Source organism: Streptomyces sporangiiformans, assembly GCF_005768555.2.
In the GTDB taxonomy this organism is placed as follows: domain Bacteria; phylum Actinomycetota; class Actinomycetes; order Streptomycetales; family Streptomycetaceae; genus Streptomyces; species Streptomyces sporangiiformans.
The window spans coordinates 1-47150 of record NZ_VCHX02000110.1; the positions used below are offsets into that span (position 1 = coordinate 1).

Consider the following 47150-nt stretch of genomic DNA (forward strand, 5'->3'; position numbering starts at 1 on the left):
AGGCCGATGCGGGGGTCTGGGGGCGCAGCCCCCAGGTACGGGATGGGACGGGTAGGGGCGGCGGGGGCGAAAACCACCCCACGGCCCAGCGCAGCTTCAGGCTCTCGCGGGCAGGACCGGACGCGGCAGGGCGTACGGCAGTGCCCCGTACCAGACCCACGCCACCGCGAAGCCGAACGCCAGGCACACCATGCCGCCCACCGCGTCCAGCCAGAAGTGGTTGGCGGTGGCGACGATGACCACCAGGGTCGCCGCGGGATACAGCAGGCCGAGGACACGGACCCAGGGCACCGACGCGAGAGCGAAGATCGTCAGGCCGCACCAGACGGACCAGCCGATGTGCATGGAGGGCATCGCGGCGTACTGGTTCGACATGTTCTTCAGGTCGCCGGAGGCCATGGAGCCCCATGTCTGGTGGACCACGACCGTGTCGATGAAGTCGCCGCCGTTCATCAGCCGGGGCGGGGCGAGCGGATACAGGTAGTAACCGACGAGGGCCACTCCGGTGGTCGCGAACAGCACCATGCGCGTAGCCGCGTAGCGGCCGGGGTGGCTACGGAAAAGCCACACCAGAACACCCAGCGTGATGATGAAGTGCAGAGTCGCGTAGTAGTAGTTCATGCCGACGATCAGCCACGTCACCGAGTTCACGGCGTGGTTGACGGACTCCTCGACGGCCAGTCCGACGTTGTGCTCCACCTTCCAGATCCAGTCGGCGTTGCGCAGCGCCTGCGCCTTCTGTTCCGGAACCGCGTTGCGGATGAGCGAGTACGTCCAGTAACTGACCGCGACCAGCAGGATCTCGAACCAGAGCCGGGGGCGACGCGGGGCACGCAACCGGCGCAGGAATCCCTGCTCCACGCGCTCGTCGACCTCGTCCGGGACGGACGCGACGGGCGATGGAGCGGCCTGCTGACGGCCTTCGAGAGGCGTCGCGGTCGTCTCACCCATAGGGTCAGAGTCTGCCAGACAATCCGTTCACCACCGATCATCCCTCGGTCGGTTCCTGGACGCACGTTCTACACCTGAAGGAGGCCGTGGCCTCCGCCCTACGGACGATTACGGTCCTTGGGGGCCGAAGCCGTCGAACCGCGCACCACCAGCTCCGGCATGAACACGAACTCGCTGTGCGGAGCCGGAGTTCCGCCGATCTCCTCCAGCAGCGTCCGCACCGCCGCCTGGCCCATGGCGGGCACCGGCTTGCGGATCGTCGTGAGCGGCGGGTCCGTGAAGGCGATGAGCGGGGAGTCGTCGAAGCCGACCACCGACACGTCCCGCGGCACGTCCAGTCCACGCTGCCGCGCCGCGCGTATCGCACCGAGCGCCATCATGTCGCTCGCGCACACGACGGCCGTGCAGTCGCGATCGATCAGGGCGGTGGCAGCGGCCTGGCCGCCCTCCAGTGTGTAGAGCGAGTGCTGGACGAGGCGCTGCTCGACGTCCTCCGTACGCAGGTCCAACTGGTCCTGCATCGCGCGTACGAACCCCTCTATCTTCCGCTGTACCGGCACGAACCGCTTCGGGCCCAGGGCGAGTCCGATCCGGGTGTGGCCGAGCGAGACGAGGTGCGTGACGGCGAGGGTCATGGCCGCGCGGTCGTCGGGTGAGATGAAGGGGGCCTGGACCTTCGGCGAGAAGCCGTCGACCAGCACGTACGGGACGCCCTGGCCGCGCAGCCGCTCGTAGCGCTGCATGTCCGCGGAGGTGTCGGCGTGCAGGCCCGAGACGAAGATGATTCCGGCGACGCCCCGGTCGACGAGCATCTCCGTCAGCTCGTCCTCGGTGGAGCCGCCCGGAGTCTGGGTCGCGAGGACCGGGGTGTAGCCCTGCCGGGTCAGCGCCTGGCCGATGACCTGGGCCAGGGCCGGGAAGATCGGGTTCTCCAGCTCCGGGGTGATCAGGCCCACCAGGCCCGCGCTGCGCTGCCGCAGCCGCACGGGCCGCTCGTAGCCCAGTACGTCGAGCGCGGCCAGTACGGACTCGCGGGTGGTCGTGGCGACGCCCGGCTTCCCATTCAGGACGCGGCTGACGGTCGCTTCGCTCACCCCTGCCTGGGCTGCGATGTCGGCAAGCCGTGTGGTCACAGGGGTGGACTGTACCGGCCGGGTCTCGGCTTGCCCACCAACCGAACGCCGTGTGCGGGCAGTTGTACGGCCCGCTCCGGGCTGCTGCGTCATCGAGCTCCCTCGTGTTCTGGTCGGCGTCCGCCGCGTGCGCCGCGTCCGTCTCGTCTGCCGCGTGCGCCACGGGAAGGGGTCGTTTCCCGCAAGGGCTGACGAGGCGATGATCCCTGTAGTGGAGCGGTTGTGGCAAGAGCTTGCAGGACCTTGCGGAGGGGGCAATGCCCTGCTGATCGGCCGTAAGCCGCGGGTGGCGGCAGCCTGGCTCAGGTCACGGGTGAGTAACTGTCCGGCATTCTTGCACTTTTTTGCTGCAAGGACTTTCGCAACTCTTGCAGCGCTGTTACGTTCACGTCGCCCGGCGGCGGCAACGGCGCGGTCGGCAGGCGGCGGACGGGGCCGCCACCTCAAGCACACGGGCTTTCACCCTCAAGGAGAACTCATGCGGCGTGGCATAGCGGCCACCGCGCTGATGGCGTCCCTCGCCCTCACGGCGACGGCGTGCGGCGGGGACGACAGCGGTAGCGACCAGTCGGACGGCCCTCTCACGATCACCTGGTGGGACACCTCCAACGCCACCAATGAGGCGCCGACGTACCGGGCCCTGGCCAAGGACTTCGAGAAGGCCAACCCCGGCATCAAGGTCAAGTACGTCAACGTGCCCTTCGACCAGGCGCAGAACAAGTTCGACACCGCCGCCGGCTCCAAGGGCGCCCCGGACATCCTGCGCTCCGAGGTCGGCTGGACGCCCGCGTTCGCGAAGAAGGGTTTCTTCCTGCCGCTGGACGGCACCGAGGCCCTCGCGGACCAGGGCAAGTTCCAGCCCAGCCTGATCGAGCAGGCCAAGTACGACGGCAAGACGTACGGAGTGCCGCTGGTCACCGACACGCTCGCGCTGGTCTACAACAAGGCGATCTTCAAGAAGGCGGGCATCGACGAGGCGCCCGCCACCTGGGACGACCTGAAGACCGCCGCCGCGAAGATCAAGCAGAAGGCCGGTGTCGACGGCTACTGGGGCTCGACCCAGGCGTACTACGCGCAGTCGTTCCTCTATGGAGAGGGCGCCGACACGGTCGACGCCGACGCCAAGAAGATCACCGTCAGGTCGCCCGCCGCCGTGAAGGGGTACGAGACCTGGGAGAGCCTGTTCGACGGCAAGGGCCTGCACAAGGCCGACACCACCGCCGACGCGTACGCCCACATCCAGGAGGCCTTCGTCAGCGGCAAGGTCGCCTCGATCGTCCAGGGCCCCTGGGAGATCACGAACTTCTACAAGGGCTCGGCCTTCAAGGACAAGGGCAACCTCGGCATCGCCACCGTCCCGGCCGGCTCCACCGGCAAGGCGGGCGCGCCCACCGGCGGCCACAACCTCTCCGTGTACGCCGGCTCCGACAAGGCCCACCAGGACGCGTCGCTGAAGTTCCTGAAGTTCATGACCTCGGCGAAGTCGCAGGAGACGATCGCCCTCAAGAACTCCACGCTGCCGACCCGCGACGACGCCTACACCGCCGAGGTCAAGGCCGATCCGGGCATCGCCGGCTACCAGACGGTGCTCTCCTCCGCCCAGCCGCGGCCCGCGCTGCCCGAGTACAGCTCGCTGTGGGGTCCGCTCGACACCGAGCTCAACAAGGTCGCCGGCGGCAATGAGTCGCTGGACAAGGGCCTGAGCAACGCCGAGACCGCGATCGCCAAGCTGGTCCCGGACTTCGGTAAGTGACCCCGAGTGGCCGCCGGGTCCCCCTGATCTCGGGGGAGGGACCCGGCGGCCACCGGCCCGCGTGCCCTGCCCCTGGTCTCCCAGGTCGTATCCCCGGCCTCCCGGTCATCTCCCGGCCTCCCGGCCGGACCCCTGACTGCTGATCTTCCCGAAGGTGTCGAACCATGACAGTCGCCATCGACCGAGCGACCGGCAAGCGTCGCGGTGGCCGCGAGCCGCGCCCCGGTCCGTTGCAGCGCCTGAAGCACGCGTACCACAAGTACTGGTACGCGTACGCGATGATCGCGCCGGTCGTCGTCGTGCTCGGTGTCCTGGTGATGTACCCGCTGGTGCGGGGCTTCTACCTGACGCTCACCGATGCCAACAGCCTGAACTCGGCCCGCCGGATCGGCGTCAACCACATCGACGCCACCTACAAGTTCATCGGCCTGGACAACTACGCCGACATCCTGTGGGGCCCGACCGCCTACGACCGCTTCTGGTCGCACTTCATCTGGACGATCGTCTGGACGGTGGTCTGCGTCGCACTGCACTACGCCATCGGGCTCGGCCTCGCGCTGCTGCTCAACCAGAAGCTGCGCGGCCGCACCCTGTACCGGCTCATCCTGGTCCTGCCGTGGGCCGTGCCCACCTTCGTCACGGTCTTCGGCTGGCGCTTCATGCTCGCCGACGGCGGCGTCATCAACTCCGCTCTCGAAGCACTGCACCTGCCGGCGCCGCTGTGGCTGGAGGACCCCTTCTGGCAGCGCACGGCCGCGATCATGGTCAACACCTGGTGCGGTGTGCCGTTCATGATGCTCTCGCTGCTCGGCGGTCTGCAGTCCATCGACTCCGCGCTGTACGAGGCCGCCGAGATGGACGGGGCGAGCGCCTGGCAGCGCTTCAGGCATGTGACCCTGCCGGGCCTCAGGCCGGTCGGCTCCACTGTCGTCCTGCTCGGTGTCATCTGGACGTTCAATCAGTTCGCCATCATCTTCCTGCTCTTCGGTGACACCGCACCCGACGCGCAGATCCTCGTCACCTGGGCCTACTACCTGGGCTTCGGCCAGCAGCCGCGCGACTACGCGCAGTCCGCCACGTACGGCGTCCTGCTGCTGTCCCTCCTGATCGTCTTCACCTCCGTCTACCGCCGCTGGCTGGCCCGCGGTGAGCAGCAGCTCGCGATCTGAGGCAGGAGTTCCCATGAGCACCACGACCCTCGACACCTCCACCGCGGTGACGGACCAGACCCCCGCGGCCTCGCCGGCGCGCAAGGTGCGGCGGCGCGGCGAGCGGGGCCTCGCCGCCTCGTTCACCTCGCACGGCATCCTGATCGTGGCGAGCCTGATCGCGCTCTTCCCGGTCGCCTGGCTGGTCTTCCTGTCGCTCGGCCCGGACAAGGACGACTACCTGCACCCCGGACGCATCTTCGGCAGGATGACGTTCGACAACTACGTCTTCGTGCTGCGGGAGACGAAGTTCTTCGACTGGCTGATGAGCACGCTCATCGTCTCGCTCGGCACCACGGCGATCGGCGTGCTGATCGCCGCCACCACCGGCTATGCCGTCTCCCGCATGCGCTTCCCCGGCTACAAGAGGTTCATGTGGGTGCTCCTGGTCACCCAGATGTTCCCGATCGCCGTACTCATCGTCCCGATGTACGAGATCATGTCGGAGCTCCAGCTCATCGACAGCTACCTTGGCCTGATCCTCGTCTACTGCTCGACGGCCGTGCCCTACAGCGCCTGGCTGCTCAAGGGATACTTCGACACGATCCCCTTCGAGATCGACGAGGCGGGACGCGTCGACGGACTGACCCCGTTCGGCACGTTCGCGCGGCTGATCCTGCCACTCGCCAAGCCGGGCCTGGCGGTTGCCGCCTTCTACAACTTCATCACTGCTTTCGGTGAGGTCGCCTTCGCCTCCCAGTTCATGCTGGACGACACGAAGTACACCTTCGCCGTCGGCCTGCAGAGCTTCATCAGCGAGCACGACGCGCAGCGCAACCTCATGGCCGCCACCGCGGTGTTGATCGCCGTCCCCGTCTCCGCGTTCTTCTACCTTGTCCAGAAGAACCTGGTGACCGGCCTCACCGCGGGCGGCACGAAGGGCTGACGAGCAGGGGAGACCCCAGACCCCGTACCTACGCATTAGTGACCAGAACGCCTCCCCTTGGTCTCGACTTCGCTGGAGCCGGGGGGGACCCCATCGCATCAAGGACACCATGAGCCAGCACTCCACCGACCCGGCCCCGGCCCCCGCTTCGACGTCAGCCCTCGCCACCGTCGCCAGACACCGCGACTGGTGGCGGGACGCGGTGATCTACCAGGTCTACCCGCGCAGCTTCGCCGACGGCAACGGCGACGGCATGGGCGACCTGGAGGGCGTACGGTCCCGACTGCCCCATCTGCGCGACCTCGGCGTCGACGCCGTGTGGCTCAGCCCCTTCTACGCCTCGCCGCAGGCCGACGCCGGCTACGACGTGGCGGACTACCGGGCAGTCGACCCCATGTTCGGTTCTCTGCTCGACGCCGACGCCCTGATCCGCGACGCCCACGAGCTGGGCCTGAGGATCATCGTCGACCTGGTGCCCAACCATTCCTCGGACCAGCACGAGTGGTTCAAGCGGGCGATCGCCGAGGGCCCGGGCTCTCCGCTGCGGGACCGCTATCACTTCCGCCCCGGCAAGGGCGCCGACGGTGAACTGCCCCCGAACGACTGGGAGTCCATCTTCGGCGGGCCCGCCTGGACGCGCGTCACCGAGCCGGACGGCACCCCCGGCGAGTGGTACATGCACCTCTTCGCGCCCGAGCAGCCCGACTTCAACTGGGAGCACCCGGCCGTCGGCGACGAGTTCCGCTCGATCCTGCGGTTCTGGCTCGACATGGGAGTCGACGGCTTCCGTATCGACGTCGCGCACGGCCTGGTGAAAGCCGAGGGACTGCCGGACCTGGGCACGCACGAGCAGGTGAAGCTGCTGGGCAATGAAGTCATGCCGTTCTTCGACCAGGAGGGCGTGCACGAGATCTACCGCCAGTGGCGGCTCATTCTGGATGAGTACTCCGGTGAGCGTGTCTTCGTGGCGGAGGCGTGGACCCCCACCATCGAGCGCACCGCCAACTATGTGCGCAGCGACGAACTGCACCAGGCCTTCAACTTCCAGTATCTGAGCACCCACTGGGACGCCGACGAGCTCCGCTCGGTCATCGACCGCACCCTGGACGCGATGCGCCCGGTCGGCGCCCCCGCCACCTGGGTGCTGTCCAACCACGACGTCACCCGCCACGCCACGCGCTTCGCCAACGAGGCGGGCCTCGGCACGCAGATCCGCTCGGCCGGCGACCGTGACCTGGGCCTGCGCAGGGCACGCGCCGCCACGCTGCTCATGCTCGCCCTGCCCGGCTCGGCGTACATCTACCAGGGCGAGGAACTGGGCCTGCCCGACGTGGTGGACCTGCCGGACGAGGTGCGCCAGGACCCGGCGTACTTCCGGGGCGCCGGGCAGGACGGCTTCCGCGACGGCTGCCGGGTGCCGATCCCGTGGACGCGTGACGGGTCGTCGTACGGCTTCGGGTCCGGTGGCTCCTGGCTGCCGCAGCCGGACGGCTGGGGCGAACTGAGCGTCGAGGCGCAGACCGGTGAGCCGGACTCCACCCTGGAGCTCTACCGCACCGCGCTCGCCGCGCGCCGCGAGCAGCCCGACCTCGGGGCCGGTGACGCGATCGAGTGGCTGAAGGCGTCCGAGGGCGTCCTCGCCTTCCGCCGAGGCGAGTTCGTGTGCTTCGCGAACACCACCGGCGAGGCGGTCCGCACCCCGGCGTACGGCCGAGTCCTCGTCGCCAGCGGCGAGGTGACCGTCGCCGACGACGAGGCGAAGCTGCCGGCGGACACGACGGTGTGGTGGACGACGGGCTGAGGGTCCGTCACGTAACCGGTCTCGCAGTCACCTGCGGTCGACTCCAGGGCCCGCCGCCCGGTTCGGGGCGGCGGGCCCTGGTGCGTCTTTCTCGTTGCCGCACTCGCCGGCACCTGCGTCAGCCGTAGTACATGACGGTATAGATATCAAGCGGAAGGAAAAGCGCCACCCAGGCAAAGATCGTATAGGTCGCGAAACGCCATCCCGTGACGTCGCCGATCTCCACGGTCAGACGAGAGCTCGGAGGGTTGTCGCGGTCATAAATGACCTCGACTTCTTCTCCCTGGTTCGCGTAGGGCCATCCTCGACCTTCGGTTCTCCTCCTCAAAGGCTTCGCGGCGTCCACTGGCACGTACTCGTAAACGGAGAAGTAGGCTCCTTCGTCCGACACAACCCTTATGCATCGTCCTGGCACGGTGATTCCTCGTCGGCGCAGATTCCACCTGACCACAAGCGGCCACGCCACGAAAGGGAGAAACAAGAGAGGAGCGACGGTCAGAATTCCAACGATCCAGATGGCGGGATGCACAATCAGCTTCCTCCTGTGCTCCTATGGGCTCGTCACGTCATGGGCATGAACTCGGGCAGGGTGAGGGCCGAATGGGCCGGCCGTCCCTCCGCGGAGGGCATGGCGCTGAGATCGCGCAGCATGTCGTTGCGCTGCTCCAGGCCCCGAGCGGTGGTCGGGAAGAGTGTGGCATCGCCCTCGCCGACCAGCTCCTGGTTCATGGTCACAAACTCACGGGTGTTGTGTTCGTAGGCAGCGAAGCCCGCGGCGTGGTCCCGGTCGGCCAGGGAACCGGCGAGCATGTACGCGCCGACGAGCGCGAGGCTGGAGCCCTGTCCGGTGAGGAACGAGGGCGCGTACGCGGCGTCGCCCACCAGCGCGACCCTGCCGCTGGACCAGCGGGGCATGCGGATCTGGCTCACCCCGTCGAAGAACAGGTCGTCCGCGTCGCGCATGGCGGCAAGCATGCCCGGGACCTCCCATCCCGCGTCGGCGAAGACCGCGGCGACCAGGTCCCGTTGGGCTTCCGGGTTCCGGAACGCGTCGAACGGCGGTTCCGGGTGGGCGAAGTTCAGGAAGGCGTGCACTTCGTCGTTGTTCCCCACGGCGTAGAGTGCCGCGGCTCTGCCCGGGGTGTTCCACATCATGGTCTCGCGGGAGAGCCCGAAGGTGTTGCGCATGGTGAACACGGCGAAGCAGTAGCCGAGGTACCGGTGGAACTGCTCTTCGGGGCCGAACAGGAACTCGCGGGTACGTGAGTGCAGACCGTCCGCACCGACCACCATGTCGAACGTACGCCTGCTGCCCCCGCGGAAGGTGACGTCGACCCCGTGGCCGGACTGGTCGAGGGTGTCGATGGAGTCGTTGAACAAGAACTCCACGTCGTCACGGACCGCCGCGTGGAGAGCGCCGGTCAGATCCCCGCGCCGCACCTCCAGGTCCCGTCCCGCGACACCGCCGGTGACGGTGTGCGGGCTGACCGAGGCCACCTCGCTGCCGTCCCCGTCGAGGAAGGTCAGCCTGCGCAGGTCGATGTGCGCGTCCTGCAGTCGCGGCAGGATTCCCATCCTCCGGACGACCTCGAGTGCGGTGCCACGCACGTCGATGGGGTAACCACCGTCACGAAGTGTGCCCGCCTTCTCGACCACCGTGACCGCGAATCCGTAGCGGTTCAGCCAGAACGCGAGGGCGGGCCCCGCGACGCTGGCCCCCGATATCAGGACCTTGCGCCTGGGCGTGGAACGGATATCCCTCAACTGATCGGTGCGGGTCATGCCTTGGCTCCTTTGCTCATGGTACGGACGACAGGCAGGGCCAGCACCGCGATGACGCCGGCGATGAGGAAGCCCGTGACGAAGGCCGATTCGGCCGGGACATCCGACCCAGAAGGGGTCCCTGAGGTGAGGAGCACGCCACCGAGCATCCCGCCCATGGCGGAGCCCAACACGCGAGTCACCAGGATCAGGCTGGTGGCGATGCCGGTGTCACTTTCATCGACGGAAGACGCGATGCTGGTCACCATGGCGGTAACGCACAGGCCGTTGGCAAGCGCGATCAGCGCCTTGCCGACGACGATGTGCCAGACCTCGGTGTGTGCGACTGACAGGGCGAGCAGGGCGGTGGCCATGATGACGACCGCGGCAGCGACCACGGCACGCGGGCCGAAACGCTGCTCCCCGAACCCACCGGCCGGCCCGGCCAGCGTCGCGACCACGGCGCCGGGCAGGAGGATGAAGCCGATCTCGGTGGCGCCGGCCCCGAAACCGTACCCGTCGCCGGACACGTCGAGCAGCTGCGGAACGAGAAAGACCCCCGTCGCGGTGCCGAGGCAGATCACGAACGTCAGCACACACGACTTCCAGATCACAGGCCGTGCCAGCATGCGCAGATCGATCATCGGCGCGGCCGCACGACGCTCAACGGCTACCCATCCGGTCACGAAGGCGGCCAGAACCACGATGAGCGCGCCGAGCACGAGAGGCTGCGAGCCGGCGTCGGGCGCCACCGCGAGCGCGAGCATGAGCGTGACCAGTATCCCGCTCAAGAGAAGCATGCCGGGCCAGTCGATCCCGGCATCGTCCGAGCGGCCCGGCGGATCAGACGGCATCAGCCTGTTCACCAGCAGGGTGAACCCAATGACCGCGAACGTCGGCACCGCGAACATCCAGTGTCGGGAGAGCGCTTCCGCCACGGGCCCGGCCGCCAGCAGCCCCACCATCGAGCCCCCCACGAACATCCCGCTGACCAGCCCGATGGCCACCTTCGACTCTCCCGCGGGGAGGTGTTTGCGCACCACGATGAACGACAGGGGCAGTGCGCCTATCATCGCCCCCTGCAGTATCTGACCGAGCAGCAGCACCGGCAGGTTGGGCGCCAGCGCTGACACCAGGCCACCGACCGAGACCACCGCCATCAGCCGGATCAGGACTCGTTTTCCGCCGTAGCGGTCGCCGAGCTTGCCTGCGAGCGGAGTGACGAGCGCGCCGGTGATGGCGAGCACGATGTTGAGCAGCGCCCCTGTGGATGGACTGATATCCAGCTCGCGTTGCAGGAGCGGGAGCGTCGGCGCCACCACCGATTCCAGGGCACCGGTGGAGATTGCCAGTAAGCCGAGAGCCCAGACAGCGGCTTTCCCCATGCGGACCGGGGGAGCCAGGGTTGTGGTCGTGGTCATGAACGTCCTTTCCGTCATTGCCGGGCGAGTAAGGGGTCGGCCGTACGCGTTGCGCTGCCGCCTGCCGGGCCCGGCGCGGACACAGCGGCCATTCATGCGGGCGCAGTTACCCGAGGTGACGCGTGCACGGCTCCGCCGGGCGGAGCGGGTGTACGAGTGCGGCACGCGTCATGAGCCGAGATTACACTACACCGTGCAGTGTAGGACGGTTAAGATGTGCCCATGCCGACCACGAAGACACTGCGCGAGGGGTCCACGCGGAAGCGGGCCGCCATCCTCTCGGCGGCCCGGGAACTGTTCCTCGCCGACGGCTTCGACCGGTCCAGCGTCGACGCGGTCGCCGCCCGGGCCGAGGTGTCCAAGCGGACGGTCTACGACTACTTCGGCGACAAGCAGACGCTGCTGCAAGCAGTCGTCGACTCCGTCGGCCAGTCACTGATCACCACGATCCGGCGCACCCTCGACGACACCCTCACCGACTCCACCGAGGCCGCCGACCTCGAGGACGCCCTGGTCACGTTCTCGATGTGCATCGCGACCGACATGCTCGGCTCGGCGGAGTACGCAACGCTGCAACGACTGGTCCGGGCGGAATCCGGCAACCTGCCGCACCGGGGCTACAACTCCATGGCCGACACCCCCGACGAGGCACTTGCCGAGCGGTTCGCCGCCTTCGCCGCGGCCGGGCTGCTCGACGTCCCCGACCCCCGACTCGCGGCCGACCAGTTCATCGCGCTGACCTTCGGCGTCGCGCTGGACAGGCTCGGTTCCGCGAATGCCGCGGAGGACACCCGCGTCCGGCCACTCGTCGTCGAGGGAGTGCGGACCTTTCTCCGGGCATACCGAACCACGTAGGGCTGGGCTGGGGCCGCACGAAAGAACAGTGCGCCGTCAGCCCACGTCTCCTCACTCGGTACGAAGGCGTCCCGGAGGCGGTTCGTCGAACAGGCCGAGTTCATCACTGCTCGGGGCCTCGAAGAGCTCTGCGTACTCCTCAAGCATCGCGCGGGTGATCGGGACTGTCCCCCACTCACCCTCCCCGTTGCGTGCTTCGAGGCGGCGGCACAATTCATCAATCGACGCCGCAAGGTAGTGCAGTTCGACGGGAACGCCGAGTGCGCGCGCCCCGAGGCGCTTCTCATCCCGCTCAGAGCGTGCCCAGAAGCCGAACTCCAGGATCACGCTCTGTCCGCGCGTCAACAGTTCCTCGGCGTGCTGGGAAAACCGCCTCTCAAGCCGGTCGCGCGTTTGCTCATCAAACAAGTCGATGCCGAGGTCCGCCATCCATTCGTCCGGGCACAGGCGCACAGCCGGAACCTCCTTCGCCAGGCGCTTGGCCAGCGTTGTCTTCCCGGAACCAGGAAGTCCGCACAGCAAGATCAGCCTCGGCTCGCGTCCCGCGTCCACCAGGTCCCTCCACAGCGCCTCAGGATCATCACTGCCGCACATGCTGACGCGGCCGAGCCACACCACAGAACTGGGTTTCAGTGACACGGACACGATGGGGTCGTCGCTGTCCGCCAGAATCGGCGCATGCTGCGAATCGGATCCGTCGTGCTGGGCGTCTCGGATGTGCCACGCGCGGCCGCGTTCTGGATGGAGGCCCTGGGATACGTCCCGCGCGAGGAGATGGAAGACGACTGGGTGGTGCTCGTGCCGGCGGAAGGGGCCGGAGTCCAGCTGTCGCTCGGCCTGAGTGAGACGCCGGCCCAGGAGCATCCGCGGATCCATCTGGACCTGTACGCCGGGGACGCGGCCGACCAGGCCGCTGAGGTCGAGCGGCTGGTGTCCCTGGGTGCTCAGCGCGTCGACTGGGACCTTTATCCGGACGACGCCGACTTCGTCGTGCTCGCCGATCCCGAGGGCAACCGCTTCTGTGTCATCGACACGAGCCACGGCTGACGGACGACCGGCAAGGTGTCGGCACGGTGCCGAGGTCGCGGTGGAGCTGGTCGGTGGCGGGTCGACCCGAGTTGGGCCGGCAGTCCCTGCCTCCGGCCCCACACGTATCCCGGCGTGCTCAGGAGGACCACGCCGCGAGGAGTTCCGCCGGGCCGTACGCAGCGTCGAGCCCCGCACAGTCGGTCCCGCTGCGCGACACAGCGATCACAGGCACAGGATCAGGCGTGAGCGCGGCGCGGTGTCGGTGCAGCGCCGCGAGATCGTGCCGGTCGAACGGGGAGTTCTCCAGCCACTTCACCGAGCCGACGAACAACAACTCCTTGGCGATCGGCGCGCGGTCCGCTCCCACGACGTCGATCTCCACATCGTTGGTACGGGTCCAGTAACCGCCGATAGCGGGGGCGGCCGGGAGGTTCGCGTCGGGCAGCAGCCGTGCCAGCGCCTCGCGCACCAGAGGTTCAATGGCCCTGCCACGCCAACTGGTCCAGTTTTCGCGGATGCGCCGCAGCGTCAGGTCACCCCGGCCTCGCTCGATCTCCTCCATCGCCGGACCCAGGAGCTTCAGCCAGAAGCGGAGGTAGGGATCCGCGACCCGGTAGCGACGATCCTTCGAAGGCCGCGTGGACACGGGAAGCTCCGCCGCGATCACCCGCTTGTCCGCAAGGATCCCCAGCGACCGCTGTAGCGGGGTCGCGCCGATCCCGCCCGCGGCGCGGGCAATATTGGAGAACGTCCGCTCACCGCCGCCGATCGCCGAAAGGACGGTGCGGGCTTGGACCTGCTGGGGGAACTCCGCAGCGAGGGAGCGCTCCGCCGACACCAGCAAGGCCGAGACCGGATCGCTGAGTGCCGCCTGCAGGAACTCCCACATCCCGGCGCCGTGCGTCCACTCCGCGCAGATCAGAGGCAGTCCACCGGTGATCAAGGCCGCATCGAAGGCCGAGGCGGGATCGAGGCCGAGCATCTCGCCCACCTCCGCCGGGTTGAGCGGACCCAGCACCATCTCCCGTCCGCGCTGGTGGAACGGGCGTCCATAGCTGTTCAGCGCCTCCATCATCGACAGGTCGGAGCCGATGAGAACCAGCAGAACCGGCTTCGTCTCCAGCACTCGGTCCCAGGCCCGCTGAAGCATGCCCTCGAAGGCGCCCTCCGCATCCATCAAATAGGGCACCTCGTCCATGACCACCACGCTCGCCCGGTCGTGCGGCAGCGCCGCCGCCAGTACATCGAAGGCGGCATCCCAACTCGCCGGGCGGGCCGCGGACAGCAGATTCGCCAGCGGAAGGCTGGATGACCGCGCATCCTGGCTGAGCCGATCCAGGTCCGCCCCCGGCGACGCCCCCGTGGCGGCGTAGAAGAGAAACGGCGCTCCGGACCTCTCGGCGAACCGCTCCACCAACCGCGACTTACCCACCCGGCGGCGCCCTCGGAGCATCACGCACCGCCCGGGCCGCTCCCCACCGATCCCGGCCGTCACCTTGCCCAGCTCGCGATCCAGCGTCTCGAGCTCGTGCCGCCTGCCCACGAAATCTGCCACGTCCGCCGCCTTCCAGAGCGGTATTCACCACTCTTGAGGATGCTAACATAGCAGTTACTAACATTGATGTTAGCGACAGGGTGGAACGAGGATCCTGCGTCCTCGGGTCAGCCCTGGGTCCTGCGGTCCGGGCTGTCGAGCCGCTGTGGAGCAGGCCTGGACAGGCGGCGAAGAGTTCCCGTAGCGCGACAGTCGCCGCATCGACGACTGTTGTCGGCGCGCCGTCGAGGAGGGCGGCGTGAGCGGCCGAATTGACGAGGACGGACTGCTCGGCCGGCGCGACGCCGTCAGGTGTCAGCCGGATCCAGGCACTGCGGGCGTCGTCCGGGTCGCTGCGCGAGCACGGAGCCGCCCCCGACCAGGCTCCCGGGCTCGCGACCCTCATCGTGGCAGCTGTCGAAGGCGCCATCGCCATGTGCCGCGCCAAGCGCAGCATGAAGCCCCTGGACCAGGTCGCGCAGCAGCTCGAAGCCCTGATCGCCGGCGCGCTCGACCGGCCGGCGTGACAGGCGCTGCGGCCTGAGGATCCGGGACTCCTGCCCGGACAGACCCTGGAGCGGTGTTCTCAGAGGTGAGGACCAGGTCATCGGCGCACGCTGTGCAGACTCAACGGCGGCAGGAGCAATGGCCTTCCAGCGTCTTGACTGATCGCGAGTCTGCCCAAGTCCTGCCCGGCGGTGTACTTGCTGTCCGGAAGTCGTTGGAGGTAGCCCTGGCGGATCAGCATCGACAGGGCTGCTGCCTCGGCCCTGCCGAACGTCCTCAGGGAGCGGGCGATCTCTGTCCCGGACACCACCCCATGCGGTGCCTGCGTGACAACTTCCAGGATCTTCAGAGCTTCCCGGGTTGCGTGATGGGTTTGCGTGCCCAGCTTGCCCACGCTCTCGGCGGACTGGTCCTCGGACTGTCGAGTGCATCCGGAGTCGGTGTGAAGCCCGTCGTGCATGGCGCTGCTGAGTGCGGATCCCGCGGCGAGCGCGGCACCCGCACCCACCAGGCCGCGTCGGTTGAGCATGAGGTCCATTCCCTTGAACTCGGTGAGGACCGCAGCAGTACGCTCGGGCGCCCACGGCACTCCGTCGGGATGATCCACACTCCCGCCGCCCTGCCGAATCCCCACACGCCCATGCCGGACCATACCGAGATCCTCAATGGTCACGACACGGCCGAGACGCTCGGTGAACAGCGCCGCCAGCACCCGCGGCACCGGATCGCGCGGGATCTCTCCCCTCTCGATCCAACGCCGCACCCGCGAGGTGTCGGTCGCCGGCTGCGAGTGCCCCATAGCGGCCGCCTGCCGGTTCACCAGTCTGGCGAGCTCGCCCTTGGACCAGCCGGCCAGGCGGAACAGGTCTTGCAGGCGGGTGTTGGGAGTGAAGCGCTGCTGACGGGGAGGCCCGCCGGACAACTCCAACCGAACAACACGGCCCAGCTTTCGCTTCATATGGAGGGAGACCCGTTCCCTGCCATCCGATACGGCGTCGAAATCGAAATCGCTCGGTGCCGTGAAAACGATGACGTCGCGGGTAATACTGCGCGCGCTGAAGGGCATTCCGAGTCGTCTCGTAGCGCTCAACCACGCCTGCCTCGTCCTCCGAACGCTCACCCACCTGCCGAGAACCGTCCCGGAGCTGCTGGTCAGCCGGCGCCGCCAGGCCCACCAGAGGACGCCGCACGCAGCCAAGAGCGACAGCCAAGCGACCTCTGGCCAACGCTCGTACAGCACAACCAGCATGGCCCGTCCCTCATGCCACCACCGAGTAGGCAATGTGCCAGCCTTCTCACCGGGTTCCCTCGCCGGATCCGTGCGTTGCAGCCGACCGCCGATGAAACGGCCCGCGACACACACGATGGCGGCAACCACAGCAGTGACAAGGCTCGCGCGCAGCAGAACCATGCCGCGGGAGACGTGAGTGGCGACCGTGCCCGGGGCTTTGTCCATGAGGGTTGCAGTCTCGTCCTGGGTACAGTCCAGCGCTTTCGTCGCCCATACCGCGGTGCGCTGCGGGAGAGACAGACCGGCCAGGGCCTGCTCGACGGCACAACGGTTGGCAATCAGTGCGGCAAAGTCCGCGGTCTGTACTGGGTCGAAACGCAGAGGATCAGCCGCACGACGGGCCTCCATTCGACTGTGATCAGCCTGCTGGCGGGCCCGATTGGCCACCTCGGTGCGGATCACCACACGTAGGTAGCCGATCGGATTCTTGATGGCTGCCGGATTACGCAAGGCCTTGGCAAAGGCGTTCTGCACGATGTCCTCGGCCGAGACAACCGACTCCGGCACGCCGCGAGCAAGGAGCGCATGCTGAGCGGTCGCCGTCAGACTGACCCGGTACTTCGCGTACAGAGCGCCCAAAGCCTCGGCGGTCACCGCCTCCCGCTCAGCCATTGTCTTCCTCTCGCTCCGGGTGCACATCGCACGTGTCGCTCGGACTTGCCGGCCGGGCCCGGATGATCTCGGCCCGGGCCAAGGACCGGTTGCGATGTGCCACGCTGTCGAGCCAGCCCTTGATCGCAGGGACCAGAGGGGCAACCACGGACAAGAGTGCAGCAGCGAGCTCCACCGTCCAACCTCCCTTGTGGTGTGGGCCATTGGCGCTCAGGGGGCGCGGTGGCCGTTCACAGAAGAGAGGTACGAGCGCGCCGTTCTCATGACATGCCGTCCTGGATCTTTCAGCGACATGCCCGAGCCCAACGCGGCCTTCGGGAGCTTCCGGTGATCGAACTGGTGCGGTGCTCAGGGGTGGTTGGGGATGGTGCGGCGGAGCCAGCGGGCGATTTCGGCGAAATCGTCGTCAGTAAGGGCTTCACCCGGGTCAACACGGTGAAGCAGGGATCGTCCTTCGTGTTGCGCGGAAACCCAGAGGCGGTCCATGGCGCCGATCTCGTCATCGACCCAAATGAACGGGCGGTGGCCGGCCCACGCAACAATGTGGCGCGTCTTCCAGTGCAAGCCGCGTGGACCCGCATCGGTGGGTACCTCTGGCCACCTGACCACAGGCAGCCATGGCAGCCCTATCCGCGGAGCGACAGCCTCGTTCGCATCGTCCATCCATGTCGAGGCCCACACCACATCGCACCCCAGCGCCATCAGGCGCGGCCCGACGGCGGGATCGAGGCGCTCCAGCAGCGGGTTCCCCGAACTGGAGGATGCCTCGGAACTGGGATCCGGGGCCCTTCGAGGCCGACTGGACGACGGCCCGAACGGGATGAGTGGTCCATCGACGTCGAGGAAGAGAAGAGGGCGCTCCACTGAGCCAGTCACAGCGAAACGATAGCCCTGTGCGGCGTCGATGAGGGGCGGGGCACGTCGCCGACGCCGCTCCGCCGCAGGTCAGCGCAGCAGCGAGCCCTAGATCGCATCAGCTTCCCCAGTTGCAGGGGCTGACCAAGGCATCGCGAGCCGCGCCGCACCGCCCGACCTATCTTGGCAGTGACTGGCCGGCGTGGACGGGCAGGGGGTTTCCCGGATGAGTCAGGGAGGTCCCCGAGTGAGTGCCTATGGGAGTCGTACGGCCGTCGCCGCAGCCGCGGTGTCGCTGGTCGTGTCCCTGGCCGCCTGCGGCAACGCCGGGGAGTCCGCCGACTCGGGCGGGAATGCCTCCGGCAAGGGCGGCTTCACGATCGGCGTGGTGTTCGGCCATATCCAGGTCGCCCGCTGGGAGACGTTCGACAGGCCCCTGATCGAGAAGAAGCTCAAGGAGCTGTGCGAGGACTGCACGGTGGAGTACGCCAACGCCGGGGGAGACGTGGCCACCCAGCAACAACAGGTGGACACCTTGATCACCAAGGGGGTCAAGGTCCTGATCCTCAGCGCCCTGGACTTCAGATCCCTCCGCTCCTCGGTCGAGACGGCACACGACGCGGACGTCCCGGTCGTCGCCTACGACGGCCTCGTCGAGGGCCCGATCTCGGCCCACGTCTCCTTCGACAACGAACGGGTCGGGAAGCTCCAGGGCGAAGCGCTCCTCAGGGCCATGGGCGACAAGGCGGACGGCTGCCAGATCGTCATGATGAACGGCCCCCAGACCACCCCGACCGGCGTTGCCTTCAAGAAGGGCGCGCTGTCCGTCCTCGAGGGCAAGGTGAAGATCGGCAAGACGTACGACATCCCGGGCTGGAGGCCGGGGACCGCCCACACCAACATGGTCGGTGCCATCGCCGCCCTGGGCGCCGACAACATCGACGGCGTCTACGCCGCCAACGACAGCCTCGCCTCCGGCGTCATCTCCGCCCTCAAGGCAGCCGGCATCGAGCCGCTGCCCCCTGTCACCGGCCAGGACGCCGACCTCACGGCCGTGCAGCGCATCGTCACGGGCGAGCAGTACATGAGCGTTTACAAGCCCTTCAAGCCCGAGGCCGACGCGGCCGCCCAGATGGCCGTCGCCCTGGGCCGCGGCGAAAAGCTCGACGACATCGCAGAGACCACGGTCGACACGCCCACCACCAAGGACATCCCCGCCGTTCTGCTCAACCCCATCCCTGTGACCGTCGACAACCTCAAGGACACCGTGGTCAAGGACGGCGTGTACACGATCGACCAGATCTGCACCCCGAAGTTCGAGTCCGCTTGCAAGGAGGCGGGACTCACCCAATAACGGCGTGCTCCCACAGGGGCGGCGCTCGCGGCGCCGGCGCGGAGGCCCTTCACCGCCTGGTGCAGCGGGTGCTCCCGCCCCAACCGCGCCCAGAGGGTTGACCGTTGTACAAGGGGCTCGTACGGTCTGCTCGGCTGAAATATTTCAGCCGTCTTTCAGCAAGAACCTTCAAATGCCACCCTCCGTGGCCCCTTCAACGGAGAAGGACCCCCACATGGCCAGCAGACCCCTCTCCGGCGCCCTCGCTCTTGCCGCCGCCGCCTTTGTCATGTCCCCGACTGCCGCTCAGGCCTCCCCGCCCGGCAGCAAAGACGTCACCGCCGTTCTCTTCGAGTGGAACTTCGGCTCGGTCGCCAGGGAGTGCACCAACACACTGGGCCCGGCCGGGTACGGCTACGTCCAGGTGTCGCCGCCCGCCGAGCACATACAGGGCTCGCAGTGGTGGACCTCGTACCAGCCGGTGAGCTACAAGATCGCCGGACGGCTCGGTGACGCGAGCGCCTTCAAGAACATGGTCGACACCTGCCACGCGGCCGGTGTGAAGGTCGTCGTCGACACGGTCATCAACCACATGTCGGCGGGCAGCGGCACGGGCACCGGCGGTTCCTCGTACAGCAAGTACACGTACCCCGGCCTGTACTCGTCGTACGACTTCGACGACTGCACCTCACGGATCACCAACTACCAGGACCGCTGGAACGTCCAGCACTGCGAGCTCGTCGGTCTCGCCGACCTGGACACGGGGGAGGAGTACGTGCGCTCGGCGATCGCCGGGTACATGAACTCCCTGCTCGGCTACGGCGTCGACGGCTTCCGTATCGACGCGGCCAAGCACATCCCGGCCGGCGACCTGGCGAACATCAAGTCCCGTCTCAACAACCCCTCCGCGTACTGGAAGCAGGAGGTCATCCACGGCAGCGGCGAGGCCGTCCAGCCCACCGAGTACACGGGCAGCGGTGACGTCCAGGAGTTCCGCTACGCGTACGACCTCAAGCGCGTCTTCAACAACGAGAACCTCGCCTACCTCAAGAACTACGGCGAGGGCTGGGGCTACATGAACAGCTCCGTCGCGGGCGTCTTCGTCGACAACCACGACACCGAGCGCAACGGCTCCACGCTCAACTACAAGGACGGCGCCGGCTACACGCTGGCCCATGTCTTCATGCTCGCCTGGCCGTACGGCGCGCCCGACATCAACTCCGGCTACGAGTTCTCCGACACCGACGCCGGTCCGCCGGGCGGCGGTACGGTGAACGCCTGTTGGCAGGACGGCTGGAAGTGCCAGCACGCCTGGCCCGAGATCCAGCGCATGGTCGCCTTCCGCAACGCCACGCGCGGTGAGTCCGTGACGAACTGGTGGGACAACGGGGGCGACGCCATCGCCTTCGGGCGGGGCGCCAAGGGGTACGTGGCCATCAACCACGAGTCCGGCTCCCTCACCCGTACGTACCAGACCTCGCTGCCCGCGGGCTCGTACTGCGACGTGCAGAACAACACGACGGTGACGGTCAACGGCTCCGGCCAGTTCACCGCGACCCTCGGCTCCCACACCGCCCTGGCCGTCTACGCGGGCAAGTCGAGCTGCTGAGCCGACTCCGCTCGCCCTGCCCCTCCGTGTGACCGCGCGTTGTTGCGGCTGGCAATGCGCGGTACGCGAGGGGCTGACGGCCCGGGAGCGCCGTCCTACGTTCCCCTCACAGGCATGGGAGCGTTCCTCTGACGGGCGTGGATCATGCCGCGCAGCTGGTCACCTGCGGTACTTCAGGTCCTGGACGTCGAGCAGCATCGCCGGCACGTGGACCCCGCTCGCCGACAGCGAGAGCAACCCTTCGCGCTGCCTGCACCCCTCGGCCACCGGCCCCTACAACACCCTGCCGTGGCGGCTGGGCCTGCTCACGCAGACCAACTCCAGCTGCTGAAAATTCTTTCCGAACCTTTCAGGACTCTTGCTGTAAGCCTTTCAGCGGCGATACCGTCGCGCGGTGTCGGACCCGAGAGAGCCGTCATCGCAAGGAGTCGACGTCAGTGATACCGAGATGGCCGGCGCCGTCGAAGCGCCGTACCGCACATGCCGGACGGGTCGCTGCGGTCACCGTGACCGCGCTGGCCGCAGCACTCGTCCAGCCCTTGGCCGCCCGGGCCGACATGCCGTCCGCGCCCTTGCCGGCGCCCCCGTCCGACGCGAAGCTCGCCGCCGAGCCCGCCCGGCACGACCTCACCCGTGAGCAGTTCTACTTCGTCCTGCCGGACCGATTCGCCAACGGTGACACGTCCAACGACAGGGGCGGGCTCACCGGCTCACGCCTCACCACCGGCTACGACCCCACCGACAAGGGCTTCTACCAGGGCGGCGACCTCAAGGGCCTGACCAAGAGGCTCGACTACATCAAGGGCCTCGGCACCACCGCCATCTGGCTGGCGCCGATCTTCAAGAACCAGCCCGTGCAGGGCGAGGGCGCCAACACTTCCGCCGGCTACCACGGTTACTGGATCACCGACTTCACCCAGGTCGACCCGCACTTCGGCACGAACGGCGACCTCGAAAAGCTCATCGACAAGGCCCACGCCAAGGGCATGAAGGTCTTCTTCGACGTCATCACCAACCACACCGCCGACGTCGTCGACTACGACGAGAAGTCCTACGACTACCTTTCCAAGGGCGCCTTCCCGTACCTGACCGAGGACGGTGAGCCCTTCGACGACGCCGACCACGCGGACGGGAAGACGGACTTCCCGGAGGTCGACGGCGACTCCTTCCCGCGTACGCCCGTCGTGGCCGGCGCGAAGAAGAACGTCAAGGTTCCGGCGTGGCTCAACGACCCGTCGATGTACCACAACCGGGGCGACTCCACCTTCGCCGGCGAGAGCTCCACCTACGGCGACTTCTCCGGCCTCGACGACCTGTGGACCGAGCGTCCCGAGGTCGTCAGCGGGATGGAGAAGATCTACAAGAGGTGGGTCAGGGACTTCGACATCGACGGTTTCCGGATCGACACCGTGAAGCACGTCAACATGGAGTTCTGGACCCAGTGGGCCACCGCGCTCGACGCGTACGCGGCCAGGAAGGGCCAGGACGACTTCTTCATGTTCGGCGAGGTCTACTCCGCCGACACGTCCGTCACCTCGCCGTACGTCACTCAGGGGCGCCTCGACTCCACGCTCGACTTCCCCTTCCAGGACGCGGCCCGCTCGTACGCCTCCCAGGGCGGCAGCGCGAAGAAGCTGGCCGCGGTCTTCGGCGACGACTACAAGTACACGACCGACAAAGCCAACGCGTACGAGCAGGTCACCTTCCTCGGCAACCATGACATGGGGCGCATCGGCCATTTCCTGAAGCAGGACAACCCCGAGGCGTCCGACGCCGAGTTGGTGAAGAAGGACCGGCTCGCCAACGAACTGATGTTCCTCAGTCGCGGCAACCCTGTCGTCTACTACGGCGACGAGCAGGGCTTCACCGGGGCGGGCGGTGACAAGGACGCCCGGCAGACGCTGTTCGGCTCCCGGGTCGCGGACTATCTGGACGACGACGAGCTGGGCACGGACCGTACGCACGCCGAGGACGCGTACGACACGAGTGCACCGCTCTACCGGCAGATCAGCGCTCTCGCCAAGCTCCGCAAGGCCCACCCGGCCCTCGCCGACGGCGTGCAGACGGAGCGGTACGCCGCCGACGGCGCCGGCGTGTACGCCTTCTCCCGTACGGACGCGAAGACCGGCGTCGAGTACGTCGTCGCCGTGAACAACGCGGAGGAAGCAAGGGCGGCGACCTTCCTGACCGGTAGCGCGGACATGAAATACCGGGGGATCTACGGGACGGACAAGTCCCTCACCAGTGACTCGGACAAGAAGGTCACCGTCACGGTCCCGGCTGGTTCCTCGGTCGTCTTCGAGGCGGCGGGCAAACTCGGCCGGCCCGCCACCAAGCCCTCCCTGACCTTGAAGGCTCCGGAGTCCGGCGCCACCGGCACCGTCGAGCTCGACGCCGATGTCGACGGCGGCGGTCTCCACCGCGTCGTCTTCGCCGCCCAGGTCGGGGGCGGCAAGTGGCGCACGCTCGGCACCGCCGACCACGCCCCCTACCGGGTCACCCACACGATCAGGGCTGGTGCCGGAACACCCGTACGGTACAAGGCCGTTGTCGTCGACTCGGCGGGCCGGACCGCGAGTGACCTCGCTTCGACCACGGCGGGCGCGCCCCCGGCCGAGGAGGAGCCGAGTGCCGTCGAGCGCGAGTACGTGGTCGTCCACTACAAGCGGACCGACGGCGACTACGACGGCTGGCGGCTCGCGTCCGGCGACGGCTTCGCCGAGTTCAGCGGCCGGGACGCCTATGGCGCCTTCGCCTGGCTGAAGGTTCCCGAGGGCGCCGAGGACCTCCCGTACACCGTCGTCAAGGACGGCACCGCGGACGGCCCGCGGCGCACCGTCCCGCTCGCCCGCACCGGTGAGGTGTGGATCGAGCAGGGCGAGGACGGCCAGGCGACCACCGCACCGGACGGCGCGTACCCGCCGCAGGACACGTCGAAGGCCGTCCTGCACTACCACCGCGCCGACGGGAACTACGACGGCTGGGGTCTGCACGTGTGGACCGGTGCCGCGCAGCCCACGGACTGGTCGAAGCCCCTCCAGCCGGTGAAGACTGACCCATATGGCGCGGTCTTCGAGGTGCCGCTCACCGAGGGTGCCACCAGCCTCAGTTACATCATCCACAAGGGCGACGAGAAGGATCTGCCCGCCGACCAGTCCCTCGGCCTCAAGGCCGACGGTCATGAGGTGTGGCTGTTGAACGGCCAGGAGAAGCATCTGCTGCCGCAGCCCGCGGGCAGCGCCGCCGCGCTCGATCTGACGACCTCCAAGGCGGTCTGGATCGACCGGAACACGGTTGCCTGGAACGGCAACGACAACGCCGCGTCCACCCAGTTGCTGTACTCGCGCACCGGCTCGATCGCGGTGAAGGACGGCACCCTGACGAGCGACGACGAGCGATGGCTCCGCCTCACCAAGTCGGCCCTCACCGACACCCAGAAGGAGAAGTTCCCGCATCTGAAGGCGTACACCGCCTGGTCCGTCGACCCGCGCGACCGTGACCGGGTGCGCGAGGCTCTGCGCGGCCAGGTCGTGGCCTCGCAGCGGGCCGCGAACGGGGCGGTGCTCGCGGCGACGGGCGTCCAGATCGCCGGCGTACTGGACGACCTGTACGACGGGACCGACGCCGACCTCGGGCCGGCCTTCCGGGACGGCCGCCCGACGCTCGTCGTATGGGCGCCCACCGCGCAAACCGTCTCCCTCGACCTCGACGGCACGCGCGTGCCCATGAAGCGGGACGACCGCACCGGCGTCTGGTCCGTCACCGGCTCCAAGTCCTGGCAGAACAAGCCCTATCGGTACGTTGTGAAGGTGTGGGCGCCCAGCGTCCGGAAGGTGGTCACCAACAAGGTCACCGACCCCTACTCGGTCGCCCTCACCGCCGACTCCGAACGCAGCCTCGTCGTCGACCTGGGGGACCCGTCCCTCGCACCGAGCGGCTGGTCGGGCCTGCGGAAACCCAAGGCCGTTCCGCTGAGGGACGCCCAGATCCAGGAGCTGCACATCCGGGACTTCTCGGTCGAGGACAAGACCACCGACGCCGGGCACCGGGGCACCTACCTCGCCTTCACCGACCAGGACAGCGACGGCTCACGGCATCTGCGGAAGCTCGCCGGGGCGGGTACCTCGTACGTGCACCTGCTGCCCGCCTTCGACATCGCCACCATCCCCGAGCGGAAGGCCGACCAGGCGACCGTCGACTGCGACCTCGCCTCGTACGCGGCCGACTCCGACAAGCAGCAGGAGTGCGTGGCGAAGGTCGCCGCGAAGGACGCGTACAACTGGGGCTACGACCCGTACCACTACACGGTTCCGGAGGGCTCGTACGCCACCGACCCCGACGGGACCGGGCGCACGGTCGAGTTCCGCGAGATGGTCAAGTCCCTGAACGAGGACGGCCTGCGGGTGGTCATGGACGTGGTCTACAACCACACCACCTCCAGCGGTCAGGCCGGCACCTCCGTACTCGACAGGGTGGTGCCCGGCTACTACCAACGGCTCCTCGCCGACGGGTCCGTGGCGACGAGCACCTGCTGTGCCAACACCGCACCCGAGAACGCCATGATGGGCAAGCTGGTCGTGGACTCGATCGTCACCTGGGCGAAGGAGTACAAGGTCGACGGTTTCCGCTTCGACCTGATGGGCCACCACCCGAAGGCCAACATCCTGGCGGTGCGCAAGGCGCTCGACGCACTCACGCCGGAGAAGGACGGCGTCGACGGGAAGAAGATCATCCTCTACGGCGAGGGCTGGAACTTCGGCGAGGTCGCGGACGACGCCCGCTTCGTGCAGGCCACCCAGAAGAACATGGCCGGGACGGGCATCGCGACCTTCTCCGACCGGGCCCGCGACGCCGTGCGCGGCGGTGGCCCCTTCGACGAGGACCCGGGAGTCCAGGGCTTCGCGTCCGGGCTCCACACCGACCCCAACTCCTCGAACGGCAACGGGAGTCCGGCCGAGCAGAAGGCACGCCTGCTGCACTACCAGGACCTCATCAAGGTGGGCCTGTCGGGCAACCTCAAGGCGTTCACCTTCACGGACACCGAGGGCAAGGAGGTCAAGGGCTCCGAGGTCGACTACAACGGCACGGCCGCCGGTTACGCGGACGCGCCCGGTGACGCCCTCGCGTACGTCGACGCGCACGACAACGAGTCGCTGTTCGACGCGCTGGCCTACAAGCTGCCGCGGTCCGTGAAAGCGGACGATCGCGCCCGCATGCAGGTCCTCGCCATGGCGACGGCCACCCTCTCGCAAGGGCCGTCCCTGTCCCAGGCCGGGACGGACCTGCTGCGCTCCAAGTCCCTGGACCGCAACTCGTACGACAGCGGCGACTGGTTCAACGCCGTCCACTGGGACTGCCGGGACGGCAACGGCTTCGGGCGCGGGCTGCCGATGGCCGCCGACAACGCGTCCAAGTGGCCTTACGCCAAGCCCTTGTTGACGTCGATCGAGGTGGGCTGCCCGCAGATCGAGGGCGCCTCGGCCGCGTACCGGGACCTGCTGCGGATCCGGACGAGCGAGAGCGTCTTCGGTCTCGGCACCGCCGAGCAGGTGCAGTCGAAGCTGTCCTTCCCGTTGTCGGGCAAGGACGAAACGCCCGGTGTGATCACGATGCGGCTCGGCGATCTCGTCGTCGTCTTCAACGCCACCCCCGAGCGGCAGAAGCAGCGGGTCGCGGCGCTCGCGGGCACGGCGTACGCGCTGCACCCGGTGCAGGCCGCGGGCGCGGACTCCGTCGTCAAGACCTCGTCGTACGCGTCGGAGTCGGGCACCTTCGCCGTTCCGGCCCGCAGCGTGGCGGTATTCTCCCGGATTCCTCCCGGGCCGGCCGATGAGCACCGCGGCCCGGGGCGCGGGCTAGGGTGAGCGCAGAAGCCCTAGCACAGGAGTGCCCATGCCGCAGATCACCGTCGACTACTCCGCACCGCTCGCGGAGGCCTTCGATCGAAAGGGCTTCGCGCTCGCGCTGCACGAGGTGGTGGTGGAGACGGCGAATGCGAAGATCGAGGCGTGCAAGACGCGGTTCCGGCAGACCGAGGACATCGTGGTCGGCGCGGAGACGGATGGGCACGCGCTGGTCCACATCATGGTCGCGCTGCTGCCGGGCCGCACCGACGAGGCGAAGGCCGCACTGACCGAGGCGGCGCTGCGGGTGCTGCGCGCCCATGTGAAGCTCGCCGACGGGGTGACGCTGCACGCCTCCGCCGAGACGCGCGACCTGGACGACTCGTACCGCAAGTTCGTGGAGTGAGGCGCGGCGCGGCGTGAAGCCGGGCAGGGGAAATCCCAGGAGTTCCCAGGAGTTCCTAGGACGCCAGCGTCATCAGGCGGCCGATGAGGTCGGCGAACGGCCCCTCGGTCGGCTCGTCCGCGAGCATATGGCGCAGCAGTCCCGCCATCTCGTCGTCGTACAGGGCACTCACCGCCACCAGCGCCGCGAAGTCACGGACGAGCTGCATCTCCAGCTCGGCCCGCGGGATACGGCGCCCGTCCAGCCAGACCAGCGCGGTCGACTCGGCGAGCGAGAGCCAGGAGCGGATGACCAGATCCAGCCGGGCGGGCGGCTGGTCGATCTTCAGGTGCGCGAGGATCTGGACGTACGCGGCCTGCCGTACGCCGTCGACGAGGACGGTGGTGCCCGAGGCGCCGCCCCTGGTGAAGGTCTCGCCCGCCGGGACCGCAGGACCGCCGCGCATCAGCGCCGCGAAACCCGGCCCGTGCTGGTCCACGAAGTCGAAGAAGCGCCGGACGACCCGCAGCAGCCGTGCCCCCAGCGGCCCTTCGTGCGGCTCCACGAACCGGGCCGCCAGATCGTCCGCCGCCCGCTGCAACGCCGCCTCGTACAGGCTGAGTTTGCCGGGGAAGTAGTGGTAGACCAGCGGCCGTGAAATGCCCGCGGCCGACGCTATCTCGTCGATGGAGACCGCGTCGGGCGAGCGTCGGCTGAACAGTTCGAGCGCGACGCCGATCAACTGCTCGCGCCGCTCCTCGACACCCATCCTGCGGCGTACCCCGGTTGTCATGCGAACACCTTACCGATCGAATCCAGCCTTCAATGGGCCGGTTCCGTACTGGTGTTCAATGCGGGTCGACCGGCTCCACCAGCAGCCGCGCGTAGTTCGCCATCGACCGCTGGTAACGCGGCAGATGAGGGGCGAGCGCCCCGAGCACCAGGGCGAGGCCCTCGCGCTCCCGGCCGAGACTTGCCAGGCACAGGGCCAGGGTGGCGCGTACGGCGTCGTCCAACTCGTCGGAGGGAGCGTCGAGTTCGGGTGTCAGGAGCTTTACGCCCTCCTCCGGCCGCCCGGTGTTCCGCAGGGAGCTGGCGAGCTGGATCTTGGTTCGGCGGGCGCGATATCCGGTCAGTCCGCGCGCCAGCGCCTCCTGGTACAGCGGCACGGCCTGATTCGAGTGGCCCGTCGAGTCCCAGGCACAGGCCCGCTCGAAGGGGGCGACGGGGCTGTCGGCGGGCAGCTCGGCGACGAGCGCGTCGATCACCGCGCGGAAGTCAGCCGCCCGTGTCTCGTCGTAGTCGTCGAACGTGGCCCAGGCGGCCGCCACCCGCTCGTCCCAGTCGTCGGCGGGGTCATCGGTCAGGTCTTCGCCCAAGTCACCAGCCGGGTCATCGGCCAGGTCATCGATCAGGTCTTCAGTCACGTCGTCGGTCACGGGCCCACCCTCGCACGAGTGTGCCCGTGACCACCTTCGGATTTCCCGCGGCCGTGGAGCTACGCCGTCGTCCAGCCGCTGAACTCCACCGCGCCGCGCGCCCCGCCGCCCCCGTTCGTCGCGCTCATGAACAGCCCCACGTCCTGGACCGCCGCCGCGCCCGGCACCGGCACGGTCGCCACCGTCTGCCAGGTCGCCCCGTCGTCCGTGGAGCAGGCGCCGGTGAAGGAGCCGCCGGCCCGGCTCAGCCGCAGCGTCACCGGCGCCTTGATGCCGGTGATGCGCCGGTACGTGTCCAGGGTGCCGTCGCCGGTCGTGTCGTACGACAGCACGACACCGTTGGCCGGGGTGACCGCCAGGTTCAGGAACCCGGGGGAGCCGGGTGCGGCCATGCTGTCGCGTGCGATGATCCCGGCCCGCGCCCAAGGGCCGGTGACCTCCTGGGAGTCCACCCTCAAGGTCACCGTCACCCCGTCCGTGAAAGCGCCCTCCCGATAGGCCGACCCGAACTCCGTCGTGCCCCGCCACAGATCGGCGCCCGCCCCGTCGATCGCGAACCGCTCGCCCAACTGCCCGAACACGGCCGCGTTGTTCGTGTACGTCCGCCATCCGTCCGCGAGCGGCCCCGCCTCGTAGAGCGTGCCGTCGAACTCCGTACGCACCCGCTCCTCACCGCGGGGCCCGTACCGCACGACGATCGTGTACGGGAGCGGTCGCAGCGGGCGGTCCAGTGGCGTGCCCGGCGCGCTCGCCTGCCAGCGGGCCGTGCCCGACCCGGCGGCGGGCACGCTCGGGAGCGATGTCGGCCCTTCCGGCTCCGCGTCGATCCCGGTGAGCGCGAAGTCCACGCGCCCGGTGGCCCGCAGCCCGTTGGCGTATCGGAAAACGGCCTCCAGGCGCGCGTGCCCGCCCGGGGGGAAGGCGGGCGGCTCGGCGGTGACCTTCAGGGACCCCTGGTAGGGGGCCCGCGCCAGGACCTCCCGTACCCGCGCGGCCGTCCGATACGGATCGCCCACCGGCCGCAGCGGATAGTCCTTCCGCTCCCGGGTCCACGGCTCCTCGAACGCGAACCAGTCCACCGCCGCCGGCGGCGTCCCCGTGGTGAGCGCGTCCTCCAGCGTGTCCAGCCACTTCTGCCAGCGCGGCACATAGAAGTCGGCCATCAGGCCGTGCCACTCCCGGTTGCCGTACTCGTGCAGGTTCCCCGGGTCCGAGGTCGCCCGCCCGCCCCACACCGTGATCAGTACCTTCGCGGTCCGCTCGAACTCGGCGCGCTCGGCGTCGTCGGTGGCGAGCAGCCGCGCGTCATTGATCCACGGCCCGAGGAGGAACGCGGCATGCGTCCCGGTGACGTCGTCCGACAGGCGCATCAGCCGCAGCCACAGCGTGGACAGCGCCTTGAAGGTGTCCCGGTCCTTCTTCTGGTACGCGGCCTTCAGCTGCGGTAGTAACTGGCGGCTGCGGTGCGCGAGCGCCTGCCGGGCCACATCCACGAGGTCGTACGTGTACGCCGCGCTGCCTCGCAGAGCCGCGGGCAGGTCCAGCAGCCCGGCGAACGCGGCGTCGAAGCGCCCCGGGTCGTAGGTGAGATCGCGCGGCGCGTAGTACGCGGCGCGGTTCGCGGAGAGGTCCGGGCGGGCGCAGAACAGCGAGTCGTGCGGGTCGCTGCGCTCGACGGCCCGCTGCTGGAAGGCGGTGTCGTGCATCGCCCGCCAGGCCGCGCGCGCCGAGCGGTCAGGGCCGCCGTAGCGGAAGTCGGCGTAGGACGAGAACCAGGCCGCCCGGTCGATCTTCGTCTCGGTCCAGGCGAGTTCGGAGAACAGCTCGAACGCGGCCGGGTCCCGGTCCACGGCCTCCGGCATGTACGCGGTTCCGGCCAGCGCGCTGCCCGCCTTGTCCCGCCAGGCGAAGAACCGTTCGGTCCACAGGTGCGCACGGGCACCGATCGTGGTGCGGCCGCCGAAGTTGGGGATCGTGCCGAACGCGTACGGTGTGCCGCCCCAGTCCGCCTCGCGGTCGGTGACGTTCGTGTAGCGGTCCGATACGCCGTCGACGATGAGCATCTTCCGCTTGTCGATGGCGTCGAGGAGTTCCGGCAGCGGGTTCTCCTGCCAGCCGAGGATCACCCAGATCGCATCCGGGTGCGCCTTTTGGAGCGCTGTCTCCACGCCGCGCGCCGCGTCCGGCACCGGTACGTCCCCGGCCGTGCCGCCCTCGTGCAGCAGGTCCATCTTGAAGTGGGCGGCCTCACCGAAGACGTCCTCCTGATGGCCGTAGAAGGAGGCGGCGACCGCGGCGAACGACTCGGTGCGCGGATCCAGCCAGTCCACGCGCTCGAAGCCGTGCCAGACGCCCTGCGGCACGACATGCGCGTCGCCGCCGGCCCGCTCCACGAAGCCCTTGGGCACATGCCCGTAGTAGCCGGGCAGTACCGGCGCCATGCCCAGCTCGCGCAGCCGGTCCGCGATCCGGCGGCCCAGCCGGGCGCGCCCGGCGATCAGTTCGGGGGAGAGCGGACCGCCGTACCCGTAGAGGTTCTGCAGCAGCTGCCACGGATGGTGCGGGGGCGCCGACAGCCAGGCCCGCGCCTCGGCGTCGCTGTAGCCGAACTCCGGCAGCATCCGGTGGTAGACGGCCTCCATGCCCGCGACGACGAGCACCTCGTTGCAGCCGTGCAGCGCGAGGACGTCGATCAGCCGCTCCCAGTACGACCAGTCCGCGAACGGGGCGGTGTAGCCGTCGTTGGTGTCGTTGAGCGCGAACCGGTGGGGGAGCGCGGTGGATCTCTCGAGCGGACGCGTCGGAGCGGGCAGCCGGCGTGGCAGGTCCAGTTGGCTGCCGTTCCAGGCGATGTGCGCCCCGCACACGTACTTGAGGTACCAGTGGACTCCCGTGAGCAGGACGGCCGGGGTGGTTCCTGCCACCTCGATGCGTCCCGGGGATCCCGTGACGCGGAAGCGATCGGGGCCGCCGGGGTCGCCGGAGCCGTCATCGAGGAGACTGAGGCGGAACTGCCGCGCATGCTCCGGCAGCAGTCGATTGAGCGCGGAGCGTGCGGGAGCCGTATCGAAGGCAGGGCCCTTGCCAGGGCTCTCAGCGGCGTGGGCCGGAACCGTCACCCCCAAGGTGGTTCCGAGGCCGATGGCACCGGCCGTGCCCAGCACCGTGCGTCGCGACGGACTGTTCATCTCTGTGTGCCCCCTGTGTCGACAGGACCGGCACGCTAACGGGAGGGTGGTTCGCGCTCAACGGTGCTTACGGAGCTGGCGAGTTCATGTCGCCGGACGCGACCGGAGGAAAAAATGAGGTTGACGCGACAGAAGCTTGCTGCGGCAGGGGCCGTGGCGGTGCTGGCGCTGTCGGGCTGCGGGTCCGACGGTGACGGTGACAGTGAGGAGGTGCCGAAGACGGCGACGGGCAGCCTGGAGCACCTGGCCGCCGAGGTGAAGTGCAAGCCCAACATCCAGACGGATGCCGACACGGTCCGCCAGGCGATCTGCAAGGACGGCGACCGCAAGTTCATCCTCGCCACCTTCTCCACCGACCGTGGCCAGCGTGAGTGGATCAATTCGTCCAAGCCCTACGGCGGTCACTTCCTCGTCGGCATCGGCGCCAAGTGGGTCGCCGTGGGTGACTCGAAGGTGGTCACAGCGCTGCGCGGCCAGCTCGGCGGGACCATGGAGGAGGGCGCCTCGCACCACTCTGGGAGCAGCGGTGGTGGGGGAACCGAGAAGCACTCCGGTCACGCCGGCTGACCGCGCAGGATCAGGGCTGATCGCAATGGATCAGCGGGGGGAAAGAAACGAAGAAGGCCGAAGAAACGAAGAAGGCCGGTGACGGAATTCCGTCACCGGCCTCTTCATGGTGTCACCGGTTCACAGTGTCACTGGCACTGCTGGCCGCTGTTGATGCAGTCGACCACCTTGTTCATCTCCTGCTCGTCGAAGACGTTGATGAAGTCGTTGTGGTCGGTGATCGGCTTGTGCAGCTCCTCGGGGAAACTGTCCACCGCGAACGGGTTCTGTACCTGTCCGTTTTCGATGACCGGGGCCTGAGCGTCGTACACCAGTCGGATCTGCAGCTGGGGGATGGCCTGGAAGCCTTCCTTGCAGCTGCCGTCCTCCTGGACGAAGGACACGTGATCACGGTGGTTGGCGCTGTCGATGTTCTGGCCGTCCCAGCAGCTCTGGAAGTTGGCCGTCCGCACCACCTGGCTGCCCTCGGGGCAGATCGGGTACTTGTCGCTGATCTGCCTGTCCTCGAAGCCGGTGCAGCTCCAAGAGGCGTTCTCGTTGCCGACGCCGTTGGTGTTGGACTTGGCGTCACCGGTGATGATGCGCAGGAACTTCGGCATCGCGACGACGTCGCTCTGCTTGTTGCCGACGAACTTGATCTCGGCCTCGGCGGCCTCGAGGATCGTGCCGACGTTGCCGTCCGCGCCGCCACCGCCATCGTTGGCGTCGAACTCGTCATTGCCGTCCTGCTGGCGCAGCACCGGCCAGTAGTACGTCGACTTGTCGCCCTGGTTCTGGCAGGACGTGTCGCCGTTCGCGAGGTCCTCGTCGCTGGCGAAGGCGTCGTTGGCCTGGTTGCCCACGTAGTCGTGCGTGTGGTGGGCGCCGTTGTCGACACCGGGCGCAGCGATCAGGTTGTCGGAGTTGAACACGTTGTTCGCGTTCGTACCGCACTCCGTGGTGAAGGTGCCCTGCGAGCCGCCTTCCCCGTCCGCGGCCAACCCGTTCGCGGCGTTCCCGGCCGGATCGTTGTTCGGCTGGACCTGGTTGATGTCGATGAAGTCCCCGGCCACCGGGCCCGCGGCCCCGTTGCCGTTGTCACCGACCTGGCCCTGGTCCTGACCGCCCTGGTCCTGACCGCCCTGGTTCTGGTCCTGACCGGCCTGGTCCTCACCGCCCTGGTCCTGACCGTCCTGGTTCTGGTCCTGACCTTCCTGGCCCTCACCGGCGGCGGTCTGTGCCTGGTCCGCGGGTTGACCCTCGCACTCGGCGAGCGACTGCAGATCCTGAGCGTCACCGCCGGCCCGCTGCACGTTGATGTTGATGCGGTCGAGAGCTGCGGTTCGCTTGCTCTTGAGCGGGCCGAGGATGGAGTTCTGTACGAACCCGGGGTCCTTGGCCGCCGCATCGCGAGTCGAGTTGAGCCGTGCGTACGCCTCGGTGATCTGGCTGTCCATCTTGGCCAGTTCCTCGTCGACGCCCTGGCGTGCACCGTCGGGCACGTCGCTGAGCTTCTGGCCGACGTCCGGGCAGGCGATGGTGGCCATCTGGCCCGCGGCGGTCGTCTGCGCGTTCTGCTGTGAGTTCTCCTCACCCGCCGAAGCGTAGATGTTCGCCGCCAGCAAGCCGCCGCCGCCCAGCGCGAGAGCCGCCGATGCGGCTATCGCCCGGTTGGCGAGCGTTGAGCGGCGTTTTCGGTTTGTGCGTCCCATGGAACTCCTCTGGCTTCCTTGCGGGGCTATCGAGGCGCCCGACAGGAGGTGAAGCGGCTCCGTTCAATACGGGAGGGGTTCATGGTGTGTTCAGCGTCGTCAGAAATTGGTGAGAGATTCGTGGCACAATTCCGGCGCAACGGACCCAGAACCCCATGTTTCAACGGCAGTTGAGGGGGAATCATTGAATATCGTTCAGTGGGGCGGATCCTTGTCCGAGGCCTTTTCAGCGACCCTGATCCAAATACGCGAGAACAGCCAGAACGCGGCGGTTGTCGTCGTCCGACACCTCCAGATCCAGCTTCGCGAAGATGTTGGAGGTATGTTTGGCGATCGCCCGTTCCGTCACGACCAGTCGCTCCGCGATCGCCGCGTTCGAGCGGCCCTGCGCCATCAGCTCCAGCACCTCCAGCTCGCGCGGTGTCAGCCGGCCCAGCGGCCGGTCGTCCGCCTGACGCCGTGACAGCAGTTGCTGGATCACCTGCGGGTCCATCGCGGTGCCGCCCGCCGCGACCCGGCGCACGGCGTCGATGAACTGCTCGGCGTCGAAGACCCGGTCCTTGAGCAGATAGCCCACCCCGCCCGTCCCGTCGGCGAGCAGCTCACGCGCGTACAGCTGCTCCACGTGCTGCGACAGCACGAGCACCGGCAGCCCCGGCCGCTCGCGCCGTGCCCGCAGCGCGCACTGGAGCCCCTCGTCCGTGTGCGACGGCGGCAGGCGTACGTCCACCACGGCCACGTCCGGCGCCAACTCCGCGAAGGCCCGGGTGAGTTCGGGCCCGCTCTCGACGGCCGCGGCGATCTCGAAGTCGTACGCCTCCAGGAGCCGGACCAGTCCGTCGCGCAGCAGGAACAGGTCTTCGGCTAGGACAACTCGCAAGGAATCTCCATGGTCACCATGGTGGGACCGCCCGCTGGACTGCTGACGGCCAGGACGCCGTCGAATGTACCGAGTCGCCGCTCGACTCCGGAGAGTCCCGAACCCGCGCCGATCGTCGCGCCGCCCTTGCCGTTGTCGGTGACCGAGATCCGCAGCGTCCCCTCGGACGCGCGGAGGTACTGCACGTCGACCCAGATCCGGTCCGCGTCCGCGTACTTCACCGCGTTGGTGAGGACCTCGCTCACCGCGAAGTACGCCGCCGACTCCACGGGCGCCCCGGGCCGCCCGGGCAGATCCACGTCCACCTCGGTGGCCACGGGCATCCGCAGCGCCAACGCCCGTACGGCGTCGCCCAGTCCGCGCTCGGCGAGCACCGGCGGGTGGATGCCGCGGACCAGGTCGCGCAGCTCGGTGAGCGCGTCCGCGGAGGACTTGCGGGCCTGCGTGAGCAACTCCTTGGCCTTCGCCGGGTTCTTCTCGATCAGTGCCTCGATGGTGCCCAGGTCCATGCCCATGGCGACCAGCCGGGCCTGCGCGCCGTCGTGCAAGTCCCTCTCGATACGGCGTAGTTCGGCCGCCGAGGTGTCGACGGCGTCGCGCCGGGTCTCGGTGAGTACCCGTACGCGCTCGGCCAGTTCACCCTGATCGCCCGACAACACCGTGCGGGTCAGCAGAAAGTGGACCCGCAGGAGGAGCGGGACCGTGAAGTAGCCGGTGACGAGGAAGGCGGCGCCCAGCCCGGCCGCGAGCAGCGCACTGCCCTGTCCGCTGATCGGCACGAACGCGTACCACCAGCCGACGTCCGTGCCGTCGGTGAAGACCCGCCACAGCCCCGCGGCCAGCGCGAACCCCTCGAAGGGGTACAGAAGCAGCGCCACGGGCAGCACGACGGTCACAAAGCCCGCGGTCATGTCGACCAGCAGCCAGCCCAGGTCCCGCCAGGTCGCCGGGTCCCCGAGCATGCGGAAGCACCGCGCCCACGGGTTGGCTCCCTTCGGGATCGGCCGGTACGCGGGCGGAATCCGCACTCCGCACCACTGGGCCGCCAGCATGCGCCGCAAGTCCGCGAAGGCGCGCACGCCCGTCAGCACCCAGGGCGTCGTGACGATGCCGACGCCCAGCGGGATCAAAGCGATCGACACGACGGACAGCACGAAGAGCACGGCCGCCCCCGGCAGTGTGACAAAGACCAGAGCCAGCGCCCGCACCCCGTCGAGCACGACACCACGCGCCCGACCACCGACATCCTTGGTGTCCCCGCTCTTCGCGTCCATGCCCACAGTCTCACCGACGGTGCCGCCCCGGTCACTGGGCCGAGCCCCCGAGCCGGGGTGGTGCCGGCTCCACCCAGGGAAGGGGGTGGTGCGTCAACCCCCGGTCGGCGGCGCGTACTTGTATCCCACTCGCCGCACTGTCTGGATCGTCCGCCGGTGCTCCGGGCCGAGCTTGCGGCGCAGTCGGGCGACGTGGACGTCCACGGTCCTGCCGTCGCCCACATGCCCGTAGCCCCACACCGTGGTCACCAGCTGGTCGCGGGTGTGCACCCGGTGCGGATGGGCCACGAAGTGGGCGAGCAGCTCGAACTCCAGATACGTCAGGTCGAGCGGCCGTCCGTCGACCTCGGCGGTACGCCGCGTGATGTCGACGCGTACGGGGGAGTCGGCGGCGGACTCGCCCCGGCCCTCGTCCGGCACGGCGACCGGCGGGAGGGGCTGCGGGGCGACCTGGTCGGCCTGGTCGGCCGGCACGAGCACCAGGTAGCCGACCATCGGCGGGCGGCCCGGCAGGTGGGGCAGGGTGTGCGGGGGAGCGGGCAGCCACGTGGCGCCCTGCGGCAGGAAGTCCGCGACATCCACCGTTTCGTCCCGGTCGACGGCACGCAGCCGGTGCCGCGCCGAACCGCCGGCAAGGGCGGAGGCAGCGGCAGAGGCCGTCGCGGGAGCAGAGGAGAAGGATCGGGTGTTGGGCATGAGAGTCAGCTCTTTCGCGCGAGGAGTCGTCTGTGGACGTACGTCGTTGCGCGCCGGCCGAAGGCCGCGTACGGCTCGAGAAGGCCGCGTACGGCTTTAGAGGGCCCGCGCGTTCGTCGCGCGGCAACACACCCGGTCGAAGTCGTGGTGCTGACGGGAGGGCCAGAAGGGCTCGAGGTCGTGGCGACCCGTCGCGGTGAACTTCTGGAAGCCGGTCATGTCCCCATTGAAGCAGACGAGGCCGGGGCACAGCCGAACGAGTCCGTTCCGTCTCGGCAGTTGATACTCGCCGTCCACGGATGTCGCCCTCCCTGCATCCTGCCTGGCCTCACCCCGTGAGGCGCTTGCGCCAGTCCAGGTCCCGCACCTCGATCGCCTTGGCCGGTGAGCCGTCCCACTCCGGGGACAGACCGGCGGCGGTGAGGGCGGCCACGACCTCCCGGCCGATCTCCGCCGTCCGCTCCTCCGACTCGTCGAACGCGCCGTAGTACAGCGCGAGCCCGTGCCCCTCCGCCGCGCTCTCGGTGCCCTGGTGGTGGAAGAAGACGAAGCCCCGGGCCCCCTCCTTGCCGTCCGCCTCGGCATCGATCTCCGCCATTCCACAGCTTCGGCAGCAGGTGAAGTCCTCGCGGGAGACGATGCCGCCGAGCTCCAGGGCGGCGAAGGCCTGCTCCAGGCGGTCCGGGTCGGTCGTGCCGGTCCACGTCGCCTGCTCGTCGAGCCTTTCGAGCCACAGCCGCTCCACGATCTCGCCCGCCTGCGCCTCGGAGAGGGGCGCCTGGTCCTGGCGGCCCCGCATCAGGTACACGGTCTCCCGCACGAGCTCCGAGATGCCGAGGTATCCCTCGCGCACCATCCTGCGCGCAAACTCCTCGGCCCGCTCCCTCACCTCCGGGGCGAGCTCCGGTATCTCCTCCCGCGGTCCCAGATCGACCGGCTCCCACGCGAGCCCCGCGTCCCAGCCGTCCCGCTGTCGGGCCCAGCCCGTCAGGGCGTCCGCAACCCGCTCCGGGTCCGTGAGATTCGTACCGGAGAACTGGTCGTCGCGGAGCCGGTGTTCGAGCCGGTAGTCCCCGCCCTCCTCATGCCACACCTGGGCGAAGACAGATGGAATGTCCGGTATCCGCTGCACGGTGAGGAAGCGGTCGCCGCTGCCCCCGATGCGGTGCACCAGCTCGCGCAGTCGCTCCGGCGCGATCCGCGCGTGCGTCTGCCCGTTCTCCGTCTCGACCTTGATCGCAAGCATGGCACCACCATGGCACGCACCACTGACAACGACGGGGCGCCCGGCTGACAGCGAAGGGGCGCCCGCCGAAACCGGCGGGCGCCCCTGCGGAGTGCGTACGGATCAGACCTGGCCGGCCTTGTCCAGAGCGGTGCAGCAGGTGTCGACGATCAGTCGCGTCACCACGTACGGGTCGACGTTGGCGTTCGGGCGGCGGTCCTCGATGTAGCCCTTGCCGTCCTTCTCGACCTGCCACGGGATGCGGACCGAGGCACCGCGGTTCGAGACACCGTAGGAGTACTCGTTCCACGGGGCCGTCTCGTGCAGACCGGTCAGACGGTCGTCGATGCCGGCGCCGTAGTTCTTGACGTGGTCGAGCGGCTTGGAGCCCTCGCCCAGCGACTCGCACGCGGTGATGATCGCGTCGTAGCCCTCGCGCATCGCCTTCGTGGAGAAGTTGGTGTGCGCGCCGGCGCCGTTCCAGTCGCCCTTCACCGGCTTCGGGTCCAGCGTCGCGGAGACACCGAAGTCCTCAGCGGTGCGGTAGAGCAGCCAGCGGGCCACCCACAGCTGGTCGGCGACGTCCAGCGGCGCCAGCGGACCGACCTGGAACTCCCACTGACCGGGCATGACCTCGGCGTTGATGCCGGAGATGCCCAGACCCGCCTTGAGGCAGTTCTCCAGGTGGGCCTCGACGACGTCACGGCCGAAGATCTCGTCGGCGCCGACACCGCAGTAGTAGCCGCCCTGCGGGGCCGGGAAGCCGCCCTCCGGGAAGCCGAGCGGACGCGAGCCGTCGAAGAAGGTGTACTCCTGCTCGATGCCGAAGATCGGCTCCTGCGCGGCGAACTTCTCCGCGACCTCGGTCAGCGTGGCCCGCGTGTTGGACGCGTGCGGCGTCATGTCGATGTTGAGGACCTCGCACAGCACCAGCACGTCGTCGCCGCCGCGGATCGGGTCCGGACAGGTGAAGACGGGCTTGAGCACGCAGTCGGAGGCGTGGCCCTCGGCCTGGTTCGTGGAAGACCCGTCGAAGCCCCAGATCGGCAGCTCGGCACCCTTGGCGTCGTCGGCCAGAATCTTCGTCTTCGAACGCAGCTTGGCCGTCGGCTCGGTGCCGTCGATCCAGATGTACTCAGCCTTGAAGGTCACGGGCCACATCCTTTGGGGTGGGTCTTGATGCACAGGTCGTTGCGGGTGCGCGCGGCGCAGCGGCACTGGAACGCCACGGGACGGGAGAAGCCTGTCAACAGGGCATTTCCCGACCATTGCCCGACTGTGAACCCCGTGTTACCTGGTGCTTTCTGTGCTGCGCCTCACTCCCTGAGGGGATGGGTCCGCGAAGGGCGTGCGAGCAGGACCCATCCCCGACCCCGTCAGCCCACCTTCTCGATGCGCGCGTTGCGGATCAGGAACTTCCCGGGCTCACGGACCTGCTCGAACGCCGCGTCGTTCAGCAGGGCGCAGCTGCCGGAGACCGAAGTGACCTCCACGGTGGTGGACTTGTCGTTGTCCAGGTTCGTGACCTTCAGCTTCGTACCGGCCGGGAACTGGTTGCTGGAGGCGGCCGGGGCGCCCGCCTCTCCGGAGAGGGTGACGGTCGAACCGGCACACACCTGCTCCCCGCCGACGGCACCGGAATCGGCACCGGAATCGGCACCGGAATCGGCACCGGAATCGGCACCGGAATCGGCACCGGAATCGGCACCGGAATCGGCACCGGAATCGGCACCGGAATCGGCACCGGAATCGGCACCGGACTCGGCAGTGGCCGGCGAAGGCTGCTGCGCCGCCGGCGGCTCAGCCGAGGAGCCCTGAGCCGGCCCCGACTGGCCGACCGTGCACCCGGAGGCCTCCTGCTTGCGCTTGATCTCCGCGATGACCGCCTCCCGGTTGGCGATCCGGGCCTCCGACTGCGCGTCCGGGTTGGCGCGCTGTCCCTCGATGAACTTCTCGTTGTTCCCGAGCGCCGTGGCCAGTCCGTCGCAGACGGCGGAGGACTCCGACTGTCCGGCCGGCGCGGCGTTCGAGGTGGCCGCCAGGGCGAAGGCCCCGCCTCCGGCCATCGTCGCGGCGCTCACCCACAACACGAGCTTCTTCTTCGGGCCGAGGGTTCTTCTACGTGACACGGTGCGCCTCCTGTCTCCGGCCGCCCCGGTCGGCGGCCGGTCATGAGTGGGGAGTACGCCGCTATGTACGAGATGCCGAACAGAGTTACTCAGCAGTCAACACGAGTCACTCATATGACGCAGGTCACGTAGGGGTCGATGCGGCTCAGCCGTCCTCGTGGGCCACGACGTTGTCGTTGACGTACTGCAGGAGCCCCTCCGTCTGCTGGGTGAGCGCCTTCTCGCGCGTCTCGGCGCCGTCTGCCCACTGGCCGTTCGCGAAGACGACGGACCGCACGGTCATGAGCCGCCGGAACACCCCGGCCGAGCCGGGCGGAACGGTCGGCAGCCCCGCCTCCGGGGGAGGGTCGAGCGACACCACCTGATACGTCACCGGATCCATGGAGGCCATCGCGAACACCCGCGAGGCGTCCTCGACCCGCCGGAAACTCAACACGGTCACCGTCACCTGTGAACGCCGGTCGGCATCCGTGAACAGCGCGGCGGTGAGCCGAGCGCACTCCTCGCCCTGCTCGATGAGCGCGGCGAGCTCCGGCGACATCCCGCGCGCGCACTCGGTCGTCGTGGCCCTGTCCACGCGCTGGTACGTCGACCCGTCCTTCAGGCGGACGCTCGTCTCGGGGAAGGCCTGCTCGGGGCGCACGATGGGCCGCTTGAGCAGTGACGGCAGCCGCGAGGGCGCCCCGGACGGCGAATCGACGACCACGGACGGAACGGCCGACACGGCCGGCGTACTGGAAGAGGAGGAGGCGGCGGGAGCCGCCACCTCCTCCTCACTGTCCCCGCTCCCCATGTACACAGCGCCCCCGGCCGCGACCACCGCCACGAGCACGACGCCCACCGCGCTCCCGACCGCGAGCCGGGTTCTGCGTCTTCTTCGTATCCGCTCCTGCTCGGCCACCCATTGGGCATAGGGGTCGGGCGGTCCGTACGGCTGGGCGTAGGGGTCGGGCGGCCCGTAGGGCATTCCTTGATCATCAAAGGTCATGGCGGCGGAGAATAACAGGGCGACCCACTTACTATCCGGTCACCCGACAAAGGCGTATCTATCGGGACAGGGCGTCCCGTACCGCCTCATCCGTACGGGCCACGACGGCGGTTCCGTCCTCCGCCGTGATGATCGGCCGCTGGATGAGCCGGGGGTGCTCCGACAGGGCCCTGATCCACTTCTCGCGCGAGCCGGCGTCGCGAGCCCATTCCTTCACGCCGAGCTCTTTCGCCTCGGCCTCCTGGGTCCGCGTGATGTCCCAGGGCTCCAGCCCCAACCGCGTCAGGACCTCACGGATCTCGTCCTCGGTCGGTACGTCTTCCAGATACCGCCGCACCGTATACGAGGCACCCTCCTCGTCCAGCAACTCGAGGGCGCCGCGGCACTTCGAACAGGCCGGGTTGATCCAGATCTCCATGCCGCACAAGGTACGCGAACCAGGGCGGGGGGCCAGGGCAGGGTGCCGGGTCAGGGGGCCGTGCGGCCATGCGAAACCGCGGGTCCGGGCGGCATGCCACCCGGACCCGCACCCGCCTCCGCACCCGCACTGATCGGACCGTCAGCGGCCCATCAGCGCGAAGACACCCCAGCCGAGGTATTCACGCTCGTAGCGCGCATAGCGGGCGGGGGCGGTGGCCAGCTCGGCCCGCACCTCGGCGGCGAGCTCGTCGCCGGGGTTCTGGTCGAGCCAGCGGCGAAGGTTGTGCCACTGTGCCGCCCGGTACCGGTCCCAGCTGTCATGATCGGCCAGCACCATCTCCACGGTGTCGTACCCGAGGTGGCCGAACTGCTCGATCAGCTCCGGCAGCGTCCGGAAGTCGGATGGGCTGTCGGCGTGGCAGGCCCGGACGGTTTCCTGGTCCGGCGGTGCCTCGCGCCAGTACGGCTCGCCGATCAGCATCAGGCCGCCGGGGCGCAGGCTGCGGCCCAGCAGCTCGACGGTTCCGGCCACGCCGCCGCCGATCCAGGTGGCACCGATGCACGCGGCGAGATCGACCGGCTCGTCCGCGACGTACCCGGAGGCATCGCCGTGGACGAACTCGACCCGGTCGGCGACGCCCAGTTCGGCCGCGCGGGCACGTGCCTTGGCGATGCCCTGCGTGCTGATGTCCACACCGGTCCCGGTGACGCGGTGATCCCGCGCCCAGGTGCACAGCAACTCGCCCGATCCGCTGGCGAGGTCGAGTGCGCGCGTCCCGGGGGCCAGGTTCAGTGCCTGGCCCAGGATGGCGAGCTTGTCACTGGTGAACGGCCCTCTGAGCCTCTGTGTCCATCGATTTTGTTCGCGTCACCCGTGGTGGATCGCCGTACCCGCCGAGGGCTCTGTTCGATTTTTGGTCCACCCCTTCCGCACCTCCCCGCACTGGCGTGACAGCTCGTCAATTCGCCCTCTGTCCTGGGAGTTTGTTGGTCCTCGTGGACCCTCTGGATGTCAGTGGCGGGCGCTAAACTGGAGGCAGTGTTCGAGGGGGTCGACGGATGGCTCCCTGACCGCGACAGGAGGATGCCCGTGCCCGCTGCCGCACTCCGCCCGCTGCCCACCCAGTCCACATCCAAGAGGGCCGTTCTGCTGGAACTGCCCTACGAGCCCGTCGAGAAGCGTCCGCTCCCGCCGGGGCGGCCGCGTGACTGGTACATCACGCACAACCGCCGTCTCAAGGCGATGCGGCTTGCCATCGCTCTCCTGGACTCCGGTGTCTACATGCCCAACCAGGCTCGCAACGAGAGGATCCGCAGCACGGCCGAACTCATCGGCGTCCACCCGCCGTCGGACACGACCTGCCACATGGTCCGAGCGCTGATGCGCTACGCCCGCTGACGCCTCCGGCGGTATGTCAGGTGCCGGTCGCGCTCGGGGCGGCCGGCACCTGGTGCGTGGGGGCGGGGTTCCCTTTCCCCGACCTCACCCCTTCCCGAAACAGAGAGGCTGGTCGCGCAGTTCCCCGCGCCCCTGAAGGGGCGCGTCCGCGTAAATCGTTTCCTCCGGGCAGGGGGCACCCGGCATCCTGAGGGCTACTCTCAAGCCACCCGATGAACCGGCACCCGGAGACTGTCATGGGTACCTTGATCATTCTGGCGATCCTTGTTCTGGTCGTCATGGGCTTCAACAACCCCCTCTGGTGGATGGCCGCGGCCGCGCTGCTCTACCTGCACCTCCGCTACGGCAGCACCGGACAGTCCTCGTCGGCCGGCGGTTCCTCGGGGTCCTCGGCTCGCTTCGACGACAGCTACCGCGCGTACCGCGACCGCCGTGACCGCCAGGCCAAGTGGGAGCGCCGCTACCGCCGCGAACGCCCCTGGGCGGGCCGCCAGCCGAAGGGCCGCTGACCAGGCCGCCGACCTGGGCCCCTAGGGGGTGTCGGCCTGGCCCAGACCCGGCGCACCCCAGATCGGGAACCAGCGGCCCAGGTCCTGCTCCACCCGCAGGTCGTTCACCAGCACGGCTCTGACCTGCAACTCCAACGCGTTGTCGCGCCGCTCGCCGCCGCCCGGCAGCGGCGCGAAGGGGTAGAAGGTACCGCGCTTGTAGAGATAGACGAGACCGAGCGGTCGCCCCTCGCCGTCCTGGAAGCCGGCCACGGAGCACAGCAGCTGAGGCCCGAAACCACTGCTCTCCAGGGCACTGTTCACCGCGTGCAGATCACCGACGAGCGCGGGCAGATCCTCCGGCTTCCGCCGCGAGACCAGCCACGTGTACCCGTAGGCGTCCCGGCTGACCTCCACAGGCGGCCCGTTCCGCCCGGCATCCGCGTCCAGCAGCGCCCGCACTTCCTGACGTACGTCGTCGAAGGCGGCCCCCTCGACGGTCGCGAAGCACACCGCGCCGTGGCCGGTCGGTGTGAACCCGGCCGCCGCCTCCAGAGTGACGGCGGCCGAAGGCAGCCCGAAGAGCTGATCGAGATCGGGCGCGACCGGCTTGCTGCGGCCCAGCAGGATGTCCAGGATCCCCATGCTCAGCCCGCCTGCCCGGAGGTCGGTGACTGACCCAGCTCGCTGGAGATACGGCCGAGTTGCTCAAGCCGCTGCTCCAGGCTGGGGTGGGTGGAGAAGAGCCGCTGGAGGCCGGGCGTGGCACCCAGCGCGGGCGTGAAGTAGAAGGCGTTGAAGGCTTGCGCGGTCCGCAGATCGCGCGTGGGGATCTTGGCGATGTCCCCGCTGAGCTTGGTCAGCGCGGAGGCCAGGGCCGAGGGTCGGCCGGTGAGCATGGCTCCGGCGCGGTCGGCGGCAAGCTCCCGGTAGCGGGACAGCGCCCGAATGAGGACGAAACTGATCGAGTAGACGGCCACCGACACCGCCATCACCGCCATCAGCATGACGGCCGTGTTCTGATCCCTGCGCGCCCCGCCGAACATCTGCGAGTAGAACGTGAACCGCACCACCAGCCCTGCGATCACCCCGAGGAACGAGGCCACGGTGATCACCGCGACATCGCGGTGCGCCACGTGAGACAGCTCGTGCGCGAGCACACCCTCCAGCTCGGCGGGCTCCAGCCGCCGCAGCAGCCCGGTCGTCACACAGACCACGGCATGATCCGCGTTGCGCCCGGTGGCGAAGGCGTTCGGCATCTCCATGTCGGACACGGCGACGACGGGCTTCGGCATGTCCGCGGTCGCGCACAGCCGGTCGATCACACCGTGCAGCTGCGGATACTCCTCGCGCTCGACGACCCGCCCGCGCATCGCGAACAGCGCGATCCGATCCGAGAACCAGTACTGCGCGCCGAGCAGCGCCGCCGCGATCACCACGACGAGCACCCACGACTTCAGCAGCACGATCAACGCGGCGACGAACGCCACGTACAGCAGCCCGAGCAGGAACAGCGTGGCCCCCATCCGCATGGTCAACCGCCGGTCGGGCTGGAAACGGCTCCGCATCACGATCACCCCATCCATCGGGCACTCGTCCCGTCCTCCATTGTGCTCCGACCGCGTCCAAAGAACGGGAGCCGTTTGCCCATGATCGGCCCCTGTTCGCCCCCATGAGAGGCAAAGAACGACGGAACGAGGACATGGCGGAACGAGGGCATGGCGGAACGACGGAGCCCCGCCACTGCCGGTGAGGCGGTGGCGGGGCTCTGAAGCCGAAGGCTTTACGCGTCGACCATGTCGATCACACGTCGAAGTAGAGCTCGAACTCGTGCGGGTGCGGACGCAGCTGGAGCGGAGCGATCTCGTTCGTGCGCTTGTAGTCGATCCACGTCTCGATCAGGTCGGACGTGAAGACGTCGCCCTGGAGCAGGAACTCGTGGTCGGCCTCGAGGGAGTCGAGGACGGCCGGGAGCGAGGTGGGGACCTGCGCGACGCCCGCGTGCTCCTCGGGAGCCAGCTCGTAGAGGTCCTTGTCGATCGGCTCGGCCGGCTCGATCTTGTTCTTGATGCCGTCCAGGCCGGCCAGCATCAGGGCCGAGAACGTGAGGTACGGGTTGCCGGAGGAGTCCGGGGCGCGGAACTCGACGCGCTTGGCCTTCGGGTTCGAGCCCGTGATCGGGATACGCATGGCCGCGGAGCGGTTGCGCTGCGAGTAGACCAGGTTGATCGGGGCCTCGAAGCCGGGGACCAGGCGGTGGTACGAGTTCACCGTCGGGTTCGTGAAGGCCAGCAGCGACGGGGCGTGCTTGAGGATGCCGCCGATGTAGAAGCGGGCGGTGTCCGAGAGGCCCGCGTAACCCTGCTCGTCGTAGAAGAGCGGGGAGCCGCCCTGCCACAGCGACTGGTGGACGTGCATACCGGAGCCGTTGTCACCGAAGATCGGCTTCGGCATGAAGGTCGCGGTCTTGCCGTTGCGCCAGGCGACGTTCTTCACGATGTACTTGAAGAGCTGGAGGTCGTCGGCGGCGGCGAGCAGCGTGTTGAACTTGTAGTTGATCTCGGCCTGGCCGGCGGTGCCCACCTCGTGGTGCTGGCGCTCGACCTGAAGGCCGGAATTGTTCAGCTCAAGGGAGATCTCGGCACGCAGGTCGGCGAAGTGGTCGACCGGCGGCGTCGGGAAGTAACCGCCCTTGTAGCGGACCTTGTAACCGCGGTTGTCCTCCACCGCACCGGTGTTCCAGGCGCCGGCCTCGGAGTCGATGTGGTAGAAGGACTCGTTCGCGCTGGTGGAGAAACGCGCGCTGTCGAAGACGTAGAACTCGGCCTCGGGACCGAAGTACGCGGTGTCGGCGATGCCCGTCGAGGCGAGGTACGCCTCCGCCTTCTTCGCCACGTTGCGCGGGTCACGGGAGTACTGCTCGCCCGTGATCGGGTCGTGGATGAAGAAGTTGATGTTGACCGTCTTGTCGCGGCGGAAGGGATCGACGCGCGCGGTGGACAGGTCGGCGCGGAGCGCCATGTCGGACTCGTGGATGGCCTGGAAGCCGCGGATCGAGGAGCCGTCGAAGGCCAGTTCCTCGCTCGGGTCGAAGGCCTCTGCCGGCACCGTGAAGTGCTGCATCACGCCAGGCAGGTCGCAGAAGCGGACGTCGACGAACTTGACGTCCTCGTCCGCGATGAACTTCTTGGCCTCGTCGGCGTTCTGGAACATCCAGCTCCTCCTACTCCCGACCGTTGTGGACCGGGGTGGTAGTTCGTTCGTGCGGCCAGTGCGGTGGCACACGCTGAGCCCGACAATAGGGACGGGTGGTTTCTCTGACGTGACCCATTTGTTTCGCCCAAGTTAACCGACCCCGGCCCCCGTGACCCCACGTGTCCGCATGTCAAAACGGGAGCAGTACCTTGTACGCGTGGACAACAGGCGAGCAATCGGATCGTGGCTCTCCGGACCGCGTGCGGCCGCGGAGGAAGCCGGTGCCGACTTCGGATACCGGGGCGAGCAGCTGGGCCTGCCCGAGTCGGGGCCCGGGTCGATCGCCCGGCCGGGACGACGCCTCGGCGCCCTCGCCGTCGACTGGGCCCTGTGCCTCCTGATCGCATACGGGCTGCTCACTGAGGGCTACAACCAGGCGACCGGCAACTGGGCGCTGCTCATCTTCTTCGTCATGGGCGCCCTGACCGTCGGAACGATCGGCTCCACCCCGGGCAAGCGCCTGTTCGGCCTCCGGGTGGTCACCGAGGCCGGCGGCATCAGCCCGCTCCGTGCCCTCCTGCGCACGGCTCTCCTGTGCATCGCCGTCCCCGCCCTGGTCTGGGACCGGGACGGCCGGGGCCTGCACGACCGCTTGGCGCGCACGGTCGAGGTCCGGATCTGAACCAGCCGTATCGCGCACAGCCGATGGCGCACAGCCGATGGCGCACAGCCGTATGGCGCACAGCTGTATGGCGCACAGCCGTGTCGGGCATCGCTGAGCCCCCGCAGCCGATCGGCTGCGGG

Annotated in this window: 39 protein-coding genes and 3 pseudogenes; 16 read left to right on the forward strand and 26 right to left on the reverse strand. The window is 68.6% G+C overall.

Features of this window, described 5'->3' with window-relative positions; translation table 11 throughout:
• Positions 1 to 96 precede the first annotated feature (96 nt).
• Together FGD71_RS13235 and FGD71_RS13240 are read right to left on the reverse strand one after the other, a co-directional pair.
• The gene (locus FGD71_RS13235; protein ID WP_119100624.1) at positions 97 to 951 is read right to left on the reverse strand and encodes a phosphatase PAP2 family protein; all 855 of its coding nucleotides are present in this window, start codon (positions 949 to 951) and stop codon (positions 97 to 99) included.
• 98 nt (positions 952 to 1049) lie between these two features.
• Positions 1050 to 2084 (reverse strand): LacI family DNA-binding transcriptional regulator, encoded by a 1035-nt coding sequence (locus FGD71_RS13240; protein ID WP_276147135.1) that lies wholly within the window; start codon positions 2082 to 2084, stop codon positions 1050 to 1052.
• A gap of 478 nt (positions 2085 to 2562) precedes the next feature.
• Between FGD71_RS13240 and FGD71_RS13245 the strand changes: the two genes are divergently transcribed.
• From FGD71_RS13245 to FGD71_RS13260, 4 genes are all read left to right on the forward strand, one after another.
• Positions 2563 to 3837 (forward strand): extracellular solute-binding protein, encoded by a 1275-nt coding sequence (locus FGD71_RS13245; protein ID WP_119100626.1) that lies wholly within the window; start codon positions 2563 to 2565, stop codon positions 3835 to 3837.
• 164 nt (positions 3838 to 4001) lie between these two features.
• On the forward strand, positions 4002 to 5006 hold the full coding sequence (locus FGD71_RS13250; RefSeq protein WP_119100627.1) for a carbohydrate ABC transporter permease: 1005 nt from the start codon (positions 4002 to 4004) through the stop codon (positions 5004 to 5006).
• A 13-nt stretch (positions 5007 to 5019) separates the two neighbouring features.
• Complete coding sequence (locus tag FGD71_RS13255; RefSeq protein WP_119100628.1) at positions 5020 to 5931, forward strand: sugar ABC transporter permease; 912 nt, start codon at positions 5020 to 5022, stop codon at positions 5929 to 5931.
• A gap of 109 nt (positions 5932 to 6040) precedes the next feature.
• The gene (locus FGD71_RS13260) at positions 6041 to 7732 is read left to right on the forward strand and encodes a glycoside hydrolase family 13 protein (protein ID WP_119100629.1); all 1692 of its coding nucleotides are present in this window, start codon (positions 6041 to 6043) and stop codon (positions 7730 to 7732) included.
• Positions 7733 to 7850: 118 nt separating this feature from the next.
• Here the strand turns inward: FGD71_RS13260 and FGD71_RS13265 are convergent, their stop codons facing one another.
• Genes FGD71_RS13265 through FGD71_RS13275 form a run of 3 tightly spaced genes read right to left on the reverse strand, consistent with a single transcriptional unit; the run spans position 7851 to position 10914 of the window.
• Positions 7851 to 8261 (reverse strand): DUF3592 domain-containing protein, encoded by a 411-nt coding sequence (locus FGD71_RS13265; RefSeq protein WP_140935883.1) that lies wholly within the window; start codon positions 8259 to 8261, stop codon positions 7851 to 7853.
• A gap of 32 nt (positions 8262 to 8293) precedes the next feature.
• Positions 8294 to 9514 (reverse strand): FAD-dependent monooxygenase, encoded by a 1221-nt coding sequence (locus FGD71_RS13270; protein ID WP_119100631.1) that lies wholly within the window; start codon positions 9512 to 9514, stop codon positions 8294 to 8296.
• Positions 9511 to 10914 (reverse strand): MFS transporter, encoded by a 1404-nt coding sequence (locus FGD71_RS13275; RefSeq protein ID WP_119100632.1) that lies wholly within the window; start codon positions 10912 to 10914, stop codon positions 9511 to 9513. Before FGD71_RS13275 ends, FGD71_RS13270 begins: the two co-directional genes overlap by 4 nt.
• A gap of 222 nt (positions 10915 to 11136) precedes the next feature.
• Between FGD71_RS13275 and FGD71_RS13280 the strand changes: the two genes are divergently transcribed.
• A complete protein-coding gene (locus FGD71_RS13280; RefSeq protein ID WP_119100633.1) occupies positions 11137 to 11769 on the forward strand; it encodes a TetR/AcrR family transcriptional regulator in 633 nt (210 codons plus the stop codon).
• Positions 11770 to 11820: 51 nt separating this feature from the next.
• On the opposite strand, the gene FGD71_RS13285 is transcribed toward FGD71_RS13280, so the two are convergent.
• Positions 11821 to 12414 (reverse strand): P-loop nucleotide/nucleoside kinase family protein, encoded by a 594-nt coding sequence (locus tag FGD71_RS13285; protein WP_240436565.1) that lies wholly within the window; start codon positions 12412 to 12414, stop codon positions 11821 to 11823.
• A 33-nt stretch (positions 12415 to 12447) separates the two neighbouring features.
• Here FGD71_RS13285 and FGD71_RS13290 point away from each other — a divergent pair, with 33 nt between their 5' ends.
• Positions 12448 to 12816 (forward strand): VOC family protein, encoded by a 369-nt coding sequence (locus tag FGD71_RS13290; RefSeq protein WP_119100634.1) that lies wholly within the window; start codon positions 12448 to 12450, stop codon positions 12814 to 12816.
• Between the two features lie 118 nt (positions 12817 to 12934).
• Here FGD71_RS13290 and FGD71_RS13295 read toward each other — a convergent pair whose 3' ends face one another.
• Complete coding sequence (locus FGD71_RS13295) at positions 12935 to 14353, reverse strand: ATP-binding protein (RefSeq protein ID WP_119100635.1); 1419 nt, start codon at positions 14351 to 14353, stop codon at positions 12935 to 12937.
• A gap of 329 nt (positions 14354 to 14682) precedes the next feature.
• Between FGD71_RS13295 and FGD71_RS13300 the strand changes: the two are divergent.
• Positions 14683 to 14859, forward strand: a pseudogene (locus FGD71_RS13300) (LmrA/YxaF family transcription factor); the annotation flags it as partial.
• 77 nt (positions 14860 to 14936) lie between these two features.
• Here FGD71_RS13300 and FGD71_RS49905 read toward each other — a convergent pair.
• Positions 14937 to 16742 (reverse strand): NsdA family TPR-like regulatory protein, encoded by a 1806-nt coding sequence (locus FGD71_RS49905; protein WP_162931115.1) that lies wholly within the window; start codon positions 16740 to 16742, stop codon positions 14937 to 14939.
• A 348-nt stretch (positions 16743 to 17090) separates the two neighbouring features.
• Entirely contained in the window at positions 17091 to 17618 is a 528-nt protein-coding gene (locus FGD71_RS13310) for an HAD domain-containing protein (protein ID WP_119100637.1), read from the reverse strand.
• A 205-nt stretch (positions 17619 to 17823) separates the two neighbouring features.
• On the opposite strand from FGD71_RS13310, the gene FGD71_RS13315 reads away from it, so the two are divergent.
• From FGD71_RS13315 to FGD71_RS13335, 5 genes and pseudogenes are all read left to right on the forward strand, one after another.
• Positions 17824 to 18951 carry a sugar ABC transporter substrate-binding protein gene (locus FGD71_RS13315; RefSeq protein ID WP_119100638.1) on the forward strand — a complete coding sequence of 376 codons (1128 nt, stop codon included), beginning with the start codon at positions 17824 to 17826 and terminating at the stop codon, positions 18949 to 18951.
• Between the two features lie 214 nt (positions 18952 to 19165).
• Complete coding sequence (locus FGD71_RS13320) at positions 19166 to 20539, forward strand: alpha-amylase (protein WP_119100639.1); 1374 nt, start codon at positions 19166 to 19168, stop codon at positions 20537 to 20539.
• A gap of 127 nt (positions 20540 to 20666) precedes the next feature.
• Positions 20667 to 20870: pseudogene (locus tag FGD71_RS49650) on the forward strand (non-reducing end alpha-L-arabinofuranosidase family hydrolase); the annotation flags it as partial.
• 106 nt (positions 20871 to 20976) lie between these two features.
• Positions 20977 to 26403 (forward strand): pullulanase-type alpha-1,6-glucosidase, encoded by a 5427-nt coding sequence (gene pulA / locus FGD71_RS13330; RefSeq protein ID WP_119100641.1) that lies wholly within the window; start codon positions 20977 to 20979, stop codon positions 26401 to 26403.
• 28 nt (positions 26404 to 26431) lie between these two features.
• Complete coding sequence (locus tag FGD71_RS13335; protein WP_119100642.1) at positions 26432 to 26788, forward strand: 5-carboxymethyl-2-hydroxymuconate Delta-isomerase; 357 nt, start codon at positions 26432 to 26434, stop codon at positions 26786 to 26788.
• 55 nt (positions 26789 to 26843) lie between these two features.
• Here the strand turns inward: FGD71_RS13335 and FGD71_RS13340 are convergent, their stop codons facing one another.
• The 3 genes from FGD71_RS13340 to FGD71_RS13350 all read right to left on the reverse strand — a co-directional run bounded on the left by FGD71_RS13340 (position 26844) and on the right by FGD71_RS13350 (position 31394).
• Positions 26844 to 27560: a TetR/AcrR family transcriptional regulator gene (locus FGD71_RS13340; protein WP_119100643.1), complete on the reverse strand. Its 717-nt coding sequence runs from the start codon at positions 27558 to 27560 to the stop codon at positions 26844 to 26846.
• 55 nt (positions 27561 to 27615) lie between these two features.
• Positions 27616 to 28134, reverse strand: coding sequence for a tetratricopeptide repeat protein (locus FGD71_RS13345; protein WP_119100663.1), 519 nt, complete (start codon positions 28132 to 28134; stop codon positions 27616 to 27618).
• Positions 28135 to 28265: 131 nt separating this feature from the next.
• A complete protein-coding gene (locus tag FGD71_RS13350; protein ID WP_119100644.1) occupies positions 28266 to 31394 on the reverse strand; it encodes an alpha-N-acetylglucosaminidase in 3129 nt (1042 codons plus the stop codon).
• Positions 31395 to 31508: 114 nt separating this feature from the next.
• Between FGD71_RS13350 and FGD71_RS13355 the strand changes: the two genes are divergently transcribed.
• On the forward strand, positions 31509 to 31961 hold the full coding sequence (locus tag FGD71_RS13355) for a hypothetical protein (protein WP_119100645.1): 453 nt from the start codon (positions 31509 to 31511) through the stop codon (positions 31959 to 31961).
• A gap of 128 nt (positions 31962 to 32089) precedes the next feature.
• Here the strand turns inward: FGD71_RS13355 and FGD71_RS13360 are convergent, their stop codons facing one another.
• The 11 genes and pseudogenes from FGD71_RS13360 to FGD71_RS13405 form a co-directional block, all read right to left on the reverse strand.
• Positions 32090 to 33652: a DUF1996 domain-containing protein gene (locus tag FGD71_RS13360; protein ID WP_119100646.1), complete on the reverse strand. Its 1563-nt coding sequence runs from the start codon at positions 33650 to 33652 to the stop codon at positions 32090 to 32092.
• A 226-nt stretch (positions 33653 to 33878) separates the two neighbouring features.
• Positions 33879 to 34532 (reverse strand): LuxR C-terminal-related transcriptional regulator, encoded by a 654-nt coding sequence (locus FGD71_RS13365; RefSeq protein ID WP_119100647.1) that lies wholly within the window; start codon positions 34530 to 34532, stop codon positions 33879 to 33881.
• Positions 34517 to 35806, reverse strand: coding sequence for a sensor histidine kinase (locus FGD71_RS13370; protein ID WP_119100648.1), 1290 nt, complete (start codon positions 35804 to 35806; stop codon positions 34517 to 34519). Before FGD71_RS13370 ends, FGD71_RS13365 begins: the two co-directional genes overlap by 16 nt.
• A gap of 93 nt (positions 35807 to 35899) precedes the next feature.
• Positions 35900 to 36502 carry a winged helix-turn-helix domain-containing protein gene (locus FGD71_RS13375; protein ID WP_119100649.1) on the reverse strand — a complete coding sequence of 201 codons (603 nt, stop codon included), beginning with the start codon at positions 36500 to 36502 and terminating at the stop codon, positions 35900 to 35902.
• 96 nt (positions 36503 to 36598) lie between these two features.
• The gene (locus tag FGD71_RS49655) at positions 36599 to 36721 is read right to left on the reverse strand and encodes a hypothetical protein (protein WP_276147137.1); all 123 of its coding nucleotides are present in this window, start codon (positions 36719 to 36721) and stop codon (positions 36599 to 36601) included.
• 109 nt (positions 36722 to 36830) lie between these two features.
• A complete protein-coding gene (locus FGD71_RS13380; RefSeq protein WP_119100651.1) occupies positions 36831 to 37748 on the reverse strand; it encodes a DUF6891 domain-containing protein in 918 nt (305 codons plus the stop codon).
• 102 nt (positions 37749 to 37850) lie between these two features.
• A complete protein-coding gene (gene glnII / locus FGD71_RS13385) occupies positions 37851 to 38879 on the reverse strand; it encodes a glutamine synthetase (RefSeq protein ID WP_119100652.1) in 1029 nt (342 codons plus the stop codon).
• Positions 38880 to 39103: 224 nt separating this feature from the next.
• Positions 39104 to 39856, reverse strand: a complete 753-nt coding sequence (locus FGD71_RS47365; protein WP_162931116.1) for an RlpA-like double-psi beta-barrel domain-containing protein — start codon at positions 39854 to 39856, stop codon at positions 39104 to 39106.
• Between the two features lie 145 nt (positions 39857 to 40001).
• Positions 40002 to 40844 carry a hypothetical protein gene (locus FGD71_RS13395; RefSeq protein ID WP_119100654.1) on the reverse strand — a complete coding sequence of 281 codons (843 nt, stop codon included), beginning with the start codon at positions 40842 to 40844 and terminating at the stop codon, positions 40002 to 40004.
• Between the two features lie 58 nt (positions 40845 to 40902).
• Complete coding sequence (locus FGD71_RS13400; protein ID WP_181359190.1) at positions 40903 to 41262, reverse strand: arsenate reductase family protein; 360 nt, start codon at positions 41260 to 41262, stop codon at positions 40903 to 40905.
• A gap of 141 nt (positions 41263 to 41403) precedes the next feature.
• A pseudogene (locus FGD71_RS13405) lies at positions 41404 to 42096 on the reverse strand (SAM-dependent methyltransferase); the annotation flags it as partial.
• A gap of 258 nt (positions 42097 to 42354) precedes the next feature.
• Between FGD71_RS13405 and FGD71_RS13410 the strand changes: the two are divergent.
• Together FGD71_RS13410 and FGD71_RS13415 are read left to right on the forward strand one after the other, a co-directional pair.
• Entirely contained in the window at positions 42355 to 42663 is a 309-nt protein-coding gene (locus FGD71_RS13410) for a hypothetical protein (RefSeq protein WP_119100657.1), read from the forward strand.
• Positions 42664 to 42899: 236 nt separating this feature from the next.
• A complete protein-coding gene (locus FGD71_RS13415; RefSeq protein ID WP_119100658.1) occupies positions 42900 to 43172 on the forward strand; it encodes a hypothetical protein in 273 nt (90 codons plus the stop codon).
• 21 nt (positions 43173 to 43193) lie between these two features.
• Here the strand turns inward: FGD71_RS13415 and pspAB are convergent, their stop codons facing one another.
• The 3 genes from pspAB to glnA form a co-directional block, all read right to left on the reverse strand.
• The gene (pspAB, locus tag FGD71_RS13420; RefSeq protein ID WP_119100659.1) at positions 43194 to 43796 is read right to left on the reverse strand and encodes a PspA-associated protein PspAB; all 603 of its coding nucleotides are present in this window, start codon (positions 43794 to 43796) and stop codon (positions 43194 to 43196) included.
• A gap of 2 nt (positions 43797 to 43798) precedes the next feature.
• Complete coding sequence (gene htpX / locus FGD71_RS13425) at positions 43799 to 44719, reverse strand: zinc metalloprotease HtpX (protein ID WP_119100664.1); 921 nt, start codon at positions 44717 to 44719, stop codon at positions 43799 to 43801.
• A 235-nt stretch (positions 44720 to 44954) separates the two neighbouring features.
• Entirely contained in the window at positions 44955 to 46364 is a 1410-nt protein-coding gene (gene glnA, locus FGD71_RS13430; RefSeq protein ID WP_119100660.1) for a type I glutamate--ammonia ligase, read from the reverse strand.
• A 199-nt stretch (positions 46365 to 46563) separates the two neighbouring features.
• On the opposite strand from glnA, the gene FGD71_RS13435 reads away from it, so the two are divergent.
• Complete coding sequence (locus FGD71_RS13435) at positions 46564 to 47028, forward strand: RDD family protein (protein WP_119100661.1); 465 nt, start codon at positions 46564 to 46566, stop codon at positions 47026 to 47028.
• Positions 47029 to 47150: the final 122 nt, after the last annotated feature.

Bases quoted from the DNA above. Each gene is read 5' to 3' on its own strand.
- FGD71_RS13235 (WP_119100624.1), bottom strand. From the start codon at position 951: ATGGGTGAGACGACCGCGACGCCTCTCGAAGGCCGTCAGCAGGCCGCT.
- FGD71_RS13245 (WP_119100626.1), top strand. From the start codon at position 2,563: ATGCGGCGTGGCATAGCGGCCACCGCGCTGATGGCGTCCCTCGCCCTC.
- FGD71_RS13250 (WP_119100627.1), top strand. From the start codon at position 4,002: ATGACAGTCGCCATCGACCGAGCGACCGGCAAGCGTCGCGGTGGCCGC.
- FGD71_RS13255 (WP_119100628.1), top strand. From the start codon at position 5,020: ATGAGCACCACGACCCTCGACACCTCCACCGCGGTGACGGACCAGACC.
- FGD71_RS13260 (WP_119100629.1), top strand. From the start codon at position 6,041: ATGAGCCAGCACTCCACCGACCCGGCCCCGGCCCCCGCTTCGACGTCA.
- FGD71_RS13270 (WP_119100631.1), bottom strand. From the start codon at position 9,514: ATGACCCGCACCGATCAGTTGAGGGATATCCGTTCCACGCCCAGGCGC.
- FGD71_RS13275 (WP_119100632.1), bottom strand. From the start codon at position 10,914: ATGACCACGACCACAACCCTGGCTCCCCCGGTCCGCATGGGGAAAGCC.
- FGD71_RS13280 (WP_119100633.1), top strand. From the start codon at position 11,137: ATGCCGACCACGAAGACACTGCGCGAGGGGTCCACGCGGAAGCGGGCC.
- FGD71_RS13290 (WP_119100634.1), top strand. From the start codon at position 12,448: ATGCTGCGAATCGGATCCGTCGTGCTGGGCGTCTCGGATGTGCCACGC.
- FGD71_RS49905 (WP_162931115.1), bottom strand. From the start codon at position 16,742: ATGGCTGAGCGGGAGGCGGTGACCGCCGAGGCTTTGGGCGCTCTGTAC.
- FGD71_RS13315 (WP_119100638.1), top strand. From the start codon at position 17,824: ATGAGTCAGGGAGGTCCCCGAGTGAGTGCCTATGGGAGTCGTACGGCC.
- FGD71_RS13320 (WP_119100639.1), top strand. From the start codon at position 19,166: ATGGCCAGCAGACCCCTCTCCGGCGCCCTCGCTCTTGCCGCCGCCGCC.
- FGD71_RS13335 (WP_119100642.1), top strand. From the start codon at position 26,432: ATGCCGCAGATCACCGTCGACTACTCCGCACCGCTCGCGGAGGCCTTC.
- FGD71_RS13340 (WP_119100643.1), bottom strand. From the start codon at position 27,560: ATGACAACCGGGGTACGCCGCAGGATGGGTGTCGAGGAGCGGCGCGAG.
- FGD71_RS13350 (WP_119100644.1), bottom strand. From the start codon at position 31,394: ATGAACAGTCCGTCGCGACGCACGGTGCTGGGCACGGCCGGTGCCATC.
- FGD71_RS13355 (WP_119100645.1), top strand. From the start codon at position 31,509: ATGAGGTTGACGCGACAGAAGCTTGCTGCGGCAGGGGCCGTGGCGGTG.
- FGD71_RS13360 (WP_119100646.1), bottom strand. From the start codon at position 33,652: ATGGGACGCACAAACCGAAAACGCCGCTCAACGCTCGCCAACCGGGCG.
- FGD71_RS13370 (WP_119100648.1), bottom strand. From the start codon at position 35,806: ATGGACGCGAAGAGCGGGGACACCAAGGATGTCGGTGGTCGGGCGCGT.
- FGD71_RS13375 (WP_119100649.1), bottom strand. From the start codon at position 36,502: ATGCCCAACACCCGATCCTTCTCCTCTGCTCCCGCGACGGCCTCTGCC.
- FGD71_RS49655 (WP_276147137.1), bottom strand. From the start codon at position 36,721: ATGACCGGCTTCCAGAAGTTCACCGCGACGGGTCGCCACGACCTCGAG.
- FGD71_RS13380 (WP_119100651.1), bottom strand. From the start codon at position 37,748: ATGCTTGCGATCAAGGTCGAGACGGAGAACGGGCAGACGCACGCGCGG.
- FGD71_RS13395 (WP_119100654.1), bottom strand. From the start codon at position 40,844: ATGACCTTTGATGATCAAGGAATGCCCTACGGGCCGCCCGACCCCTAC.
- FGD71_RS13400 (WP_181359190.1), bottom strand. From the start codon at position 41,262: ATGGAGATCTGGATCAACCCGGCCTGTTCGAAGTGCCGCGGCGCCCTC.
- FGD71_RS13415 (WP_119100658.1), top strand. From the start codon at position 42,900: ATGGGTACCTTGATCATTCTGGCGATCCTTGTTCTGGTCGTCATGGGC.
- pspAB (WP_119100659.1), bottom strand. From the start codon at position 43,796: ATGGGGATCCTGGACATCCTGCTGGGCCGCAGCAAGCCGGTCGCGCCC.
- htpX (WP_119100664.1), bottom strand. From the start codon at position 44,719: ATGCGGAGCCGTTTCCAGCCCGACCGGCGGTTGACCATGCGGATGGGG.
- glnA (WP_119100660.1), bottom strand. From the start codon at position 46,364: ATGTTCCAGAACGCCGACGAGGCCAAGAAGTTCATCGCGGACGAGGAC.